The sequence below is a fragment of the Kutzneria sp. NPDC052558 genome (assembly GCF_044547355.1).
Classification (GTDB): domain Bacteria; phylum Actinomycetota; class Actinomycetes; order Mycobacteriales; family Pseudonocardiaceae; genus Kutzneria.
In genome coordinates this window covers 170,119-226,857 of sequence record NZ_JBIUAG010000003.1, presented here as the reverse complement: position 1 = coordinate 226,857, position 56,739 = coordinate 170,119, and the positions used below count along the sequence as shown (strand labels likewise).

General features: G+C 71.6%; 55 protein-coding genes (2 of these 55 cut by a window edge). 22 read left to right on the top strand and 33 right to left on the bottom strand.

The genetic code is table 11. From position 1 onward, the window contains the following. Together ACIG5F_RS07535 and ACIG5F_RS07530 are read right to left on the bottom strand one after the other, a co-directional pair. A protein-coding gene (locus tag ACIG5F_RS07535; RefSeq protein WP_396516605.1) for a glutathionylspermidine synthase family protein crosses the window boundary here: on the bottom strand, positions 1 to 813 show its 5' portion. 354 nt of this gene lie to the left of the window's left edge; 813 of the gene's 1,167 nt are visible here — the first part of the coding sequence; the start codon lies at positions 811 to 813; its stop codon lies off the left edge, out of view. 3 nt (positions 814 to 816) lie between these two features. After that, positions 817 to 1,488 carry a hypothetical protein gene (locus ACIG5F_RS07530; RefSeq protein WP_396516604.1) on the bottom strand — a complete coding sequence of 224 codons (672 nt, stop codon included), beginning with the start codon at positions 1,486 to 1,488 and terminating at the stop codon, positions 817 to 819. Positions 1,489 to 1,555: 67 nt separating this feature from the next. On the opposite strand from ACIG5F_RS07530, the gene ACIG5F_RS07525 reads away from it, so the two are divergent. The 3 genes from ACIG5F_RS07525 (at position 1,556) to ACIG5F_RS07515 (ending at position 6,086) form a co-directional block, all read left to right on the top strand. Further along, a complete protein-coding gene (locus tag ACIG5F_RS07525; RefSeq protein WP_396516603.1) occupies positions 1,556 to 2,506 on the top strand; it encodes a septum formation family protein in 951 nt (316 codons plus the stop codon). Positions 2,507 to 2,511: 5 nt separating this feature from the next. Beyond that, a complete protein-coding gene (locus tag ACIG5F_RS07520; protein WP_396516602.1) occupies positions 2,512 to 2,862 on the top strand; it encodes a metallopeptidase family protein in 351 nt (116 codons plus the stop codon). Positions 2,863 to 3,041: 179 nt separating this feature from the next. Beyond that, on the top strand, positions 3,042 to 6,086 hold the full coding sequence (locus tag ACIG5F_RS07515) for an NACHT domain-containing protein (protein WP_396516601.1): 3,045 nt from the start codon (positions 3,042 to 3,044) through the stop codon (positions 6,084 to 6,086). A 4-nt stretch (positions 6,087 to 6,090) separates the two neighbouring features. Here ACIG5F_RS07515 and ACIG5F_RS07510 read toward each other — a convergent pair whose 3' ends face one another. Together ACIG5F_RS07510 and pheA are read right to left on the bottom strand one after the other, a co-directional pair. Continuing rightward, entirely contained in the window at positions 6,091 to 6,717 is a 627-nt protein-coding gene (locus ACIG5F_RS07510) for a histidine phosphatase family protein (RefSeq protein WP_396516600.1), read from the bottom strand. Beyond that, complete coding sequence (gene pheA / locus ACIG5F_RS07505) at positions 6,714 to 7,634, bottom strand: prephenate dehydratase (protein ID WP_396516599.1); 921 nt, start codon at positions 7,632 to 7,634, stop codon at positions 6,714 to 6,716. The genes ACIG5F_RS07510 and pheA overlap by 4 nt, the downstream gene beginning before the upstream one ends. A gap of 112 nt (positions 7,635 to 7,746) precedes the next feature. On the opposite strand from pheA, the gene ACIG5F_RS07500 reads away from it, so the two are divergent. Next, a complete protein-coding gene (locus tag ACIG5F_RS07500) occupies positions 7,747 to 8,343 on the top strand; it encodes a macro domain-containing protein (protein ID WP_396516598.1) in 597 nt (198 codons plus the stop codon). Here the strand turns inward: ACIG5F_RS07500 and ACIG5F_RS07495 are convergent. Beyond that, a complete protein-coding gene (locus tag ACIG5F_RS07495) occupies positions 8,340 to 8,834 on the bottom strand; it encodes a GNAT family N-acetyltransferase (RefSeq protein WP_396516597.1) in 495 nt (164 codons plus the stop codon). The genes ACIG5F_RS07500 and ACIG5F_RS07495 overlap by 4 nt on opposite strands. A gap of 47 nt (positions 8,835 to 8,881) precedes the next feature. On the opposite strand from ACIG5F_RS07495, the gene ACIG5F_RS07490 reads away from it, so the two are divergent. After that, a complete protein-coding gene (locus ACIG5F_RS07490) occupies positions 8,882 to 9,517 on the top strand; it encodes a response regulator (protein WP_396516596.1) in 636 nt (211 codons plus the stop codon). Between the two features lie 107 nt (positions 9,518 to 9,624). Here the strand turns inward: ACIG5F_RS07490 and ACIG5F_RS07485 are convergent, their stop codons facing one another. From ACIG5F_RS07485 to ACIG5F_RS07470, 4 genes are read right to left on the bottom strand one after another with little or no spacing between them, the layout of a single operon-like run. Beyond that, complete coding sequence (locus tag ACIG5F_RS07485; RefSeq protein ID WP_396516595.1) at positions 9,625 to 10,743, bottom strand: histidine kinase; 1,119 nt, start codon at positions 10,741 to 10,743, stop codon at positions 9,625 to 9,627. Positions 10,744 to 10,758: 15 nt separating this feature from the next. Further along, entirely contained in the window at positions 10,759 to 14,016 is a 3,258-nt protein-coding gene (cydD, locus tag ACIG5F_RS07480) for a thiol reductant ABC exporter subunit CydD (protein ID WP_396516594.1), read from the bottom strand. After that, positions 14,013 to 15,023, bottom strand: a complete 1,011-nt coding sequence (gene cydB / locus ACIG5F_RS07475) for a cytochrome d ubiquinol oxidase subunit II (protein WP_396516593.1) — start codon at positions 15,021 to 15,023, stop codon at positions 14,013 to 14,015. The genes cydD and cydB overlap by 4 nt, the downstream gene beginning before the upstream one ends. Positions 15,024 to 15,033: 10 nt before the next feature. After that, complete coding sequence (locus tag ACIG5F_RS07470) at positions 15,034 to 16,524, bottom strand: cytochrome ubiquinol oxidase subunit I (RefSeq protein ID WP_396516592.1); 1,491 nt, start codon at positions 16,522 to 16,524, stop codon at positions 15,034 to 15,036. A 455-nt stretch (positions 16,525 to 16,979) separates the two neighbouring features. Here ACIG5F_RS07470 and ACIG5F_RS07465 point away from each other — a divergent pair, with 455 nt between their 5' ends. After that, positions 16,980 to 17,582: a TMEM165/GDT1 family protein gene (locus ACIG5F_RS07465; RefSeq protein ID WP_396516591.1), complete on the top strand. Its 603-nt coding sequence runs from the start codon at positions 16,980 to 16,982 to the stop codon at positions 17,580 to 17,582. Here the strand turns inward: ACIG5F_RS07465 and ACIG5F_RS07460 are convergent. The 3 genes from ACIG5F_RS07460 to ACIG5F_RS07450 all read right to left on the bottom strand — a co-directional run bounded on the left by ACIG5F_RS07460 (position 17,575) and on the right by ACIG5F_RS07450 (position 20,336). Beyond that, on the bottom strand, positions 17,575 to 18,216 hold the full coding sequence (locus tag ACIG5F_RS07460; protein ID WP_396516590.1) for an IclR family transcriptional regulator: 642 nt from the start codon (positions 18,214 to 18,216) through the stop codon (positions 17,575 to 17,577). The two genes, ACIG5F_RS07465 and ACIG5F_RS07460, sit on opposite strands and share 8 nt — an antisense overlap. 1 nt (position 18,217) lies before the next feature. Continuing rightward, positions 18,218 to 19,393 carry a fumarylacetoacetase gene (gene fahA, locus ACIG5F_RS07455; RefSeq protein WP_396516588.1) on the bottom strand — a complete coding sequence of 392 codons (1,176 nt, stop codon included), beginning with the start codon at positions 19,391 to 19,393 and terminating at the stop codon, positions 18,218 to 18,220. A 76-nt stretch (positions 19,394 to 19,469) separates the two neighbouring features. After that, positions 19,470 to 20,336, bottom strand: a complete 867-nt coding sequence (locus ACIG5F_RS07450) for a hypothetical protein (protein WP_396516587.1) — start codon at positions 20,334 to 20,336, stop codon at positions 19,470 to 19,472. A 69-nt stretch (positions 20,337 to 20,405) separates the two neighbouring features. Here ACIG5F_RS07450 and ACIG5F_RS07445 point away from each other — a divergent pair, with 69 nt between their 5' ends. Next, positions 20,406 to 21,578, top strand: a complete 1,173-nt coding sequence (locus ACIG5F_RS07445) for a homogentisate 1,2-dioxygenase (RefSeq protein ID WP_396516586.1) — start codon at positions 20,406 to 20,408, stop codon at positions 21,576 to 21,578. Here the strand turns inward: ACIG5F_RS07445 and ACIG5F_RS07440 are convergent. From ACIG5F_RS07440 to ACIG5F_RS07425, 4 genes are read right to left on the bottom strand one after another with little or no spacing between them, the layout of a single operon-like run. After that, positions 21,566 to 22,597, bottom strand: a complete 1,032-nt coding sequence (locus tag ACIG5F_RS07440) for a hypothetical protein (RefSeq protein ID WP_396516585.1) — start codon at positions 22,595 to 22,597, stop codon at positions 21,566 to 21,568. The genes ACIG5F_RS07445 and ACIG5F_RS07440 overlap by 13 nt on opposite strands. Next, positions 22,594 to 23,625, bottom strand: coding sequence for a hypothetical protein (locus tag ACIG5F_RS07435; protein ID WP_396516584.1), 1,032 nt, complete (start codon positions 23,623 to 23,625; stop codon positions 22,594 to 22,596). The genes ACIG5F_RS07440 and ACIG5F_RS07435 overlap by 4 nt, the downstream gene beginning before the upstream one ends. A gap of 21 nt (positions 23,626 to 23,646) precedes the next feature. Continuing rightward, positions 23,647 to 24,690 (bottom strand): hypothetical protein, encoded by a 1,044-nt coding sequence (locus ACIG5F_RS07430; protein ID WP_396516582.1) that lies wholly within the window; start codon positions 24,688 to 24,690, stop codon positions 23,647 to 23,649. A gap of 16 nt (positions 24,691 to 24,706) precedes the next feature. Then, a complete protein-coding gene (locus ACIG5F_RS07425; protein WP_396516581.1) occupies positions 24,707 to 25,660 on the bottom strand; it encodes a hypothetical protein in 954 nt (317 codons plus the stop codon). A gap of 236 nt (positions 25,661 to 25,896) precedes the next feature. Here ACIG5F_RS07425 and ACIG5F_RS07420 point away from each other — a divergent pair, with 236 nt between their 5' ends. From ACIG5F_RS07420 to ACIG5F_RS07380, 9 genes are all read left to right on the top strand, one after another. Beyond that, positions 25,897 to 27,135: an SWIM zinc finger family protein gene (locus ACIG5F_RS07420; RefSeq protein WP_396516580.1), complete on the top strand. Its 1,239-nt coding sequence runs from the start codon at positions 25,897 to 25,899 to the stop codon at positions 27,133 to 27,135. Then, a complete protein-coding gene (locus tag ACIG5F_RS07415) occupies positions 27,132 to 28,505 on the top strand; it encodes a DUF5691 domain-containing protein (protein WP_396516579.1) in 1,374 nt (457 codons plus the stop codon). The genes ACIG5F_RS07420 and ACIG5F_RS07415 overlap by 4 nt, the downstream gene beginning before the upstream one ends. Beyond that, the gene (locus tag ACIG5F_RS07410; RefSeq protein WP_396516578.1) at positions 28,502 to 29,602 is read left to right on the top strand and encodes an AAA family ATPase; all 1,101 of its coding nucleotides are present in this window, start codon (positions 28,502 to 28,504) and stop codon (positions 29,600 to 29,602) included. The genes ACIG5F_RS07415 and ACIG5F_RS07410 overlap by 4 nt, the downstream gene beginning before the upstream one ends. Then, positions 29,602 to 31,785, top strand: a complete 2,184-nt coding sequence (locus tag ACIG5F_RS07405) for a DUF5682 family protein (protein WP_396516577.1) — start codon at positions 29,602 to 29,604, stop codon at positions 31,783 to 31,785. Before ACIG5F_RS07410 ends, ACIG5F_RS07405 begins: the two co-directional genes overlap by 1 nt. Before the next feature lie 73 nt (positions 31,786 to 31,858). Further along, a complete protein-coding gene (locus tag ACIG5F_RS07400; RefSeq protein ID WP_396516576.1) occupies positions 31,859 to 33,016 on the top strand; it encodes a VWA domain-containing protein in 1,158 nt (385 codons plus the stop codon). Positions 33,017 to 33,116: 100 nt separating this feature from the next. Further along, positions 33,117 to 33,905, top strand: coding sequence for a DUF2470 domain-containing protein (locus ACIG5F_RS07395; RefSeq protein ID WP_396516575.1), 789 nt, complete (start codon positions 33,117 to 33,119; stop codon positions 33,903 to 33,905). A gap of 126 nt (positions 33,906 to 34,031) precedes the next feature. Continuing rightward, positions 34,032 to 34,838, top strand: a complete 807-nt coding sequence (locus ACIG5F_RS07390) for a CPBP family intramembrane glutamic endopeptidase (RefSeq protein WP_396516574.1) — start codon at positions 34,032 to 34,034, stop codon at positions 34,836 to 34,838. A 135-nt stretch (positions 34,839 to 34,973) separates the two neighbouring features. Next, a complete protein-coding gene (locus tag ACIG5F_RS07385) occupies positions 34,974 to 36,194 on the top strand; it encodes an arginine deiminase (RefSeq protein ID WP_396516573.1) in 1,221 nt (406 codons plus the stop codon). A 78-nt stretch (positions 36,195 to 36,272) separates the two neighbouring features. Then, on the top strand, positions 36,273 to 37,307 hold the full coding sequence (locus ACIG5F_RS07380; protein WP_396516572.1) for an aldo/keto reductase: 1,035 nt from the start codon (positions 36,273 to 36,275) through the stop codon (positions 37,305 to 37,307). Positions 37,308 to 37,355: 48 nt separating this feature from the next. Here the strand turns inward: ACIG5F_RS07380 and ACIG5F_RS07375 are convergent, their stop codons facing one another. Genes ACIG5F_RS07375 through ACIG5F_RS07365 form a run of 3 tightly spaced genes read right to left on the bottom strand, consistent with a single transcriptional unit; the run spans position 37,356 to position 39,447 of the window. Next, a complete protein-coding gene (locus tag ACIG5F_RS07375; RefSeq protein ID WP_396516571.1) occupies positions 37,356 to 38,168 on the bottom strand; it encodes an ABC transporter permease in 813 nt (270 codons plus the stop codon). Between the two features lie 32 nt (positions 38,169 to 38,200). Continuing rightward, the gene (locus ACIG5F_RS07370; protein ID WP_396516570.1) at positions 38,201 to 39,007 is read right to left on the bottom strand and encodes an ABC transporter ATP-binding protein; all 807 of its coding nucleotides are present in this window, start codon (positions 39,005 to 39,007) and stop codon (positions 38,201 to 38,203) included. After that, the gene (locus ACIG5F_RS07365) at positions 39,004 to 39,447 is read right to left on the bottom strand and encodes a MarR family winged helix-turn-helix transcriptional regulator (protein ID WP_396516569.1); all 444 of its coding nucleotides are present in this window, start codon (positions 39,445 to 39,447) and stop codon (positions 39,004 to 39,006) included. The genes ACIG5F_RS07370 and ACIG5F_RS07365 overlap by 4 nt, the downstream gene beginning before the upstream one ends. A 126-nt stretch (positions 39,448 to 39,573) precedes the next feature. Here ACIG5F_RS07365 and ACIG5F_RS07360 point away from each other — a divergent pair, with 126 nt between their 5' ends. The 3 genes from ACIG5F_RS07360 (at position 39,574) to ACIG5F_RS07350 (ending at position 41,763) form a co-directional block, all read left to right on the top strand. Further along, positions 39,574 to 40,149, top strand: coding sequence for a hypothetical protein (locus tag ACIG5F_RS07360; protein WP_396516568.1), 576 nt, complete (start codon positions 39,574 to 39,576; stop codon positions 40,147 to 40,149). A 302-nt stretch (positions 40,150 to 40,451) separates the two neighbouring features. After that, entirely contained in the window at positions 40,452 to 40,994 is a 543-nt protein-coding gene (locus ACIG5F_RS07355) for a hypothetical protein (protein WP_396516567.1), read from the top strand. A 226-nt stretch (positions 40,995 to 41,220) separates the two neighbouring features. After that, complete coding sequence (locus ACIG5F_RS07350) at positions 41,221 to 41,763, top strand: ferritin (protein ID WP_396516566.1); 543 nt, start codon at positions 41,221 to 41,223, stop codon at positions 41,761 to 41,763. 58 nt (positions 41,764 to 41,821) lie between these two features. On the opposite strand, the gene ACIG5F_RS07345 is transcribed toward ACIG5F_RS07350, so the two are convergent. From ACIG5F_RS07345 to ACIG5F_RS07325, 5 genes are all read right to left on the bottom strand, one after another. After that, positions 41,822 to 42,643 carry a hypothetical protein gene (locus ACIG5F_RS07345; RefSeq protein ID WP_396516565.1) on the bottom strand — a complete coding sequence of 274 codons (822 nt, stop codon included), beginning with the start codon at positions 42,641 to 42,643 and terminating at the stop codon, positions 41,822 to 41,824. A 4-nt stretch (positions 42,644 to 42,647) separates the two neighbouring features. Then, a complete protein-coding gene (locus ACIG5F_RS07340; protein ID WP_396516880.1) occupies positions 42,648 to 43,157 on the bottom strand; it encodes a SigE family RNA polymerase sigma factor in 510 nt (169 codons plus the stop codon). 127 nt (positions 43,158 to 43,284) lie between these two features. Further along, positions 43,285 to 43,638 (bottom strand): DUF952 domain-containing protein, encoded by a 354-nt coding sequence (locus tag ACIG5F_RS07335; RefSeq protein ID WP_396516564.1) that lies wholly within the window; start codon positions 43,636 to 43,638, stop codon positions 43,285 to 43,287. A 73-nt stretch (positions 43,639 to 43,711) separates the two neighbouring features. Beyond that, complete coding sequence (locus ACIG5F_RS07330; protein WP_396516562.1) at positions 43,712 to 44,668, bottom strand: DUF5926 family protein; 957 nt, start codon at positions 44,666 to 44,668, stop codon at positions 43,712 to 43,714. Positions 44,669 to 44,694: 26 nt separating this feature from the next. After that, complete coding sequence (locus tag ACIG5F_RS07325) at positions 44,695 to 45,555, bottom strand: glycerophosphodiester phosphodiesterase family protein (protein ID WP_396516879.1); 861 nt, start codon at positions 45,553 to 45,555, stop codon at positions 44,695 to 44,697. An 82-nt stretch (positions 45,556 to 45,637) separates the two neighbouring features. Between ACIG5F_RS07325 and ACIG5F_RS07320 the strand changes: the two genes are divergently transcribed. Beyond that, a complete protein-coding gene (locus ACIG5F_RS07320; RefSeq protein ID WP_396516878.1) occupies positions 45,638 to 46,825 on the top strand; it encodes a cytochrome P450 in 1,188 nt (395 codons plus the stop codon). A gap of 127 nt (positions 46,826 to 46,952) precedes the next feature. Here ACIG5F_RS07320 and ACIG5F_RS07315 read toward each other — a convergent pair whose 3' ends face one another. The 9 genes from ACIG5F_RS07315 to ACIG5F_RS07275 all read right to left on the bottom strand — a co-directional run bounded on the left by ACIG5F_RS07315 (position 46,953) and on the right by ACIG5F_RS07275 (position 55,205). After that, a complete protein-coding gene (locus ACIG5F_RS07315; protein WP_396516561.1) occupies positions 46,953 to 47,846 on the bottom strand; it encodes a DUF4328 domain-containing protein in 894 nt (297 codons plus the stop codon). A gap of 2 nt (positions 47,847 to 47,848) precedes the next feature. Beyond that, entirely contained in the window at positions 47,849 to 48,184 is a 336-nt protein-coding gene (locus ACIG5F_RS07310) for a rhodanese-like domain-containing protein (RefSeq protein ID WP_396516560.1), read from the bottom strand. A gap of 49 nt (positions 48,185 to 48,233) precedes the next feature. Continuing rightward, positions 48,234 to 49,121, bottom strand: coding sequence for a hypothetical protein (locus ACIG5F_RS07305; protein WP_396516559.1), 888 nt, complete (start codon positions 49,119 to 49,121; stop codon positions 48,234 to 48,236). Between the two features lie 5 nt (positions 49,122 to 49,126). Further along, positions 49,127 to 49,633, bottom strand: coding sequence for a SigE family RNA polymerase sigma factor (locus ACIG5F_RS07300; protein ID WP_396516558.1), 507 nt, complete (start codon positions 49,631 to 49,633; stop codon positions 49,127 to 49,129). A gap of 44 nt (positions 49,634 to 49,677) precedes the next feature. Next, on the bottom strand, positions 49,678 to 51,501 hold the full coding sequence (locus tag ACIG5F_RS07295; RefSeq protein ID WP_396516557.1) for a cation acetate symporter: 1,824 nt from the start codon (positions 51,499 to 51,501) through the stop codon (positions 49,678 to 49,680). Position 51,502: 1 nt separating this feature from the next. Continuing rightward, complete coding sequence (locus tag ACIG5F_RS07290) at positions 51,503 to 51,934, bottom strand: hypothetical protein (protein ID WP_396516556.1); 432 nt, start codon at positions 51,932 to 51,934, stop codon at positions 51,503 to 51,505. Then, entirely contained in the window at positions 51,931 to 52,815 is an 885-nt protein-coding gene (locus ACIG5F_RS07285; protein ID WP_396516555.1) for a LytR/AlgR family response regulator transcription factor, read from the bottom strand. Before ACIG5F_RS07285 ends, ACIG5F_RS07290 begins: the two co-directional genes overlap by 4 nt. 97 nt (positions 52,816 to 52,912) lie before the next feature. Next, positions 52,913 to 53,734 (bottom strand): S49 family peptidase, encoded by an 822-nt coding sequence (locus tag ACIG5F_RS07280; protein ID WP_396516877.1) that lies wholly within the window; start codon positions 53,732 to 53,734, stop codon positions 52,913 to 52,915. 199 nt (positions 53,735 to 53,933) lie between these two features. Beyond that, positions 53,934 to 55,205 carry a sensor histidine kinase gene (locus ACIG5F_RS07275; protein ID WP_396516554.1) on the bottom strand — a complete coding sequence of 424 codons (1,272 nt, stop codon included), beginning with the start codon at positions 55,203 to 55,205 and terminating at the stop codon, positions 53,934 to 53,936. 131 nt (positions 55,206 to 55,336) lie between these two features. Between ACIG5F_RS07275 and ACIG5F_RS07270 the strand changes: the two genes are divergently transcribed. Then, positions 55,337 to 56,068, top strand: a complete 732-nt coding sequence (locus ACIG5F_RS07270; protein ID WP_396516553.1) for a (Fe-S)-binding protein — start codon at positions 55,337 to 55,339, stop codon at positions 56,066 to 56,068. Continuing rightward, positions 56,050 to 56,739 carry the start of a LutB/LldF family L-lactate oxidation iron-sulfur protein gene (locus ACIG5F_RS07265; protein ID WP_396516552.1) on the top strand. 732 nt of this gene lie beyond the right edge of the window, so only the first 690 of its 1,422 coding nucleotides appear in the window; it begins with the start codon at positions 56,050 to 56,052; the stop codon falls past the right edge of the window. The genes ACIG5F_RS07270 and ACIG5F_RS07265 overlap by 19 nt, the downstream gene beginning before the upstream one ends.

Here is a 56,739-nt window from a genome sequence, read left to right as displayed (position 1 = left end):
CTTGTTGGACAGCAGCATCTTCCACAGCGGCTCGATCCACAGCGTGCCCGGCAGCGAATCGACCGCGAAGCGGCCGAACTCCTCCTCGGTCACCCACTCCCACGGGTAGAGCTTCACCACCGTGTTCATCGGGGCCTCTTCGAGGTCCACGAACCGCTTGAGCAGCCGGTCCCAGCCGATGTCCTCGATGGCCAGGCCGACCGTGTCCAGGCCGGCCTCGGCCGCGGTCTCCTGCAGGTAGGCCACGGTGACGTGGTCCTCGCCCGAGGTGTCCCCGCCCGACCAGGTGAAGTGCAGCTCGGTGGAGGGCAGCAGGTCCTTGATCGCGGCCCAGCGCTCGACCAGCTTCTCGTGGATGGAGTTCCACTGGTCGTCGTCGGGGTGCAGGTCGGTCTTCCAGTTCCACTGGATGATCGACGCCTCCACCAGCGAGGTCGGCGTGTCGGCGTTGTACTCCAGCAGCTTGGCCGGGCCGGTGGCGTCGTAGCGCAGGTCGAAGCGGCCGTAGACGTGCGGGTCCCGGCGCTTCCACGACTCGGCCACCGCCGGCCAGATCCACTCCGGCAGCGCGAAGTCCCGGTACCGCTCGGTGGTCACCACGTTGTCGACCGCCGCCAGGCACATCGAGTGCAGCAGCTCCACGTCGGCTTCCAGCGAGAGGATCTCGTCCATCTCGAAGACGTAGTGCGCCGACTCGTCCCAGTAGGGCCGGTGCGCGCCGTTGGCGCCGACCGAGGGCGCGCCGAACACCAGGCCCTGCTCGGCCACGGTCTGCTGCCAGTTCGGCCGTGGCCGTGAGGTCTCCCGCCGCACTGCTCAGCTGCCCCCGCTCTTGCCCGAACTCCCGTGGCTGGACGACCCGCTGTCGCCGCCGCTGCTGCTGCCGCTGCCCCCGGCGCTGCTGCCGCTGCTGCCGCTCTTCACGCCGAAGCCGCCGCGCGAGATGGTGGAGCCGCTGGAGGTCTTGACCGTGGTGTTGCCGCTGGGCGCGGTGGTGGTGCCGCCGACGGCCCGCTGCCCGATGTCGCCACTGCCGCCGTAGTAGTAGTGGTACTGCCGGCCGCCCGGGAAGATGAAGAACCCGCCCGGGTTGTAGTAACCGCCGTTGCCGGCGTAGTAGGCCGAGTTGACGTTGCAGTAGTCGTCGTTCACGACCACGCCGCTGTCGTCGGTGCAGCGGGCCGTGACCTCCTGGGAGGGGCTGGACAGCGCGTAGCCGGCCGCGATGATGCCGACCAGGCCCACCGTGACGCCGCCGCCGATCAGCACCCGCTTGCGGATCTTCTTCTTGCGGGCGAGGGCCGCCTGCTCGACTTCCTCCTGCGCCAGCCGCTCGCGCTCCTCCTCGGCCGCCCGCTCCCGGGCCCTACGCTCAGCGAGCGTGGGCTCACGCGGCGTGGTCGAGGCATCCTGGAACCGCATCTTTCCCGGCTTGGACTGACCCGATTCCTCGTGGTCAGCCCCGTCGGGGAGCTCATCGTCCGCCATCGTCGCCCTCCTGCTGTGCACGGTACCTACTGCCGGCCGACTGGTCCGCACGGGCATCATGGATGTGATGCCTGAAATCGTTGAGTGGTTCCATCCGAAGCGGCGGACCGGCCAGACCCGGCTGCTGATGGTGGGCGCCGTGGTCGGCGCCCTGGTCGTGCTGATGTCGAGCACGCTGTTCTCGTGGCCGGTCGGCGGCGGCTCCGCGGCCGCCGCCAACGACCCCAACGCCGCGTTCGACGCGCCCGACGGCAGCTGCCTGGTGTGGCCGGCCGGCACCACCGACATCAGCCAGGTCGACTGCTCGGCCAAGCACCTGTTCGAGATCGCCGGCACCGTCGACCTGACCTCCAGGTACCCGTCCGGGGCCCCGTTCCCCGACGGGACGCTGTGGCAGAAGATCTCGCAGGACAACTGCGGCCCGGTCGCCACCAAGTACATGTCCGGCAAGCTCGACCCCAACGGCAAGTACTCGGTCAACGCCCTCAATCCCACCGCCCAGCAGTGGTCGGACGGGGCCCGCACCATCCGCTGCGGCCTCCAGTTCGCCGGCCACGGCGGGGCGCTCCAGCTGACCACCGGCTCGGCCAGGACCTCCGACCAGTCGCCGATCTACCCGGTCGGGACCTGCCTGGGCATCAAGGACAAGGACGTCAGCGACCCGGTGGCCTGCACCGCCCCGCACTCGTACGAGATCGTCGGCATCGTCGACCTGAAGTCCCAGTTCCCCGACGGCTTCCCGGCCGAGGACAAGCAGCAGACGGCGCTGTCCACCCGCTGCGTGCAGGCCAACGCCGACTACACCGGCGGCCTCGACCTGTCCAAGTTCAAGCTCGGGCTCACCTGGGACACCGTCAAGCAGGAAAGCTGGGACCTCGGCTCCACCAAGGTCAACTGCAAGGTCGGCAAGAAACTCGACGACGGCAGCGGCCTGGACACCGTGACCAACTCGGTCAAGGGCGTCGGCGGCAACGGGGCCAGCGCCACCACCACCAGCGCTCCCCCGGCCGGCGGCTGACGCCGATGCCGTTCACCATGACCGACCGGCGCTTCGAGGAGCTGGTCGGCGAGGCCCTCGACCTGATCCCGCCCCGGCTGGCCGAGGCCATGGACAACGTCGTCATCCTGGTCGAGGACCGCAATCCCGAGGACCCGTCCCTGCTCGGCCTCTACCACGGCATCGCCCTGACCGAACGGACCAGCCACTACGGCTTCGCCCTGCCCGACCGCATCTTCATCTACCGCCGGGCCATCCTCGACATCTGCGAGTCCGAGGACGACGTCATCGACGAAGTGGCCATCACCGTGGTGCACGAGATCGCCCACCACTTCGGCATCGACGACGCCACCCTGCACGACCTCGGCTGGGGCTGAGACCGGGGCCCTCGATTTCCCGCTCACTCGAATGGCGGGTTCGGCATTGCGATTCCGTTTCACCCGAAACGCGTTCGCCCCTCATCGCGAGGAGTACGGGTAGCTCCACACGGTGCCCACGCGGGTCGGGAGGCGTCATCAGCCAGAACCTTTCCGCGAGCGAGCCGTCGCTGACCGATGTGCTCGGCGCCTGGGGTGTGCCGGCCGCTCTGCTCGGCGTCATTGTGCTGCTGCTCGCGATACCGAAGATCATCGACGGCGTTCGCGCGGCGTCACGGGTCCTGACCCTTCCACTGCGCTATCTCTCGCCCGGCCTCTATACCGCGTCGGCACGTCGCGACCTGGCCCGTCGCCGGCGAATCGCCGCCACTCTCGTCGACAATCTCGATCTGGCCGAGGAGTCGATCGGCTGGCAGGCAGGGCACTACACCGAGATCCACGCCTCGATCGAATCCACCGACCGCCCGCAGCGGGTGCGCGGCCTGTTTCCCCTCCGGCGCGGCACCGCGACCTACCGGACCAAGGCGCTGGGCGCGGCGTTCGCCCGGGAACGGGTGCCGATCGTGCACCTGCGCGGGCCGGCCGGCTCCGGCAAGAGCGTGACCCTTCGCCGGTACGCGCGGGACGTGCTGACCCGGTCCCGGACCAGCAAGGTGCGGCAGCTGCCGCTCGCCCTCTACATCAGCCTCCGCGACTTCGACCGGGAACCGGCCGAGGCCACCGTGGCCAATCTGACCGACTACATCGGGACCCAGCTCAATCCCCGCGGCACGGTCGAACTGGCCGACTATCTCCGCGACGGGCTGGCCGCCGACATTCGGGACGGCCACGTCATCGTGCTGTTCGACTCGTTCGACGAAATACCTGCGGTGCTCTCCAGCGCCAGCATCGACCGGGCTGTACGGCCGTACGTGGATCTCATCAACTCGTTCATCGGCGGCGGCAAGGGTCGATGCATCGTCGCCTCCCGGGAATACCACGGTCCGCGGGTGCCGAGCTGGGCCCGACTCGAACTGGTCGCGCTCGCCTACTCCGAACAGGTCGAACTGCTGGCCGCCTATGGGCTGTCCCAGCGACAGATCGCCGCCGTCGACCACCTGCTGTCGGAGCCTGGCGCCGGATTCACCACCCATTTGCGCAATCCGATGTACCTCTCACTGCTGGCCCGATATGTCATTTCCCGCGATTCCGTGCCGACCCGGCCGGGCAAGCTGTTCGAGGACTTCCTGCTGACCAGTCTGCGTGACGCCGAGACGTTCGACCAGGAATCGACGACCACCACCCTGGTCGAGGTGTTGCAGCACCTGGCCGCCAGCCTGACCCGCCGCGACGACGCCGGGCTGCTCATCCCCGAGTCGATCGTCCGACGGGAGATCAACCGGCACGCCCAGTCCCAGGACGCGGCCGACGACATGCTGGCCACGCTGGCCGCCAGCCGGATCCTGGTGCCGGTCATCCGCGGCCGGCGCGAGCGGTCGTCGGCCTTCGCCCACCGGCTGGTTCGCGAGTACCTGGCCAGCGAATACGTCATAGCCCACCCCGACGAGGTGCACCCGCACGAGTTGGCGGTCGAGCCGCGGTGGCGAGAGACCGCGGTCGCGCTGCTCCAGGTCGGCGTGGCCGCCAACACCGATCCGCTGCTGGCCGAGGTGTCGGCGCTGCTGGCCGACGAGGCCCGGGCCGCGGCCGAGCTGGACGAGTCCGGGGAGTTCTTCGAGTGGTCGCCGCGGGCCGCGCACCTGCTGGAGATGCTCATCACCGCCCACGGCTCGGATCCGAGCGCGCTGCCGACCGACGTGCGGCGAATGGTCGGGGCCATGATCGCCATCGCCTGGCGGCGGGGCGGGATCAGCGAGCGGAAGTTCGCCCTCGACTGCGCGCCGCTCGCGCCCGAGGAGGAGCGAGCGGAGTACGTGCGCCAGGCCTTCGCCGGGTCGAGCATCTGGCTGCGGCTGACCGCGTTGCGCCGCTGTGCGCTGCTCAGCCCGCTGCCGGAGTCCATCGAGGACCTGATCCGCCGGCTGCTGGTCACCCTGCTCTCCGGCGCCCAACTGCGCTCCGACGGCAAGATGCTCGACGGAGACCTGCGCCGGCTGTACGAGGGCGGGCGGCTGGTACGCGCCCGCAAGCTGCTGACCTGGGTTCCCTACGTCGTGTTCGGGCTGTGCTGCGCCAAGGTGGCGTCGAACTTCCTGATCTACCAGTACGGCCCGCTCGACGTGATCGAGTGGCGCTACGAGCTGATGACCTGGCTGGTGCCGCCGGTGGCGCTGTTCTGGCTGTTCCAGTCGAGCCAGCCGATGGCGTTCCGGGCCCACACCCGGATGGCCCGGCTCGCGCACCGGATGGCCTTCTGGTTCGACGACGTCGACGAGGACGACCCCGACGGCACCGAGATCCTGTGGCTGGTGCTCTGCGTGCTCTACCTCTGGTTCGCCGGCCTCTACCTGGTGCTGGACGTGCTGGACGCGGTGCTCACCGGCGACGCGCTCTACGACGTCGGGCAGCTCGCCCTGCACCTGGTGAGCACGTTGTACGTGCTCATCTGGGGCCCGGCGATGCTGCGCCGGGTCCGGTTCGGCCGGCTGCGGACGTCGACATCGGTCCGGTCGGTGGTGTTCGCGCCGGTCGCGGAGCTGGCCCGGATGGGCGGCGCCCTGGTCGAGTCGGTCGGCACGTGGCTGCCGGCCATCCTGAAGACCGTGTTCACCCAGATCGTCGTGGCCGCCGCGATCTTCGGCGTGTTCTTCCTGCTCGACCAGTTCGGCGGCACCGCGGGCCAGTGGGCGCACGTCGGCCTGGAGATCCTGCTGCTGGCCATCCTGCCGGTGGTGGTGCTGGTCGCGATCGCCGCTGAGGTCCGGTCCCGGTGGCGGGTCCGCAGCAGCCTGCGCCGGACCCGGTCGATCGACCAGGGCGTGCTGATCAACGAGATGATCGGCTTCGCCGATCCCACTGAGGCCTACGAGTACCTGCGGGCGCTGCGCTTCAACCGGACCAACGACCTGCGGGCCGTTCGCCCCGAGCTAGTGCGGGACCTCATCCGCCTGATCGAGCGCTCGCCGCAGGCCGAGGAGGCCACGCTGGCGCTGGTCGTCTCGTCGGCGGCGTCGAGCAACGGCGACGCCACAGTGATCAGGATCGAGACCCGCACCCTGCGTTCGTGGCATGGCGAGGTGCTGGACGAGCTCGGCCGGCTACAGGAGCTGCTCAACGAGCGATGAGGGCTCAGGCCACCGGGATGCCGGCCCATTCCAGGCAGCGCCAGCCGGTGGGGGACGTGCCGTCGACCTCGAGGACCACGCGGCCGCAGTTGTCGATCAGGTGCTGGTCGGCCAGTTCGGCGTCGACGTTCGGGGACAGCGCGAACGAGGTGATGCGGATGGCGGCGCCGTGGCTGACCAGGACGACGACGCCGTCGCTGTGCCGGGCGCGGATGTCGGCGACGACCGGCAGGAAGCGGTCGAGGACCTGCTGGGCCGACTCGCCGCCGGGCATGGGGACGTCCAGGTCGAGGTCCCGGGTCCAGCGGTGGAAGACGTCGAAGAAGGTCCGCAGCGAATCCGGGTCGTTGAGGCACTCCAGGTCGCCGACGAAGGCCTCGTGGATGCCCTCGGCGACTTGCACCGGCAGCCCGTGGGCGGCGGCGATGGGGGCGGCGGTCTCCTGGGCCCGAACCGCCACGGAGGCGTAGACGGCGACAACCGGCAGCGCGGCCAGCGCCTCGCCGACGGCAGCGGCCTGGGCGCGGCCGAGCTCGGTCAGCGGCGGCCCGGGCGGCCGCGAGTCAAGGGAGCCGATGACGTTGGACGGGGTCTGGCCGTGGCGCACGAGCACCAGACGAAGCTCGCTCACGCGATCTCCCCGCGCCGGACGGCGCCGAGCCAGGCGGAGGCGGACTCGAAGTCGAGGTCGGTGGACGGGGCCCGCACCACATCGGGCGTCTGCTCGGTCCGCGGATACGAGCCGAGGAACCGCACCTCCAGGCAGCGCCGGTGCAGCGCGGCCAGGGCATCCCCGACGCGGTGCTCGGCGACATGCCCCTCGATGTCCAGGTAGAACCGGTAGGTGCCGAACTGCTCCCGGGTCGGCCGCGCCTCCAGCCGGGTCAGGTTGATGTCCCGCAGCGCCAGCTCGTGCAGCACGTTGGACAGCGCGCCGACCTCGTTGTCGGTGAAGGCGATCAGCGAGGTCCGGTCGGCGCCGGTGGGCGCGGGCAGGATGCCGGGCTTGGCCAGCAGCAGGAACCGGGTCTTCGCGTCCTTCACGTCGCCGAGCCCGGTGACCAGCTCGGCCAGCGGGTAGTGCAGGGCGGCCACCGGGGCGCTGATGGCGGCGTCGAAGGTGCCGGCGAGCACGTCCCGGGCGGCGCCGGACGTGGAGTTGGTGGCGATCGCGGTGGCCTTGGGCAGGTTGTTGTCCAGCCACTCCCGCACCTGGGCCAGCCCGTGCGGATGGCTGGCCACGGTTTTGATGTCGTCCAGCTCCATGCCGGGCTTGGCCAGCAGGGTGAACTGCACCGGCAGCACGTGCTCGGCCACGGCGACCACCGGCGCGCCCAGCGCCAGGGCGTCCATGGTGGCGGGCACCGCGCCCTCGACCGAGTTCTCTACCGGCACGCAGCCCCGGGCCACGTCGCCCGAGCGCACGGCGGCCACGACGGCGGGGATGGAGTCGAACGGGACGAGCTCGTTCCGCTCGGGATCGGCCAGCTGGCGCACGGCCTGCTCGGTGAATGTTCCCTGCGGTCCGAAATAGCCGATGCGCGACACGACCACACCCTACGACGACGTGGCGAGCCGTCGGCGTTGAGGCATATATCACCCACTCGGACGGTGGCCTCCCCAGTTACGCGGCGTGTCGGTCGCCTGCAATGCTTGGGCGGTGACCGCCGACCCGGAGGGCGACCTGGCCACTCCGCCGCTCGAACTCGTGCTCTGCGCCGTCGAGGCGCCGCTGGCGCAGGCGTGGCTGACCGTCGCCGAGAACCGTCCCGGCATCCGCGTGCATCCCGGTTCGGTGCTGGACATCGAGGCGCAGGCCGTGGTCAGCCCGGCCAACTCGTTCGGCTGGATGCGCGGCGGCATCGACGCGCTCTACTCGCGGGCGTTTCCCGAGGTGGAGCAGAACGTGCGCAGCGGCGTGCTGGCCTACCACGGCGGGGAGCTCCCGGTCGGGGAGGCCATCATCGTGCCAACGGGTGAGGCCGCGCCCGAATGGATGATCAGCGCGCCCACCATGCGTGAGGCCGGCGAGCAGCTGCCGGCCGACACCGTGCACCCCTACCTGGCCGCCCGCGCGGTGTTCCGGCTGTGGCTGCACGGCCGGCTGGACAGCGGCGTGCCGGTGCGGGACGCGGTCCACACGATCGCCATGCCGGGGCTGGGCACCGGGGTCGGCGAGGTCGAGCCGCGGACCTGCGCCCGGCAGGTGGCGGCGGCGTGGGACGAGGTCTTCAGCGAGCTGACCACCGGCAGCTAGCCGAAGGCCAGGTCGCGGACCAGTTCGATCTCGTCCCGGATCGGGATGTCGTAGCAGCCGGTCTCGGGGATCTGCGGCTTGAGCCGCCGCGACTCGTCGACCTCGCCCGGCCGCACCGCGAACAGGCGGAACTCGCGGCGCTGGTAGAAGCGCAGGGCGTCCAGGTTGTCGTTGGTGGTGGTCACGTGCAGCCGATGCACCTGGCGCTTGCGGGCCTCGTCGGCGATGGCCGTGATCAGGGCCGAGCCGACACCGCCGTTGGGGCTCACCGCGTCCAGCGAGACGATCTCCAGGCTGTCCCCGCTGACGTCGTAGGTGAGCAGGCCGGCCAGCCGGCCGTCCCGGACCGCGACTAAGCCCGACAGCTCGGCGGGCCGGAACACGGTGCCGTGCACGATCACCGTCGCGCCCCAGCGGCTCGCGATGAACCGGCCGAGCGCCGGCCGATCCGTGTTCACGACGGGCTTGATCCGCAGCGTGTTGTCGGCCACCCGTCAACGGTGGCACACGGAATCGGCCTTCGGGCTACCTTGTGTGGGTGACGGTGAGCGTGTTGCTCGTCGACGACCACGAGATCGTTCGGCGCGGGCTGCGGGACCTGCTCGACAGCGAGGACGACATCACCGTGGTCGCCGAGGCCGGCGGTGTGGGCGAGGCCCTCGTGCTGGCCCAGGCCCGTCGCCCGGACGTCGCGGTGGTCGACATGCGCCTGCCCGACGGCGACGGCGTCACCCTGTGCCGGGACCTGCGCGCCCTGGCCGGCGGCCCCCGCTGCCTGGTGCTGACCGCGTTCGACGACGAGGAGGCGCTGGTCAACGCCATCCTGGCCGGCGCATCGGGTTATCTGCTCAAGCAGGTCCGCGGCCAGGACCTGGTGCAGGCCGTCCGCGAGGTCGCCGCCGGCCGCTCCCTGCTCGACCCGGTGACCACCGCCCACGTGCTGGAGCGCATGCGCCGTCCCGAGCCCACCGACGAGCTCGCCGCCCTCACCGAGCAGGAACGCAAGGTCCTCACCCTGATCGGCGACGGCCTGACCAACCGCCAGATCGCCGAACGCCTCTTCCTGGCCGAGAAGACCGTCAAGAACTACGTGACGGCGGTGCTGGCCAAGCTGGGCATGGAACGCCGCACCCAGGCCGCCGCCTGGGTGGCCAAGCGCTCGCCCCGCGACTAGCGCGCATCGCCCCTTGCTCCACGTGAGTGGCTCATTTGCGCTCCAACGCCACTTAAGCCACTCACGTGGGCCCAAAAGCGAAGTGAGCCACTCACGTGGACTCGTTGTTAGAGCGGGACCTCCCAGCGGACCGAGGTTCCGTTGCGGGCGCTGGATTCCACCACGCACAGGCCGCCGGCGGCTTCGGCCCGCTCCTCCAGGTGCAGCAGACCGCGGCGGGCGACGCCGGGCGGGATGCCGCAGCCGTTGTCGACGACCTTGAGCCGGAGGCCGTTGTCGTCGCGGCACAGCGACACCGTGACCGCACTGGCCCCGGAGTGGCGCACGACGTTGGACAGGGCCTCCCGCAGGGCGGCCCGGGTGTGGTCGGCGACGACCGGTGGCACATCGGTGAAGTCGCCGTGGACCTCGAACGTGGGCGCGAAGCCCAGGAGCTCGCCGGCGGTGTCGACCTCGGCGCGGGCGGTCTCCAGCAGCGCCGGCGTGGGGTGCAGCGGATCGGTGTTGCGCAGCGACCGGACGGTGGCCCGGACCTCGGCGATGGTCTGGTCGAGTTGGTCGACGGCGTCGGCCAGGCGTTTGCCCTCGGTCGGCGAGAGCTTGTTGCCCAGCTGCCGGCTCAGCAGGTCGAGCTGGACGCCGGCGCCGTAGAGCCGCTGGATGATCACGTCGTGCAGGTCGCGGGCGATGCGCTCGCGCTCCTGGTAGACCGCGACCCGTTCACGGGCGGTCGAGCCCTCGGCCAGCACGAGCGCCAGCCCGGCCTGGGCGGCGAACGAGTTGAGCACATCCACGGTGGCCGGCCCGAACGGCTCGTGCCCGCGCCGCCGGTACACGGCCAGCGCGCCGAGCCGCCGCTCGCTGGTGCCGAACGGCACCACGGCGAACGGCCCGTACAGCCGCAGGATGGGCGGCACGAATGGCGCGGTGCTGGGGTCGGAGGTGAAGTCGCTGACCATCACCGGCTCGCCGCCGCGGGCCACCCGGGCCGCGACCGAGCGCGAGGACAGCACGGTCCCGACCGGGTCCACGCCGCCGTAGGCCGCCTCCACGGTGAGCTTGTCGTCCTCACCGCGCACGCCGACCAGGCACAGGTGCGCGCCGGCCAGGTCGGCGGCACCGCGAACCACCAGCGGCAACACGGCGTCGGGGTCCTCCCCGGACAGTGCGGCGTTGGTGATCTCGGTGGCGACCTGGAGGGTGCGGCTGGCGAGTGCGGGATCCATGATTCGCATTCGAGCCTAGACCGCCTCTCGCCGGCGCGGCCGGATCGTGCCGTCGTTCACCTCGATCACCAGGTCGGCCTCGGCCGCCTCGTCCAGCCGGTGGGTCACGTGCACGACCGTACGACCGGCCAGCCGGGTCCGCAGCCGGGCCAGCAACGCCCGCGCGGTCGGCTCGTCCAGGTGCGCCGTCGGCTCGTCGAGCAGCACCAGGCCGGCCTGGTCGGCCCGCAGCAGCGCCCGGGCCATGGCCAGCCGCTGCGCCTCACCGCCCGACACCGCCGCCCCGCCCGTGCCCACCACCACGTCCAGGCGATCCGTCCAGGCCGCCAACTGCGCGTCCCGCAACGCCTCCCGCAGCCGCTCGTCCGAGGCCTCGGGATCCCCCAGTCGCAGGTTCTCGCGCACCGTCGTCGACACCAGCATCGGCTCCTGTGGGCACCACGACACCACGCTCGGCGCCACCGCCGTCCCGCGCTCGGGGGCGAGGAAACCCAGCAGCAGAGCCATCAACGTCGACTTTCCGGCCCCCGACGGCCCGACCACGGCGACATGGCTGCCGGCCGGCACGTCCAGGTCGATCCCCCGCAGGGCCGCCCGGTCGGCCCCGGGCCAGCGCACGTCGACGCCGGCCAGGCGGACATCGCGCTCTCCGTTCAGCCGGCGAGCGAGGTCGGCGGTGTCGCGGGGAGAAGGGCTCTCCCGACGAGTCGAGCCCTCCTCCCCGCAAGTCCCGGTCAGCTCAGTGACCCGCTGATGTGCGGACCTGAGGGCACCCCACTGCTGAGCTGCCGGGGGGATGGCCGCGACCGCTTCGGTCGTGGCCAACGGCACCAGCGCCAACAGCGGCACCAGCACCGGGTCGAGCCCGGCGGCCGAGGCGGCCAGCCAGGAGCAGATCAGGGTCGCCACGCCGATCGACGCGGTGACGAGCGCGTTGGCGGCCCCGGCGCCGAGAGCCTGCCGACGGGCGGTGGCGGCCAGTTCGGCGTCGGCGGCGGCGAGTTCGGACCGGCGGCGGCGCACCGCGCCGAAGGCGATCAGGTCGGGGGCGGCGTCGAACAGGGTGAGCACCTTGGCCGCGACGTCCCGCCGCCCGGCGGCCAGGGCGGTGGTCGCGCGCCGCTCCACCAGCAGCGCCACCGCCGGCCCGCCGATGCCGGCGACCAGCAGCGCGACCGCCAGCACCGCGCCGGCGGCGGGCAGCACGGCCGCCTCCAGGACCACGGCCCCGATGGCGACGAGCAGGCCGACCAGCGGCGGCACCAGCACGCGGGGCACCAGGTCGCGCACGGCGTCGGTGTCGTCGACCAGCCGCTGCACGCCGTCGGTGCGGCGCAGCGTGGTGGTGCGGGCCGGGCCGATGCGGACCAGGGCTTCCCAGAGCCGGACGCGAAGGCCGCCACCGAGCCGGAACGCGGCGTCGTGGGTGACCAGGCGCTCCAGGTAGCGCAGCGCCCCCTTGCCCAGGCCGAAGGCCCGCACCGCGACCACGGCGACCGCGAGCGCGGCCTCCGGCGGCTGCTGGGAGGCGCGGGCGATCAACCAGGCGGCGGTGGCGGTCAGCGCGATGCCACTGCCCACGGCCAGCACGCCGAGCAGGACGCCGATCATGGAGCGGCGGTTCAGCAGCTCGGTGAGGCGGGCCTTGGACGCCACCAGGTCCGCCTTGACGGCGCTCGTCGCGACCCCGGCGACCACGGCGGCGTCCTCGGGGGCGGCGACGCGGTGCGTGGCCAGCAGCACGCCAGCGCCCCGGTCCGCGGCCTCGGCGATGGCCGCCATGACCAGGCCGGCGGTGGCCGGGTCGAGGTGCGCGGTCGGCTCGTCCAGCAGCAGCCAGCGCGCCCCCTGCTCGACCCGCAGCAGCGCGCGGGCGATGGCCACCCGCTGCCGCTCCCCCGTGGACAGCTCCACGATGGGCCGCTCCAGCAGGTGTTCGGCGCCGACCTTGGCGGCCACGCCGGCCAGGTCCCCGCCGACCAGGGCCAGCTCGTCCACCACGATCTCGGCGCTGAAGGCCGGCCGCTGCGGCGCCCAGGCCACCTGCCGTCGCCAAGTCGACAAATCCACTGTGGACAAGTCGACACCGCCGACCGTGACCAGTCCTCGGGTTGGCCGGACAAAACCCAGCAGCACGGCCACAGTCGTGGACTTGCCGGCCCCGCTGGGCGAATCCAGCCGGGTGATGTGCCCGCGCCGAACGGTGAAGGAAGCGCCGTCGGGGGCGAGCCCGCCGCGCCGCCGCACCGACAGGCGGTCCACCTTGATCTCGCCGTCGGCGACGGCCGCGCCGCCCGGCTCGGCCTGGCCGATCTCGGCTACCCGGCGCACCGCCTCCAGCCCGTCCTCGCTGGCGTGGAAGGCCGCGCCGGCGGCGCGCAGCGGCAGGTAGCACTCGGGGGTCAGGATCAGCACCAGCAGCCCGGTGGCCAGCCCGAGCGTGCCGCCGACCAGCCGCAGGCCGATGTCCACGGCGACCAGCGCGACCGACAGCGTGGCCACGGTCTCCAGCGCGAACGCGGACAGGAAGGCCACCCGCAGCGTGGACCCGGTGGCCTTGCGGTGTTGCTCCCCGACCCGCCGCACCGCCTCGGTCTGGGCCTGCGCCCGACCGAACGCGGCCAGCACCGGCAACGCCCGCACCAACTCCAGCAGGTGCCCGGACAGCCGCGCGGTGGCGTCGGCCGACCTGGCGGTGCGCTGCTCGGTGTACCGGCCGATGAGGATGGCGAACACCGGGATCAGCGGCACCGTGACCGCGATCAGCACCGCCGACTGCACGTCGGCGACCAGGATCGCCAGGCCCACCAGCAGCGGGGCCACGGCCGCGGTGACCAGCGCGGGCAGGTAGCGGGTGAAGTAGGCGTCCAGGGCGTCCAAACCCTTGGTGGCCAACACGGTCAGCTCGGCCGGGCCGTGCGTGGCGATCCACTCGGGGCCGTGCGACAGGGCCCGGTCCAGCGCCCGGGCCCGCAGTTCCTCCTTGGCCCCGGCCGCGGCCCGCGCGGACATGGTGTCCACCGCCCACACCACCACCGATCGGACCAGGACGGCCCCGGCCAGCAACGCGAACGGCCGGTCGCCGTGCCCGGTGACCACCGAGGCGAGCACCGCGGCCAGCGCCCACGCCTGGGCCACCACGGCCATGGCATTGAGCACGGAGAGCAGACCGCACGCCACCAGCGCCCGGCGCGTGCTCGGGGACAGCGCCGGCAGATCCCCCAGCGGTCCTCGGCGGCCCGCGCCGACTGATTCGCTCGCGAGCTCGCTCATGACGGCACGTGCACCGGGGGAATGTGGGCGGCGCTGATCCGCCGCCGGAACACCCAGTAGGTCCAGCCCTGGTAGACCAGGATGGCCGGCGTGCCGAAGGCGGCGACCCAGCTGATCACTTGCAGCGTGTACGGGCTGGACGAGGCGTTGGCCACGGTGAGCGAGAAGTTCGGGTCCACAGTGGACGCGATGATGGTGGGGAAGTCCGACCCGAACAGCGACAGCGTGGCGCCGGCGATGAGCACGCCCAGCAGCGCGAAGGCCTGCCCCTCGCGGCCGGCGGCCAGCCGCGCGAACGCGGCCGCCCCGGCCAGCAGCCCGACCGCGGCGATCATCATGGTGGCCAGCCCGCCCTGGCGCACCTGCACCAGCACCATCAGCGCGGCCATGGGCAGCAGGCAGAACGGTCCGATCCGCAGGGCCAGCGCGCGGGCCCGGGCCCGAATGTCCCCGTCGGTCTTCAGGGCCACGAACACCGAGCCGTGCACCAGGCTGAACCCGGCCAGCGCCAGCGCCCCCAGCACCGCGGGCCAGGTGAACAGCCCGCCCATGCCGCCCACCAGCACGCCGTTCTTGCCGATCGGCAGCCCGGTGGCGACGCCGGCGATGATCAGGCCCCAGCCCAGCGGCGGGATCCAGGAGCCCAGCAGGATCACCAGGTCCCAGCCGCGCCGCCAGCGGTCGCTGTCCACCTTGCCGCGGTACTCGAACGCGACGCCGCGCCCGATCAGGGCCAGCAGGATGAGCAGCACCGGCAGGTACTCGGCCGAGAGCATGGTGGCGTACCAGGGCGGGAAGGCGGCGAAGGTGGCGCCGATGGCCACGATCACCCACACTTCGTTGCCGTCCCACACCGGGCCGATGGTGTTCACCAGCACCCGGCGCTCGGTGTTGTCCCGAGCCAGCAGCCGGGTCAGCATGCCGACGCCGAAGTCGAAGCCCTCCAGGAAGAAGTAGCCCGTCCAGAGCGCGGCGATCACCCAGAACCACAGGGTTGGCAGGTCCACGGCAGGCTCCTCAGTACGCGAACGCGAGCACGTCGTCGTCGGGCTTCTTCTGGTCTGTGGGCGGCATAACGCCCTCCACCCCGGCCTTGGCGTAGCGCACGAGCAGCCACACCTCGACCACGGCCAGCACCCCGTACACGGCGGTGAGCGCGATCAGCGAGGTCAGCACCTGGCCCGCGGACACGCCGGGCGAGACCGCCTGGGCGGTGTACATGAACACACCGTCCACACCGGTCGGATTGGGCACGACCACGAAGGGCTGGCGGCCCATCTCGGTGAAGATCCAGCCGAAGCTGTTGGCCAGGAACGGGGTGGCGATCGCGGCCAGCGCCAGGCGGGGGAACCACTTGGTGCGCGGGATCCGGCCGCGCCGGGTCAGCCACAGCGCCAGCAGCGCCGCGCCGGCCGCGATGCCGCCGAAGCCGATCATGAAGCGGAAGCCCCAGTAGGTGACCGGCAGGTCGGGCACGTAGTCGATCGGCTGCCCGGACAGCGCGCCCAGCTCGGGGTCGACCGGGTAGTTGTGGCCGTATTTCTGCTCGTACAGGGTGGTCAGGTCCTGCACGCCCTTAACCTCGGTGGAGAAGTCGCTGTGGGCCAGGAAGGACAGCAGCGCCGGCACGGTGATGCTCTTGACGTTCTCGCAGTCCGGCCGGGACACGTCGCCGTAGGCGAAGATCGAGAAGCTGGCCGGGGCCTCGGTGTGGCACAGCGCCTCCGCGGCCGCCATCTTCATCGGCTGCTGCTCGAACATGAGCTTGCCCTGGGTGTCGCCGGTGAGCGCGACCGCGGCGAAGGCCACCATGCCGATCCAGGCGCCGAACTTGAGCGAGGCCGACCACACCCGACGGTCGGGATCGTCCACACCGGACAGCTTGTGCTTCTTCCACAGGTGCCAGGCCGAGATGCCGACCAGGAAGGTGCCGGCGACGGCGAAGCCGCCCGAGACCGTGTGGGTGAACGCGGCGATGGCGGTGTTGTTGGTGAGCACCGCCCAGATCGAGGTGAGCTGGGGCTTGCCGTCCACCAGCTGGATGCCGACCGGGTGCTGCATCCAGGAGTTGGCCGACAGGATGAAGTAGGCCGAGGCCGTCGAGGCCAGCGACGCGGCCCACAGGCAGGCCAGGTGCACCGCCTTGGGCAGCCGCTCCCAGCCGAAGATCCACAGTCCCAGGAAGGTGGACTCGATCATGAACGCGACGATGCCCTCGATGGCCAGCGGCGCGCCGAACACGTCGCCCACGAAGCGGGAGTAGGCCGACCAGGTCATGCCGAACTGGAACTCCTGCACGATGCCGGTCACCACGCCCATGGCGAAGTTGACCAGCATCAGCTTGCCCCAGAACTTGGTCATGGCCAGGTAGTGCGCCTTGCCCGTGCGCACCCAGGCCGTCTGCATGACCGCGACCACAATGGACAGTCCGATGGTCAGCGGCACCATCAGAAAGTGGTAGACGGTGGTGATCCCGAACTGCCACCTGGCTACATCGAGTACGTCCACGCGAAGAACACTGCCACCGACCCGGGGTCCCCGCTCAGGTCCCGGCGTCCTGTCCGGTCGGGACCTAGGTCCTGGGTGGGCCGGGACCTAGTGACCCGAGCTTGCGAGGGCACCATTCAGCACAGGGACCTGGTCGCAGACCGAGCTTGCGAGGGCGCCATTCAGCACAGGGACCTGGTCGCAGACCGCCGAGCGCCAGCGCGGTGGGCCTGTGACGCGCGTCGCGGCGCGCGACTCATGCGTTGGGTACAATCAGTGCTGCCTGAGGGGAGTAGTTCCCGGGGTCCGCCCTCATCGCGGCGGCCCGGCGAGGCCATCGACATACTGATTCCGCCATCGGAATCCGGTGCCTCACCCGCGTGATCGCGGGCGAACGAGACCTCCGGCCGGGTGATTCGCGCCCGGTCGGGGTCGCGTGTCCCCCGGTCGGGCCACATGTGGGAAGGACTGCCCCTGTGGCCGCAACACTGCTCGTGCTGCTGACCGCCTTCGCCGTCGTGCTCGCCGTCGAGCTGCCGGACAAGACCCTCGTCGCCACCCTGGTGTTGACCACGCGCTACCGCGCCTGGCCGGTGTTCGTCGGCGTCTGCGTGGCGTTCCTGGTGCAGTGCGTCATCGCCGTGTCCTTCGGCAGCGTGCTGACCCTGCTGCCCGAACGCGTCACCACCGGCGTGGTCGCCGTCATGTTCGGCATCGGCGCGTTCACCTTGCTGCGCGAGGGCTTCGCCGCCGGCGAGGACAGCGAGCAGGACGCCGCCCGCTCCGGCCCCGCCGACGTCTCCTTCCGCCGGGCCGCCCTCACCTCGTTCGGCGTGCTGTTCGCCGCCGAGTGGGGGGACGCCTCCCAGCTGGCCACCGCCGGCCTGACCGCCCACTACGGGCATCCGTTCGCCGTCGGCATCGGCGCCTGGCTGGCCCTGGTCGCCGTGGCCGGCGTGGCCGTCCTGATCGGCCGCAAGATCCGCTCCCGCGTCCGTCCCCAGCTCATCCAGCGCATCGCCGGCTTCGTCTTCGCCGCGTTCGCGGCCTTCGCCCTCTACCAGACGATCGTCAGCTGAGCGCCTCGGCGACGGCCGCCGCGGCGGCGACCACCCGGGGGCCGACGGCGGCCTGGTCGAGCGGCTCCATGGAGATCACTCCGACGCTGGCCCGCAGGCCCGGCACGCCCCGCACGGGCGCGGCGACGCCGTAGGCGCCGGGTTGCAGCTCGCCGGTGCTGTCGATCCACTCCGGGCCGCCCGGCGGCAGGGACATGGCCTTGCCGCCGGCGCCGCGGGTCACCGGGTGTCGCGTGCCCACCCGGTATGCCACGTGATACGTCGTCCACGAGGGCTCGACGACGGCGACGGCCTGCGCCTCGTGGCCCTCGGCCACGGTGAGGTGCGCCGTCGCCCCCACGCCCTCGGCCAGCTCCCGCAGCGGCGGCGTGGCGGCGTTGCGCAGCTGGGGCACGACCTTGGCCGCCAGCTGCAACACGCCGAGGCCCAGCCGCACCTTGGAACCGTCACGCAGCACGAGACCCCGGGCCTGCAACGGAACCAGCAGGCGGTAGACGGCCGCCCGAGAAGCGCCGATGGCCGTGGCCAGGTCGCTGATGCTCGGCGCACCCGTGTCCGAGTCGGCGACGGCCTGGAGCAGGGCGAGGCCCCGCTCCAGGGTCAGCGAGCTCTCACGGGTGGCCGGTTCGACCATGTCAGGCCGCCGGCCTCACGGTGCCGGCCACCTCGGACAACCCGACCACGGCGCCGTCCTCGCCGGGCGCGGTCGCCGTGATCACCACGGTGTCCCCGTCCTCCAGGAACGTGCGCTTGCTGCCGTCCTTGAGCTCGATCGGCTCCTTGCCGCCCCAGCTCAGCTCCAGGAAGCTGCCGCGCTGGTACTTGTCCGGCCCGGAGACCGTGCCGGAGGCGAACAGGTCGCCGGGCCGCACGGTCGCGCCGTTCACGGTCATGTGGGCCAGCTGCTGGGCGAACGTCCAGGCCATGCTGGCGAACGGCGGGTCGGAGACGATCGTGTCGTTCCACGACACCCGCAGCGCCAGGTCCAGGCCCCAGTCGGTGTCCTCGACCAGGTACGGCAGCAGCGGGTTGGGCGGCGTCGGCGGGGCGACCCTGGCCCGGGACAGCGCCTCCAGCGGCGTGATCCAGGCCCCGACCGAGGTGGCGAAGGACTTGGCCAGGAACGGGCCAAGCGGCTGGTACTCCCAGGCCTGGATGTCCCGCGCCGACCAGTCGTTGACCAGCACCACGCCGAACACGTGGTCGGCCGCCGCCGAGATGCTGACCTCGCCGGTGACCGGGCCGCCGCACACGAAGCCGACCTCGGCCTCGATGTCCAGCCGCACGCTCGGGCCGAACACCGGCCCGTGGTCGCCCTTGCGCTGGCCCTTGGGCCGGACCACGTCGGTGCCGGAGACCACGACGGTGCCGGCGCGGCCGTGGTAGCCGACCGGCAGGTGGGTGTAGTTCGGCAGCAGCGCGGCCCCGTCCGGCCGGAAGATCTTGCCGACGTTCTCGGCGTGGTGCCGGGACGAGTAGAAGTCCACGTAGTCGCCGACGGTGAACGGCAGCCGGGCCGACGCCAACGGGGCCAGAGCGGCCCCCTGCGGCGCCCTGGTCGCCGTGACGAGTTCCAGCAGCCGGGCGCGCAGTTCGCTCCACAGCGGCCGATCGGCGGCCAGCAACGGGTCGAGACTGTCGGCCGACACCAGCTCGGCCAGCCGGCCGCCGAACGAGGACGCGATGGGCCGCAGCGGCAGCGCCTGCCCGCCGACCCGGACCGCGACCCCCTCGTCGATCACACCGTAGGGCAGGGTCTGCGGGCCGAACGGGTGATCCCCGGTGAACTCCGGGTCGTCGATCCAGGTCACAGTCCCACCTCGCTAGCGCTCGGCGAGCCTGCGATCAAGTACGCCACTGCGTCGAATGGTTCCCTCGCAAGCTCGGTCACAGCAGCCCCAACTTCTCCAGGTCGGTCACGGGATCGGTGAGCGAGCACGACCCGTAGGACGCGAACACCCCGCGGACCGCGTGCGCGGCCGGGTCGGACAGGGCCTTGGCCTCCTCGGCCAGCTTCTCCCCGTCGGTCTCGGCCAGCGCCTCCCGCACGTCCTTGCCGGACAGCGACCGGGCGGTGGCCACCAGCAGGTTGAGGAAGCCGTGGTGGGTGAAGCCGGACTCCTGCGAGGTGTGCCGGATGGCGTTGTGCAGGCCGGCCGTGGCCTTGAAGGACACACCGCCACCGGATACCACGGACAGGAAGTCGCCCACCTGGTCCACGCTGGGGAACGCTTCGTGGCTCAGGCCGCCGCAGCGCAGCTTCGGCCAGCTGCCGTGCTCGATGACCCGGGCCACGCCGTCGAGCCACTCGGCCCCGCCGCGGCGCGGCTCGACGACGCGGATCACGTCCTCGGGCACGAACTCCGACACCCGCTCCAGCCACACCTCGTCCACGTCGGACGGGGCCGGCATCTCCACCATGCGCAGCGACAGCAGCTCGCTGCGCGACTCCACGATGGACACGGCCTTCGGCACGCCGCCGAGGCCGGTGTCGACGACCAGCGAGATGGCCAGCGGCTTGACCGGCTTGGCCTTGATCAGCTCGGTGATGAGCTCCGGCAGCCGGGACGCCGGACACAGGAAAAGTCCCAGCACACCGGCCCATTCGCCGGACCGCCCGTCGAGGTGTCCACGGACCGCGTCGGCCATCGTCGCGTTGCCCGGCGGGAACAGCGCCGCGTCGTCGACGAGCCTCGCGAGCAGCGGCGGCGTGCCTCGTGGACCGGGCGCACGGAGTTCTACAGCGCTTGACACGGGTGACACGCTAGCGGCGTCACGGCAGCTGAACAAAGATGTCCGACTATCGGACACCCGGAGAGCCCAATGCCTTACTACCGACAGGTCGGCCAGATCCCCCCGAAGCGGCACACCCAGTTCCGCACGCCCGACGGCGGTCTGTACGCCGAGGAGCTGATGGGAGTCGAGGGTTTCTCGTCCGATTCGGCGCTGCTCTACCACCGGCATCTGCCCACCGCGATCGTCGACTCGCGGACCGTCGACGACCGGCGCGGCGGCACCGAACCGAACCTGCCGCTGAAGCCGCGACACTTCACAACACCGGCCCTGAACTGGGCAGACGCCGACGCGATCACCGGGCGGCGGGTGCTGTTCGGCAACTCCGACGTCGTGATCGCCTTCGTCGCCGCGACCGCCCCCAGCCCGCTCTACCGCAACGCCACCGGCGACGAGCTGCTCTACGTGCAGACCGGGGCCGGCGTGGTGGAGACGATCTACGGCGCGCTGCCGGTGGCCGACGGCGACTATGTGGTGATCCCCACCTCTTGCACCTATCGGGTGGCGCCGAATTCCGGCGAGCCGATGCGCATCCTGGTGCTGGAGGCCACCGGCCACATCGGGCCGCCCAAGCGCTACCTGTCGACCAAGGGCCAGTTCCTGGAGCACGCCCCGTACTGCGAGCGGGACCTGCGCGTGCCGGCCGAGCCGCTGCTGGCCGACGGCGAGGACGTGGACGTGCTGGTGCGGCACCGGGCCGGCCTGACCCGGTTCACCTACGCCCACCACCCGTTCGACGTGGTCGGCTGGGACGGCTGCCTGTACCCGTGGGTGTTCAACATCCGGGACTTCGAGCCGATCACCGGCCGCCTGCACCAGCCGCCGCCGGTGCACCAGACGTTCGAGGGCCCGAACTTCGTGGTCTGCTCGTTCTGCCCGCGCAAGGTGGACTACCACCCGCTGGCCGTGCCGGTGCCGTACAACCACGCCAACGTCGACTCCGACGAGCTGATGTTCTACGTCGGCGGCAACTACGAGGCCCGCAAAGGCTCCGGCATCGGCATCGGCTCGCTGTCCCTGCACCCCGCCGGCTGCACTCACGGGCCGCAGCCGGGCGCGGTGGAGGCGTCGCTCGGCGCGGACTACTTCGACGAGACCGCTGTGATGGTGGACACGTTCCGGCCGCTGGAGCTCGGCGAGGCGGCCCAGGCGTGCGAGGACCCCGCGTACGCCTGGACCTGGTCCGGCCGTCAGCCGGCCTGAGTCTCCTCGAACCGCACGGCCGCGATGTTGGGCTGGCCCGGCACTCCCGCGGCGGCGGCGACGCCGTAGCGGGGCGTGCCGGCCACCCAGAGGTACCCGGTGGCGGTGATGTTGGCGACCAGCCAGGACGCCCCGAGCTTCGCGGTGACCGGCAGCCAGTTGCCGTCGGGCATGATCAGCGCCAGCCGCAGCCGACCGACCAGGGCCGGATTGCCGGTCCACGACAGCAGCTGCACCGGATAGGCCTGCCACGGGCCGTTGTCCAGCAGCTTGACCAGGCGGCGCTGGTCGTTGCGCCGGATGAGGCCGGCGATGGTCGTGGTGATCAGGACGAACGCGAAGCCGGCGAGCGCCAGCTGCCAGCCGCCGAAGAACACCGCAACGTCGTAGACCAGGCACGCCCCGAGCAGCGAGGTCACGACCTGAACCAGCCACGCCGCCCGGACCGCCTTGGCCGCGGCGATGCGCGGCAGGTCCTCGCCGGTCGCGGCCACCGGAGTCGGCGCCGCCGGCGTCGGCACCACCCGAGCCGGCAGCGGCACCGGCAGCCCGTCGACGACCACGGCCGCGACACCGTCGGCAGTCGGGCCGACCATCGACACCTCGGTCTGGCGGGCCAACAACTGCCGGACGGAGTGATCCCCGTTGGTCAGGCGCAGGCACAGTTGCCCACCGTCGATCGACAGCAGCGTCCACGCGCCCGCGCCGCCGACCACCTCGCTGCGCACCCGCGCCGCGACCGCCCCTTCCAGCAGCGCCGGCGCCGACGGGAGCCACCACCCCACGCGGCTGCGGAACTGGAACACGCCCGCCAACGTCACCCCGGCCCCGACCACGAACAGCACGCCGAGCGCGCTGAAGCCGCGGTGGGTGAGGAACATCAGCGCGGCCAGTGCCACGTAGGTGAAGACCGGCCGCACCACCTTGCGCCGCCGCCAAGCGTTCAGCACCAGTTGGATCGCCGGATCGCTGTCCAACGGTTGGTCCACCGGCGGCCGCCACATCGGCATGTCGGTCACTGGAACCTCGCGATCGCGACGATCGGGTATCCCGGCACGCCGACCGCCGCCGGCTTGCGCGCCGTGGGCTGGCCGACCATCCACAACGTGCCGGTGGCACTCACGTTGGCCACCAGCTCGGCCGAGGCCTGCTTGACCACCAGCCGATACTCGCCGCCGGGCACGCCCAGCTTCACCGTGAGGTCCCCGGCCGGCACGCGCACGTTGCCCTTCCACTCCTCGACGGTCACCGGATGGGCCTGCCACTGCCCGGTCTTGAGCAGCTTGGGCAGCCGGGTCTGGTCGGTCATCCGGAGCGTCAGGACGATCGCGCAGATCAACAGTCCGACGAACACGATCCAGATCGACGAGAACCGGGACTGCTGCGCGTCGAAGGCGAGCGCCGCCAGCATGAGAACCAGGATGCCCGCCGGCGCCCACATCAGGCGGGCAAATCGGGTGGCAAACCACTGCGTGACCGCGTCCTCAGCCGCGTTCGCCGAGACGCGCGCGATCGGCTCCGCCTCCATCGGCTCAGGCGCCTCGACCACCTTGGCCGGCAGCGGCATGGGCTGGCCGTCCACGAACACCACGGCGTGGCCTTCGGCATCTGGGCCGACCATAGTGATCTCACCCGTGCGGGCGATGACCTGCCGGGTGCCCCACAGCACCGGTTCCACCCTCAGGTGCATGGGCCCGACCGCGAGCACCGTGCGGTTGCCCTTGTGCGCGACCACCCGGGCCGCGACCCGATGGCTGGGATTGCCGCTGAGCAGGCTCCTGGCCGCCGGCAGCCAGCGTCCGACCCGCATCTGGTGCCGGACGCCGGAGATCAACCCCCAGGCCGCGTTGAGCAGGAACAGCACCATCAGACCGATCGAGTGCAAGCCGAACATCGCCGCCGCGAGCACCAGCGGCACGACAATGCCGATGGCCATCGTGCGGCTCCGTCTCGCGTAGCCCTGCATTCGCAGCTCGACCGCCTTGTCGTCGGCCTGCCACTGCTCGGCCGGCCGCCACACGGCGACCGACAACTGGGTGTCCTCCACCCTCGTCCCCCCTATTTCCGTTTACTGAAACCGTGCCGGCGCGACGACCGGATAGCCCGGCACGCCTGCCGCAGTGAGCCGGCCTGTGCCCGGGTCGATCACCCACAACGTGCCGGTGGCGTTGATGTGCGCCACCACCTCCACCGGAGCCGTCTTCACCACCATCCGACGCAGTTCCCCGTCGGTTCGGCTCAACTGCACCGACAGATCAGCGGCCGCCCACTGCGAACCCTCGCTACGCCAACCGAGAACCACGGCCTGGTACTGCTGCCACTGCCCGGCGGCGACAAGCCGTGGCAGCCGCAGTTGCACATATGTCGAGGCCGGGACGCAAACGGCGGACAGCGCCAGGATGGCCGCGAAGAACCAGTTGACATCGAACGCCAGCTCGTGGCGGTTCGCGTCGATGACAAATCCCGCAATGGCGATGAGCATGGCGACAGGTCCGAGCCACTGCAGGCGTGCGTGCTTCCGCGCGTAGGACATCGGGACCTCGTCCTCGGCCCCATGCCAGGAGACCGGGGCGATCGGCTCCGCGCCGATCTGCGCCGGCGCCGAGACGACCTTGGCCGGCAACGGCGTGGGCTGACTGTCCACGAACACCACGGCGTTGCCCTTGGCGTCCGGCCCGAAAACTGTGATCTCGCCGGTGCGGGCGATGACCTGCCGCACGGCCCACGCCGCCGGCCGCACCCGCAGGTATCGCCCCTCGGCCACGACCACAGCACTGTTGCCCCGATGGCCCACCACGACCGCCGCGACCCGCCGGCTCGCACCACGCGCGAGCAGTGTCTTCACCGTCGGCATCCACCGCCCGACCGTGCCCCAGCGCCAGGCAGCGGCAGCGACCAGCGCCGCCGCGCCGAGCCCGAGCACCACCGGGGCGACGAAGCCGTTGAACATCCCGCGAAACATGGCCGCCACGAGCGCTATCCCGACCGCGCCGCCGAGAAAGTGGCGACCCCACGTGCCGTGAACCCGCATCCGCAGGTCGACCGGGTCGTCCTCGGTCTGCCACTGATCGCTGGCTCGCCACACGGCGGCCGACAACAGGGTGTCGTCCACCCTTGGTTTCCCCCCTCTAGTTGAACCGGATAACCCCGGCAATGGGGAAATCAGGAACGCCCACCCCCAGCGTTACACCGGACGCCGGCGTGCCGGCGATCCACAGCCGTCCCGAGGCCCGCACGTTCGCCGCCACGCCGTGCTCCCAGCGGATCTTGGCGATCAGCTCGGCGCCGCCCTCCGTGGCCACGGCGAACGAACGGTCCGCGTGCAACCGGGCCCGGTGCTCGACGAGCGGCGCCTCGAACAGCTGATCGACGCCCAGGTGCCCACGCATCCGACGCAGCCAGCTCCTGGTCATCAGGAGCGCGATCACCGCTGCCGCCACGACGTACAGCGCGGCCAGCACCCGCGGCTGTGGAGCCAGCTCCAGTCCGATGCAGACAGTGATGGCGATGACGAAGCCCCAGCCGACGACGTAGTTCCGCAGTCCGTTGAACGCCGCCCGCTTCGCCTCGCCCCGCGGATCCCGTGGTTGTTCGGCCGGCCGATCGCCCGGTCGCGGCGGCTGGTCCACCACTCGCGCCGCGTACGGGGTCGGCAGCGCCTCCTCGAACAGCGCGGCAAGCCCGCTGTCGTCCGGCCCGACCAGCCACGCGCGCTCGCCGCGCAGGCCCTCGCGAACCCGCAGCAGCTTCTGTTCCGCCCTGATCACGCCCCGCCCCAGCTGTTCGATCTCCACCAGCCTGGCCGGCTCCTCGTCGAGCAACTGGGCCATGTCCGGCAGCGTGCGGCCCACCTTCAGCCGATAGAGCAGCATGAGCAGGCTCAGCGCCAGCACGGCCAGCGTCGCCAGGATCGTGCTCACCGGCAGGCCGAACAGCAGGCACATCAGCGCGAGGAACACGTTCGTGCCCCAGGTCCGGGAGATCCAGTCGCGAACCCAGGACTGCACCCACACCTCCCGCCGCACGTCCGGGTCCTGGCCCGCCGGAGCGCCCGTCGGTGGCTGCCAGACGGCAGTGCTCACCTTCTCCACCCGTCCCCCCTTGGCATAACGCGTCGATTCCTACCAGGGGCGCTCGAACCCGGCAAACGGGCTTCACCCGACTGTGACCTGGGCGAATGGCGTAGTCCTCACCGTGGGAAGCGCTCGGCCGCGTCGCTGCCTGGTCCGGCCAGGCAAGGCAGCGGTCACGAGCGGCCGAGCCCCGCGCGGGACGCGCGGCATTCAAAACTGTCGGTGGGTGCCCATATGGTCGTCGCATGGATGTGGAGGCAGTGCTGGCGCAGGCTCCGGACCGCCAGGTGGCGACCGGGGCCAGCAAGCTGGCGGTCCCGGCGAAGTGGCCGGAACTGGGCCGGGACGACGCCGCGCTGTGGGGGTTGTGCGAGGGCAGCGGCAAGAGCCCGTACCAGGTCTGTGTCGACCTGTCCGACCGTGCGACGAAGTGCTCGTGCCCGTCCCGCAAGTTTCCGTGCAAGCATGCGGTTGCGCTGCAACTGTTGCACGCCAACGGTTCCACTCACGAGGGCAGCCAGCCGGACTGGGTCGGCAGCTGGCTGCGGGCCCGGCACACGCGGTCCACGGCCGAGCGGAAGCCGGCGCAGCCGGGCAAGCGCCGGGAGGAGTCGGTGCGGGCCGGCATCGCCGGGCTCACGGACTGGCTGACCGACCTGTCGGCCGGCGGCCTGCACACTCTGCCGTCACGGGAACCCGTGTGGTGGCAGGGAATCATGGCCCGGATGGTGGACGCGCAGGCGCCGGGCATCGCGTCGGCGATCGGCGAGCTGCGGTCGGTGGTGGGGGCCAACCGCGCCCGCTGGTACGAGGAGGCGACCGACCACATCGGACGGTTGTACCTGCTCACCCGCACCGATTTCTCCGAGGCGGCAAGGGTTCGGCTGGGTTTCACCACCACCGAGCAGGAGGTGCGGGCCGGCGAGAGCTGGGCCGACGACTGGGTGGTGTTGCTGCGTATGGACAGTGACGACGGCAAGGTGCGCACGGTGCGGCAGTGGGCGTGGGGGCGCTCGCGCAAGCAGTGGGTGTACACGGCGCGGCACGCGGCCGGCGGCGCGATTCCGGTGCCGGCAATGACTCCGGGGGCGGAGCTGACGGCGGTGATGCACCCCTATCCGGGCGGATTGCCGAAACGGGTGGCGGTCGGCGAGACGACCCGGTCCGGTCCGGCGGGGCCGATCCCGTTGCCCGACACCTGGGCCGAGGCCCTGGCGGCGGCCGAGCCGCTGCTGGTCAGCGACCCGTGGCTGCGGCTGGTTCCGTTGTGCTGCAAGGCAACGCGGCCGGCACGGGACGACCGGTCGCTGTACCTGGTGGACGCCGCGGGCCACGGGCTGCCGGTGCGGATCGGCACGTCGCTGGAGCGGGCGCTGGCCCAGACCGGCGGCGAGCCGTTCGACGCGATGGGCTTGTGGGACGGGGATTCCCTGCAACTGTGCGCGATCGCGGCGCCGGGCGCCTTCCCGGAGGTGGTGTCGTGAGCACGGAACAGCGGTGGCAGGAGACCGTGCAGCAGCTGCTGGTCGGCACGCGGCGTGGCAACGTCGACCGGGACACGCTGCTGGCCGACTGCGCGGCGCTGGGGTTGGCCCGGTTCGGGGCGCGGCTGCCCAGGACGCCGGACGGTCTGGTGCCGATTTCCCTTGCCCCGCCGGAAAAGGCGCAGATCGCCGGGGAGTCGGCGCGCAACGTGCTGGCCCAGGTGCTGGGCTGGGACGACGAGGCGTTGCTGACCGAGTGGTGCGCGGCGGCGCGCCGGGCCGGAGTCGTCGCGGCGCATGCCCAACTGCCGTCGTTGCTGCTTCTGGGCACGTCTCGGCCGACGCTGCGGGCGGCGATCCGGCTCGTGCTGGGCGCTCGCGGGCAGTGGTTGGCGCAACTGAACAAGGGCTGGTCCTGGGCTGTCGGCGTCGACGACCAGCAGGCCTACGACCCGGACGCGCCGGCCGGCCAGCGGCTGACCGCGCTGCGCCAGTGGCGTCGGACCGACCAGGGGGCGGTCCGAACGCTGGTCGCGGAGCGGTTCCCGCAGGAGCGCCGGGCCTCCGACCGGCAGCTCCTGATCGACGCGCTGGACGTCGGCTTGTCCATCGAGGACGAGCCGATCCTGGAGGCGGCGCTGGATGACCGGGCGGCCGGTGTGCACGACCGCGCGCTGCGGCTGCTGCGCAAACTGCCCGGCACGGCGTTGGCGCAGCGGGCGGAGCGCCGGCTCTGGGACGGCCTGCGCGACGCCGACGTGGTCCCGGACGGCCGGTTCGAGCTGGAGCCGGACGCCGCCGAGCAGCGGGATCTGCTGCACGACGGCAACACCGAGACCGGCATCGCCGGCCGATTGCGGGCGGCCGCCGCCTCGGTGCCGCCGGAGTTCTGGGAGCTGGAGCAGGTGGTGGCCAGCCCGTGGGCGAAGCCGCTGCTACAGGGCATCGCCGACGCGCTGCCGCTGGCCGCCGACCCGGTGCCGTGGGCGCTGGCCGCGTCCGAGGTGCTGACCGGCATGGCCCTGCTGGACGCGATCGACTCGCTGCCGCCGCGGTCGGCCGCGGAGGTGCTCGTCGCCGTCTCCCACGACTGGAAGTACGACCTGCTCGACCATGGCTGCTCGCAGCTGGCGGGGCCGTGGTCGGCGGAGACCACGGAGGCGCTGCTGCAACGCTTCATGGTCGCCGTCACGCCCGGCTGGCGCACCGGCCGGCCGCCACCCGTCCTGCTGACCAGGGGCGATGTCGGCGTGCTGACCGCGCAGTGGCCGCGGATGGCCGAACGCTGGCCCGAACACACCAACGAACAAGCAGTGCTGCATCTGCGCGTCCAACTGCGGGACGCGTTTGATCGAAGGGGCGACCATTGACTTCCGAAATCGTGCTGCGGCCGTCTGCCGAGCAGCAGTACGCCGCCGAGCTCAGCGTCCTCGCGGCGGTCGACGACCGGCCCAAGCCGCCGATGTGGAAGCTGTCGCCGCAGGCTGTCGTCCGCTACGTGCTCGGCGGCGAGCTGCCCGACGGCACCGCGATCACCCCGAAGTACGTCGGCGACCGGCGCATCGTCGAGGTCGCGGTGGCGACGCTGGCCACCGACCGGGCGCTGCTGCTGGTCGGCGTGCCCGGCACCGCGAAGTCGTGGCTGTCCGAGCACCTGGCCGCGGCGGTCAGCGGCGACTCCACGCTGGTCGTGCAGGGCACCGCCGGCACCAGCGAGGAATCCGTGCGCTACGGCTGGAACTACGCCCGCCTGATCGCCGAGGGGCCGAGCGAGGCGGCGCTGGTGCCGAGCCCGATCCTGCGCGCGATGCGGACCGGGGCGGTGGCCCGGGTCGAGGAGCTGACCCGGATGCCGTCCGAGGTGCAGGACTCGCTGATCACCGTGCTGTCCGAGAAGGCGCTGCCGGTGCCGGAGCTGAACTTCCAGGTGCAGGCCGTGCCCGGGTTCTCGGTGATCGCCACGGCCAACGACCGGGACCGCGGCGTGAACCAGATGTCCTCGGCGCTGGCCCGCCGGTTCAACACCGTGGTGCTGCCGCCGCCGGCCACCGAGGACGCCGAGGTGGAGATCGTGGCCAGCCGGTCGGCCCAGCTCGGGCGGGCGTTGCAGCTGCCGGCCGAGCCGCCGGCGCTGGAGGAGGTGCGCCGGGTGGTGCGGGTGTTCCGGGAGCTCCGCAACGGGTCCACTGTGGACGGTCGAACCCAGCTGAAGAAGCCCAGCGGCAGCCTGTCCACGGCCGAGGCGATCTCGGTGATCACCAGCGGCATGGCGCTGGCCGCGCACTTCGGCGACGGGCGGCTGGGGGCCGACGAGCTGGCGTCGGGGCTGCTCGGCGCGGTGGTGAAGGACCGCGTGTCGGACACCGCGGCCTGGCAGGAGTACCTGGAGGCAGTGGTCAAGGAGCGTCCCGAGTGGCGCGACCTGTACCGCGCCTGCCAGGACCACGACCTCGCCGGCTACGCCTGATGCCCAAGCTTCCCGACCGGGTCACGCTGCTCGGCATCCGCCACCACGGGCCGGGTTCGGCCCGCATGGTGGCCGCCGCGCTGGCGGCGATCGAGCCGGAGCTGGTGCTGGTGGAGGGCCCGCCGGAGGCCGACGGGCTGGTCGCGCACGTGAGCGGGCTGACCCCGCCGGTGGCCTTGCTGCTGCACGACGAGTCCGATCCGGCGACGGCCGCGTTCTGGCCGTTCGCCGGCTTCTCGCCGGAGTGGCAGGCGCTGCGCTGGGCCGACGAGAACACCGTGCCGCTGCGGTTCTTCGACCTGGCCGCCGCCGCGACGCTGGGCGAGCAGGACGAGCCGGATCGGGTGGCCATCGACCCGTTGGGGCTGCTGGCCGAGGCCGCCGGCTTCGACGATCCGGAGCGCTGGTGGGAGGACGTCGTCGAGCACCACGCGGCGGCCGATCCGATCGGGCTGGCCCAGGCGGTCGCCGAGGCGATGACGGCGCTGCGGGACGAGTTCGCCGATCACGTCGGCCAGCGCACGCTGCGCCGTGAGGCGGCGATGCGGCAGGCGATCCGCAAGGGCCTCAAGGACGTCGCCGGCCCGATCGTGGTCGTCTGCGGCGCCTGGCACGTGCCGGCGCTGCTGGAGCTGCCCACCGCGACCGCGGATTCCGCGCTGCTCAAGGGTTTGCCGAAGAAGAAGATCAGCGGCACCTGGGTGCCGTGGAGCCACGGCCGGCTGGCCAACGCCGCCGGCTACGGCGCGGGCATCGCCTCGCCCGGCTGGTACGCGCACCTGTGGGAGACCGCCGCGGCCGGCGACACCGTGCCGCGCTGGTTCGCCCGCGCCTGCCAGGTGCTGCGGGACGAGGACCTGCCGGCGTCCACGGCGAGCGCCGTCGAGGCGGTGCGGCTCGCCGACGCCCTGGCGGCCATGCGCGGGCGGCCGTCGCCGGGGCTGGCGGAGGTCAGCGAGGCGACGCTGGCCGTGCTGTGCGGCGGGGACGACACACCGCTGCGGCTGGTGCACGACCGGCTGGTGGTCGGCGAGGAGCTGGGCATGGTCGGCGAGGGCGTGCCCCGCTCGCCGCTGGCCGCCGATCTCGAGCGCCTGCAACGGCGGCTGCGGCTGCCGGCTGCCGCGATCGAGAAGCAGATGCGACTCGATCTGCGTAAGGACATGGACCGGGAGCGGTCCAAGCTGTTGTGGCGGCTGCGGGTGCTGGACGTGCCGTGGGGCGAGCGGGACCAGACCAACAGCACCGGCACGTTCGCCGAGGCCTGGCGCGTGCGCTGGGATCCGAGCCTGGCGGTCGCCGTCGCGGCCGCCGCCCGGCACGGCACCACCGTGGAGGCCGCGGCCGAGCAGGTGTTGCGGCAGCGCGCCAATGACGCGGACCGGGTGGCCAAGGCCGCCGAGGTGCTGGGGCGGGCGGTCGACTGCGAGTCGCCGGACGCCGTGGCCGCCGCTCGCCGGGCCCTGGACCGCTGCGCCGCGGCCGCGACCGACGCCGCCGAGTTGCTGGTGGCGCTGCCGACGCTGGCCGCCACCATTCGCTATGGCTCGGTCCGCGGCACCGATCCCGAGCTGCTGCGATCCGCCCTGCACGGCCTGTTGGCCCGGGGCGCGGTCGGGCTGCCGCTGGCTTGTCGCAACGTGGACGACGACACCGCCGACCAGCTGGTGGCCGCGCTCGACGCCGCCCAGGACGCCGCCGGCCTGGCCGCTGACGACGATCACCGGGCGGTGTGGCGGGACGCCTTGCTGCGGCTGGTCGCGCTGCCCGACGCGCACGGCCTGCCGGCCGGGCGCGCGACCAGGCTGCTGTGGGAATCCGGTGACCTGGACACCGATTCCGTGGCCGCGCGGCTGCATCGCGCCGTCTCGGCCAACGCGGGTGCGACTGCCTTCGTCGCCGGCTTCCTGCGCGGGTCGGCCGCGTTGCTGGCCGCCGACGACCGGCTGTTCGCGCTGATCGACACCTGGCTGAGCGACCTGTCCGACGAGGCGTTCGCCGACGCGCTGCCGTTGCTGCGCCGGGCGGTCGGCGAGTTCAGCACGGCCGAGCGGCGCACCCTCGGCGACCGCGTGATGGCCGGCGACCGCCGGTCCGTCGCGGCGCCCACCGGCGACTGGGACGAGGAGCGGGCCGAGCGCCTGGCCGCCCACGTCCGTGATCTGATCGGAGCTACGGCATGAGCGAGCTTGCGAGCGAATCATTCAACACAGTCCGTCCGGGCACACGGACACCGAGCGCTAGCGAGGTGCCGCAGTGACCGACGGACGGCAACGGCGGTGGCGGCTGCTGCTCGGCGGGGCGGCCGGCGAGATGGGTGGTCTGGGCGAGGACGACCAGCGTCGGGACGGGGCGTTGACCGCGCTCTACGGTGGCGGCGGCGAGGGCCAGGACGGCAAGCGCGGCGCCGGGCTGGGCAACAGTTCCCCGGTGCTGCACCGCTGGCTCGGCGACGTGCGCACGTATTTCCCGACCTCGGTGGTGCAGGTGATGCAGCGCGACGCCGTGGAGCGGCTCGGGCTGAACAAGCTGCTGCTCGAACCGGAGCTGCTGTCCACAGTGGACCCGGACGTGCGGCTGGTCGGCACCCTGGTCTCGCTGTCCAGGGCGATCCCGGCCCGCACCCGGGAGACCGCGCGGGCGGTGGTGCGCAAGGTCGTCGAGGACGTCGAGCGCAAGCTGGCCGACCGGCTGCTGGCTGCCGTGCACGGCGCGATCGACCGGTCCCGCCGCACCCACCGACCCCGACTGTCCGATGTGGACTGGGCCAGCACCATCCGGGCCAATCTCAAGAACTACCAGCCGGCCCAGAACACCGTGGTGGTCGGCGACCTGATCGGCCGGCAGCGGCGCAGCCGCAGCGCCTCGCTGCGGGACGTCGTGCTGCTGGTCGACCAGTCCGGGTCGATGGCCGAGTCGGTGGTCTACTCGGCGGTGTTCGGGGCGGTGCTGGCCTCCATCCGAGCCGTGGAAACCCGGCTGGTCGTGTTCGACACCGAGGTCGTGGACCTGACCGAGACCCTGGATGACCCGGTCGACGTGCTGTTCTCCACGCAGCTGGGCGGTGGCACCGACATCAACCGCGCCGTCGCCTACGGGCAGTCGCTGATCAAGCGGCCGGCCGACTCGGTCATGGTGCTGATCAGCGACCTGTTCGAGGGCGGCGTGGCCGGCGAGCTGCTGCGTCGGGTGCGGGAACTGGTGGCCAGCGGCGTCACCGTGGTGGTGCTGCTGGCGCTGTCGGACAGCGGCGCACCGGCGTACGACCACGAGCTGGCCGCGCGGCTCTCGGAGTTGGGTGCGCCGGCCTTCGCCTGCACCCCGGACCGCTTCCCCGACCTGTTGGCGGCTGCGCTGCGGCGGGACGACGTGGCAGCCTGGGCGGAGGAGGCCGGCATCGCCGTCGGCCGTTGACTCGGTGACCGACACGTCGGCGCTGGTCAGGGAGCACACGTTCGTGCGCTTCCCAAGACCGGCCATCGGAGGTTAGGGTGACCTAACTTGGAGGTGAGCGATGAGCCAGGCAACGTATCGGCCGCCGGCGCCCACCGCGGCGGAACGGGCCCGGACGATCGCCGTGCGGGGTGGTCGCGCGGCCGTGCTGCCCGGCGCCGACGAGGCGTCGGCCTCGGCGTCCCGGACCGTGCCGATGCTGCACCACGTGCACGCGAACGGGGCCGCCACGCTCCTGTTCCGGGACAACGACCCGTTGGTCGAACTGGCCAGGCAGGCCCCTCGCGGCGAGCTCACCGGCATGCTCGAACTCGCCGACACCGCCCCGGTGCCGCTGCGGGAACCGGTGCGCGGGCTGCTGTGGATCACCGGCTGGCTGCGGGTTCTCGACGGCGAGCAGGCCCGGTCGGCGGTGCTGGAGGTCGTCGAGGCCAAGCCTGATCCGCGCCTGCTGGACGCCGGCCACGGGGCCACCGTGCTGCGCCTGACGCCGGCGTCGATGGTCGTCGCCGACGCCGAGGGCACCAGCTCGGTGCGGCCCAGCGAGTTCGGCGAGGCCGAGCCGGATCCGTTCTGCCAGCACGAGGACCAGTGGCTGCGCCACCTGGAGCTGTCCCACCGGGACGTCGTCGAACTGCTCAGCCGGCACCTGCCCGAGCATCTGCGCGGCGGCCACGTCCGGCCCCTCGGCCTGGACCGGCTCGGCCTGCGCCTGCGGGTCGAGGCCGTCGAGGGCGACCACGACGTCCGGATCGCCTTCGCGCATCCGGTCAGCACGCCCAAGGAGCTGTCCGGCGAACTGCGACGCCTGATGGGCTGCCCGTTCTTGACGCAGGTCCAGCGGGGGTGACTGTGCTTGTTGGCGCCGCCTCCGGCGTCGCGGCTCGGCCCCTCGTGACCGGTGCCTCGCCCCGACCGTGCGAAGCACCGGCGGGGCCGAGCGGGCTCCCAGCAGCAGGCAAGTAGCGTCCCCTGCATGGCGGGTACCTTGCGCAGCTGGCTGGCGCCGGCTCGGGTCGTGAACGATCCGATCACCGATCCGGCCGAGCGACGCGGCTACACCTGGGAGCTGCTGATCGTCTTCAGCGCGACGCTCGGCCTGTCCGGGCTGCGCAGCCTGATCTCGCTGCTCAACGCGCTGCTCCAGCCCAAGCCGCTGAACCAGCAGAGCGTCGCGCTCAACGTCCAGCAGGCCACGGTCAGCCTGCTCGACCTGCTCGCGCAGCTGGCCGGCGTGCTGCAACTGCTGGCCTGGGGCGGGCTGGGAGCGTATCTGCTGTGGCGGGCCGGCATCGGGCCGCGGCTGGTCGGGCTGGACCGCACCCGGCCGGGCAAGGACCTGCTCGCCGGCTGCGGGCTGGCCGCGCTGATCGGCATTCCCGGGCTGGCGTTCTACTTCGTGACCAGGGCGATCGGCATCAACCTGAACGTGGTGCCGTCGGCGCTGGGCGACACCTGGTGGCGGGTGCCGGTGCTGCTCCTGTCCGCGTTCGGCAACGCGTGGGCCGAGGAGTCGCTGGTCGTCGGCTACCTGATCACGCGGCTGCGCCGGTTCGGCTGGGGCGAGAACGCCTCGCTGGCCACCGCGGCCGTGCTGCGCGGGTCGTACCACCTGTACCAGGGCTTCGGCGGCTTCCTCGGCAACATCGTGCTCGGGCTGGTGTTCGGCCGGGTCTGGCAGCGGTTCAACCGGCTGTGGGCGCTGGTGATCGCCCACACCATCCTCGACATCTTCTCGTTCGTCGGCTACGCGCTGCTGAAGGGCGTCATCCCCGGGTTGTAGCGAACAACAGATCGCCGGTAGCGCGCTTGATTTGTTTAACAGATGGCTGCTCTGACGGTCATTCTATTTCTGAAATCGCCGTCACACCCGGTTGAGGGGCGACAAATCCACTGTGGCGTGGCTACCCTCGTGGCCGTGACCTCCTCAGATGACTTCACGCCGACGCCCAGGGTCGACAGCGAGGTCGGCCCGCTCCGCACGGTGCTGCTGCACCGACCCGGACTGGAACTGAAGCGGCTGACCCCGCGCAACAACGACCAGCTGTTGTTCGACGGCATCCCCTGGGTCGGCCGGGCCCAGGAGGAACACGACGCGTTCGCCGAGACGCTGCGCTCGCGTGGCGTGGAGGTGCTGCTGCTGGCCGACCTGCTGCGGACCTCGCTGGAGGACCAGCGGGCCCGGGCCGCCGGCGTCTACGCCGCCGTCGAGGAGCGGGCGCTGGGCATCGACCTGGCCGACGCGCTCCGGTCGCACCTGTCCACGCTGGCCCCGTCGGAGCTGGCCACCGTGCTGATGGCCGGCATGACTTTCGAGGAGCTGCCGGCCGCCGAGGGCGCGTCGCTGGTGCGGCACATGCACCAGCCGCACGACTTCGCCATCGCGCCGCTGCCCAACCTGCTGTTCACCCGTGACTCCTCGGCCTGGGTCGCCGACCGGGTGGCCGTGTCGTCGCTGGTGATGCCGGCCCGCCGGCGCGAGTCCTCGATCACCGACCTCATCTACGCCTACCACCCCCGGTTCGCCAAGACCTCCCGTGCCTACGGCGCGCACTCCGCCCCGCTGGAGGGCGGCGACGTGCTGCTGCTCTCGCAGGGCGTGCTGGCCATCGGCGTCGGCGAGCGCACCACGCCGGCCGGCGCCGAGTCCTTCGCCCGCTCGGTGTTCCTGGACGGTCTCGCGCACACCGTGCTGGCCGTGCCGATCGCGCAGGAGCGCGCCACCATGCACCTCGACACCGTGTGCACCATGGTCGATCGGGACGCCGTCGTGATGTATCCGGCGATTCGCGACTCGTTGTCCGCCTTCACGTTGCGGCCCGACGGCGCCGGCGGCGTCACCGTGGACGGTCCCTCGCCGTTCCTGTCCGCCGCGGCCTCCGCCATGGGCATCGACCGGCTGCGGGTGATCGACACCGGCCTGGACGCCGTGACCGCCGAGCGCGAGCAGTGGGACGACGGCAACAACACCCTGGCCGTCGCGCCCGGAGTTGTTGTCGCGTATGAGCGAAATGTCGAAACCAATGCGCGGCTGGAGGACGCCGGCATCGAGGTGCTGCGGATCAGCGGATCCGAGCTGGGCTCGGGGCGCGGCGGTCCGCGCTGCATGTCCTGCCCCGTGCTGCGGGATTCGCTCTGAGCGGAAAACCCGAGCAAATGGAGCAACTCCAGGGAGAGAATGGAAATCGCAAGCCATTCAACGCCCTGGGAGTCCATTGTGGAGTATCGAAAGCTCGGCGGTAGCGGCTGCTCGGTGTCCGCGCTCGCGCTCGGCACCATGACCTTCGGGGCCAAGACCGACGAGGACGGCGCGTACGCGCAGCTCGACGCGTTCGCCGCCGCCGGCGGGACGCTGCTGGACACCGCCGACGTGTACGTCGGCGGCACGTCCGAGACGATCATCGGCAAGTGGTTGGCGTCCCGCCCGAACGAGGTCACCGACAAGATCGTGATCGCCACCAAGGGCCGGTTCCCGACCGCCGAGGGCGACCCGAACGCGGTCGGCCTGTCCCGCCGGCACCTGGACATCGCGCTCAACGCCTCGCTGCGCCGGCTCGGCGTGGACGCGATCGACCTGTACCAGGTGCACGCCTGGGACCCGCTGACGCCGTTGGCCGAGACCCTGGAATTCCTGGACAACGCCGTGCGGGCCGGCAAGATCCGCTACTACGGCCTGTCCAACTTCACCGGCTGGCAGGTGCAGAAGGCCGTCGACCTCGCGCAGGCCCGCGGCCTCGTTGTGCCGGTCACCCTCCAGCCGCAGTACAGCCTGCTCTGCCGGGAGATCGAGTGGGAGATCGTGCCGGCGTGCCAGTCCACCGACCTCGGTCTGCTGCCGTGGTCGCCGCTGGCCGGCGGCCTGCTCACCGGCAAGTACCAGCGCGGCGCCGAGGCTCCCGCCGACACCCGCCTGGCCGACGCCCGCATCGGCAGCTTCTTCGCCCCGCGCACCGCCGAGCAGCGGACCTGGGACGTCATCGACACCGTCCAGAGCATCGCCGCCGAGCGTGAGGTCACCGCCGCCCAGGTCGCCCTGGCCTGGGTCAAGGGCCGCCCGCAGGTCAGCTCCGTGATCATCGGCGCCAGCACCTTCGAGCAGTTCACCGACAATCTCGCCGCCGCCGACCTCGTGCTCACCGAGAAGGAGAACGAGCGCCTCAACACGGCCAGCGAGGTGCCGATCGACTACCCGTACGGCGGCATGGCCCTGGGCCAGCGCAACCGCGTCATCGCCGGCGGCTGGGGCCGCTGACCCCGATGCTGCCCCGGCTCGCCTGGCGAGCCGGGGCAGCCACCGCTCTCAGCGGGCCAGCCGGGGCAGCAGCGCCGAAGCCACCGCGATGCCCAGCACCGCTGTGCCCACCAGCACTGCGAAGTCCAGCCACAGCGCCGCCGGCGTGCCCAACAGCAGGCCCCGCAAGGCGTCCACCTCGTAGCTCAGCGGGTTCACGTGGTTGAGCACCTGAAGCCAGCCCGGCATCAGGTCCACCGGGTAGAGCGCGTTGGAGGCGAAGAACAGCGGCATCGTGATCGCCTGGCCGATGCCCATCAGCCGCTCGCGGCTCATCACCACGCCCGCGATCGTGATCGACAGGCAGCAGAAGAACGCCGATCCCAGCACCACCACGACCAGCACACCCAGCAGCTTCAGGGGATTCGCCGTCAGTGACACGCCAAGGACCGCCGACAGCACCAGCACCACCACCGCCTGCGCGATCGCCCTGATCCCGGCCGCGAACGCCTTGCCCGTGATCAGCGCCGAGCGCGGCGTCGGGGTCACCATCAGCTTCGACAGCACCCCCGCGTCCCGCTCCCAGATGATCTGGATGCCGTAGAAGATCGACACGAACAGCGCCGACTGGGCCAGGATCCCCGGCGCCAGATAGTCCAGGTACGGCAGGTTCCCGGTCGGGATCACCCGCAGCCGGGTGAAGGTCTCCCCGAAGATCAGCAGCCACAGCGCCGGCTGGATCGCCCGGGTGACCAGCTCCGTCCGGTCGTGCCGCAGCTTCTGCAACTCGATCAGGCACATCGTGCCGATCCGGCTCAGCAGCAACACCGGCAGCGCCGGCCCGGTCGCGCCGGCCGGTCGTTCAGTGGTCGCGGCGGTCATGCCCGCCTCCCTTCGCGAGGTGATCGGGTGCGCTAGCCAAGACGGCGGGCCGTTCGCCGGGTGGCGCGGATCTCCCGCAATCCCTTGGCCGCGTCGCCGTCCAGGTCGCCGCCGGTGCTGACGCGGAACACGTCGTCCAGCGTGGCGTCCGGACCCAGCGCCGCCCGCAGTTGCGCCGGCGTGCCCATGTCGGTGAGCTTTCCCTTGTGCATCAAGGCGATCCGGTCGCAGAACTCGTCGGCTTCCTCCATGTAGTGCGTGGTCACCAGCACGGTCATGCCGGTCTCCTCGCGCACCTGCTGGATCCGCTCCCAGACGCCGGCGCGGGCGATCGGGTCCAGGCCGATGGTCGGCTCGTCCAGCACCAGCAGCCGGGGCGCGCTCACCAGGGCCTGGGCCAGCTCAAGCCGGCGGATCATGCCCCCGGAGTAGGTGCCCGCCGGCCGGTCGGCCACGTCCAGCAGGCCGACCGAGTCCAACGAAGCGTCCACTTTGGATGCCCGCTCCCGCCTCGGCACGTCGAACAGCCGCGCGAACAGGGCCACGTTCTCCCGCCCGGTCAGCGTGGCGTCGGCCGAGAGTTGTTGCGGCACATAGCCGATGAGCCTGCGCACCGCCATCGTGCCGCGGGCCACGTCCCGGCCGAACACCGTGATCCGGCCCGGCGGCGACGGCAACAACGTCGTGATCATCCGGATCGTCGTCGTCTTGCCCGCGCCGTTCGGTCCCAGCAGGCCGAACACCTCGCCGGCGCGGACGTCCAGGTCCACGCCGTCCACCGCCATCGTGTCCCCGAAGGCGTGCCGGACATCCGTGCAGCTGACCGCCAGCTCCGTCATGCGCCCACCCCTTCCTCGCCCAGTTCCGCCAGCAGCCGGCGCAGCGCCGGCAGGGCGTTCTCGATCGCCGCCACCTCGTCCTCGTCCAGTGCCGCGAGCGCCCCTTCCACCAACTTCGTGCGCTCCGCCCGCCACGCCGCCTGCCGCTTGACCGCCGCCGGCGTCAGATACAGCCGCGCCGCCCGCCGGTCGTTCGGATCCGTCTCCCGGCGCAGCAGCTCCTTGTCGATCAGCTGATTCACCAGCGTGCTCACCGTGTTGCCGGCCAGGTGCAGCTCCTTGGCCGCCGCCGCCACCCCGATCCCCGGGCTCAGCCGCACCACCCGCAGCAGCTCCGTCTGCGCCCCGCGCAGCCTCGGCCCCGGCTGCCGGCCCTGCAACCGACGCCGCACCACCCGCTTCAGACCCAGCACCGTGGCCATCAGCTCATCAGCGATCACCCTCCGAATGTAGCTCCTAACGAGAGCTAATCCGAGTAAGAGTTTCCTGGGGCTTGAGTCCTTTCACTCGAACGTGTTGTCGATTCATGCGGTCTACGCTTGCCGGTTAACCGGCAAGGGGACCAGGTGGAGATCTACGCGCACATCGACGAAGGCGGCGGGCCACTGCCCAGCGGCCGCATGTACGGCATGGCGGCCGCTCTGTCGACCAGTTCTGACGAGACCGCACTGCGGACCGGGTTGCGGGCGACACTGCTGCCTCACCAGGACCACCTGCACCACCGGGAGGAGGGCGCGAAGCGGCGGATCGAGGTCGCCACAACGATCGCCGAGCTGTCGTTCACCGGCGCGGTCGTCGTGACCAGGACAACGACCAACACTCAGCAGGAGGCGGCCAGAGCAAGACTGCTCACCTGGCTGCTGCCGCACCTGCAACACGTCGAGCACGTCGACCGAATCATCTTCGAGTCGCGGCATACCGGGGACCAACACGATCGCCGCACCGGTCGATGGTTGCGGCAATCGCACCGCATCACGGCTCAGATGCGCATCGATCACGAACGCAAGCGTGGCGATGAACGACTATGGTTGGCCGACTTTCTGGTGGGCAGCTACCTCGCCGCACAACTCCACAACGACCCCGAACCCTGGGAGATCATCACATCGGCCCACGTCATCGACGTGATCACCGACCCCAGATAGCGCGAAACCCGGGCTCCTGCTATCCCGCAGGGGGTCCCGGGTTCACTTCCGGACGCGTCCGCGGACCGCCGGCTCCCCACCAGGGTATCAGTCAGCAGGCGCACGAGTCGCGTCACAATCGAGTGATCGGGTTGGCCGGCCGTCCGCCGCCCCGCGGTGAACCCTCGATGGGGTGAAGGGGTAAACATGGCGGCACGGCCGCCTAGAGAACGAGGAGCCATCGGGGTGAGCGAGCTTGCGAGCGAACCATTCAACGCAGCGCGTCCGCGAACGCGGACACCGAGCGTTAGCGAGGTGTCGCAGTGAGTGGTTTCATCCACTGGTACGAGAACGGGTGGTCGGCCGCTCGGGCCGACCGGACGGTTGCCAGGATCGAGTCGCTGGGGCTGACGCTGTCGGATCCGCAGCAGCAGCGGGCGGGGCTGCTGGAGCGACTGGCGCTGACGGACTGCGCGGCGGTGGACGTGGAGTACTGGCTGGACGAGGAGACGGCCCTGTACTGCCGGTTCCGCCGGGTGAGCGAGGACGTGGTGGCGCAGGAGTTCGACCTGGACGGCCTGTCCACGGTCGAGCAGCACCAGCTGGTGTCGGGCATCGTCGAGCTGTTCAACGAGGACGCGAGCAACACGGTGGGCTTCGTGGTGGACCGCTCGGGCGGCTCGCAGGACGTGGAGTGGGACGACGTGGTGCTGGGCCAGCCCCGGATCGTGACGGTGCGGCCGGACACGTTGGCCCTGCCGGCGGAGCTGGTGGACCGGCTGCACCCGGAGCTGACCCGGCTGACGGGGCGGCCGGTGGGCACGCTGACACTGTTCGACCGGGTGAACGCGGCGGCTCCGGCCTGAGTTGTCCACAGGCGGTGGGTAACTGCCGTGCACAGCGAGCCCCGGTGTGGATGCGCCCAAAGACGCAGCTCACCGGGGTTTTCACGATCCGGACACGATAGTTCTCCACCGGCTGTCACCAGGTTGTCCACAACTGCCCCCAGGTTGTCCACAGAGCTCACCAGCGCGGGGGACAACCGGGTCGGCGGGCGATTTGTCCTGGGCCGTTCGAGGTACCGTTCTTGACATGTCCCCGAACACCGCCACCAAGTTTCACGAGTTGCTCAAGCAGCAGATCCGCAACGAGTTCACGGCCGCGCAGCAGTACGTCGCGATCGCGGTCTGGTTCGACGACCAGGACCTGCCCCGGCTGGCCGCGCACTTCTACCGCCAGTCGCTCGAGGAGCGCAATCACGCGATGATGATCGTCCAGTACCTGCTGGACAACGACGTGCGCGTGGCCATCCCCGGCGTCGGCGAGGTCCGCAACGAGTTCGAGACCGTGCGCGAGCCGGTCGAGCTGGCGCTACAGCAGGAGCGCACGGTCACCGAGGAGATCACCACGCTGGCCCGCGCGGCCCGCGACGAGGGCGACTACCTCGGCGAGCAGTTCATGCAGTGGTTCCTCAAGGAGCAGGTCGAGGAGGTCGCCTCCATGTCGACCCTGCTGCACACGGTCGACCGCGCCGGCGACAACGTGTTCCACATCGAGGACTTCCTCAGCCGTGAGAGCGTCGGCGCCGAGGGCACGGACCCGACCGCGCCGAGGGTGGCCGGCGGAGCGGTCTGAGCCGAGGGCGTCCGAAGCGGGCGACCTGCGTGGCTGACCGCCGAACCGGGCCCGGTGGCTACGGGTCGCAGTCCTGCACGGCCAGCTCCAGCCGGAGATCGCTGACCACGCTGCCGCTGAACAGAATCCAGTAGTGCGCGTTGGGATTGCCCGGCGCCGGGGCGACCCATTCGCCGCTGCCGGCCGCGTGCGGCGTGGTCTGGAGCGGGTAGGCGACCCGAACGTCGGCGGCGGAGGAGCCGTCGTGAATGCCCTCGGGCGTCACGGCGTCGGCCAGGCCGCCGATGCGGACCAGCCCGTCCTTCGGCGAGAAGACCAGCGCGTACGGCTGGGCGCCGACGCCGCCTGCCCAGTCGTAGCCGACGCAGCCGGCGGCGTTGGGGGCCATGGGATTGGGCCGGATGAGCCCGGTGGCCATCGCCTCGGCCGCGCTCATCCCCAGGCGCAGGCCGAGCACCGTGGTGGGACCGAACGCCAGCGCGGCGACCTTGCTGGAGGTCGGCGTGGGCGTCGTGGTGGTCGGCTTCGGCTTGCTCGTCGTCAGCCGCGTGGCGGTGGGCGCGGGCAGGTCGGCCGCGGTGGTGGGTGCGGCGGCGGTCGTGGTGGTCGTGGCCGGTGGCGGGGTCGTGGTGGTCGACGGCCGCGCGCTGTCGGTCAGGGCGAGGGTCGTCTGCTGCGGCGCGTCCCCGCTCACCCCGAACGCGGTGCCGGCGGCCAGCATCGTGGCCACGGAGAGCATCCCGCCGCCGAAGACCACGCCGGCCCGGCGGCGCCGAACCCGACGGGCCCCGCTGACGATGACGCGGTCGGCCTCGGGCCGCACGCGCACGTCCAGGCGCTCGTCGGCGAAGAGCTTGCGCAGCTCGTCGTCGAGGTCCACCGGGTCACCTCCCCTCCAGGCTCGATCGCAGCGTGACCAGCGCCTTGCTCGCCTGGCTCTTCACCGTCCCCTTGCTGATGCCGAGCGTCTCGGCGATCTCCGCCTCGGACAGCCCCTCGTAGTAACGCAACACGATGACCGCACGTTGCCTCGGCGGCAACCCCCGCAGAGCCTGCCACAGCGGCTCGTTGTCCAACCGGTCGAACTGCTCGAAGGCGTTGTCGGGCAGTTCGGCCACCAGACTCTCGCGGCGGGTCCGCCGCCAGTGGCTGACGTGCGCGTTGGCCATCGCCTTGCGCACGTAGGCCAGCGGCTCGTCGCAGAACGCGCGGCGGCCCAGCCACCGCGATCCGACCTTCTCCAGCACGGTCTGCACGAGATCGGCCGCGTCGTGCGGGTTGCCGGTCAGCGCGTGCCCGTATCTGAGCAGGCCCGGCAGGGCCGTCCTGACGAATTCGGCGAAATCGCTGTCCGCCGCCGCCCGGGTGGTCCTGGCCTCCCGCTGCGCCGGCACGACCGTCCAGGTGCCGCTGCTCTCCGCCCCCACAACGCTCAGTGGTGCACCCACGTCGTGATCCCCTCCCCTGTGACCAACTGATTAGAGGTCGCGCGAGGGGGGCGGAGGTTGCGGGATCAGTTGGTCACAGTTCGGCCAACTCCTTGGGCAGGTGGAAACCACCTTCGTCCGACTGAGTGAACTCCACCGCGGCCACCACGGCCTCGACGTTGATCGGCCCGTACACGTGCGGGAACCAGATGCCGGCCGGGTGCGGCGGCACGCCGGGCTCCCAGCGCACCGGGGCGTCCAGCGCCGCCGGGTCGACGACCAGCAGCAGCAGGTCGTCCCGGCCGGCGAACACGGCGTTGGCCGGGATACTCACGGTGCCGAAGTCGGAGCAGTGCACGAATCCGACCTCGTCCAGCGAGGCGGGCACCAGGGCACCCTCCTGCTCGGCCGCGTCCCACTCGTCCCGCGAGCAGATATGCAAGATCACGAGTTATCCACATCCTCCTGTGGACAGCCGTTATCCGCTGTGGACAACCGGCCGTCATTGTGGGCAAAGGCTTTCAGCGCAGTGTGACCTGGCGTCCGCGCAGACCGTCGAGCGCCCGCCGTTCGGCGTCGGAGAGCTGGCTGTCCACAGCCAGCGCCTCGGTGAGGCGACCGCCGAGCGCCTCCGCGCCCGGCTCCCACTCGCGCACGTGCAGCTCGGTGTCGAGGTCCCAGACCGGCACCAGCAGGCCGTGGGCCCGGAACGAGCCGGCGTAGCGGGAGCCCTCGCCGAGGTGCAGCTCCTCACGGGCGGCCAGCCGGGCCATCGCCTTGAGCAGCTGCTCCTCCGGCTCCGGCCGCACCCAGCGCAGGTGCGCCTTGTCGCCGGCGTCCACCCAGTACGCGGCGTTGAGGCCGTCGCCGGTGAGCCGGGCGCTGGGCATGATCGCGGCGTTGGCCCGTTCCAGGGAGAGCGCCACGTCACCGGTCGGCTGGGTGTCCTCGGGCAGCCACCAGGTGAAGTCGTCGTGCAGCGTCGGCTGCAACGGCTCGTCGGCCTTGAGCACGTCCTGGAGCCGGCCCGGCTCGGACCCGTCGTCGACGCCGACGACCGGCAGCGCGTCGCCCGGCTCGGCGGTCAGCACCCAGCGGATGGCTCGGGCCAGGTCGCGGGACAGGTCGCCGGAGCGGGTCTGCACCTGGAGGCCGACGAAGGCGGAGCCATCGGAGCGGACCAGCGCGGCCGCGGCCATCGGCAGCACGGTGGCCAGCGTGACGACGCGCTCGTGCGGCTCGGCCAGCGTCAGCGGCGCGGTCGCGGACGGCACGAACTCGCGCAGGGCGATCAGCTCCGGCTCGGCGGCCAGGCCCTCGAACGGGCGGGCCACCATCACGTCCGCCGGCCCGCCGGCCATGCCGTGGCACGCCTTGTACCGCTTGCCCGAACCACACGGACACGCCTGCCGCGGGTTGATCCCGTCGGCCGTCGCCGTTGTCCTCGCCGCGCGCTTCTCAGCCGTCCGCCTGGACACGGTTCCTCCTCGCAGTGGGGCCCGGGTCACTCCCCGGGTAGGGATTGGGCGACCGTAGCCGACGGCCCGGACTCCAGGTGGCGACGGGTGTTCGCGGGGGTGTTGGTGGCGAGGTAGCGCACGCCGGCGCGGCGGCACAGGTCGATGTCGGCGGCGTCGTCGACGGTCCAGACGTAGGTGTCGTGGCCCTGCTCGGCGCTGCGGGCGACGTAGTCGGGGTCCTCACGCAGAAGGTGTACGCCCGGACCGGTGATGTCGGCCCAGTCCGGCAACGCCCCGCCACGAAGGCCGGGCAGGAAGCGGTCGAACAGCAGCACCGTCGGCAGCTGGGGCGCGTGCTGGCGGACGCGGCGCACCGCCAGCCGGGAGAAGGACATCACGACGACGCGCGACGCGTCCTTGCTGGTCGGCGTGCTCAGGCCGTGCCGGCGGAGCAGGGCGAGCATCTTGGCCTCGACCAGGCCGGTGTAGCGGACCGGGTGCTTGGTCTCGATGAACAGCTTCACGTGCGACGGGCCGTCCTTGAGCAGGCCCAGCAGGTCCTCCAGGGTCAGCAGGCCGCGCTCGTGCTCCTCGGCCGACGGCTGCGCGACCGGCTCGCGCACCAGGTCGTCGGCCGATTCGGGCAGTTCGTGGTGCCAGCCGCCGAAGTCCAGCTCGCTGAGCCGGGCCAGGGTGAGAGCGCTGACCACGCCGCGGCCCGAGGAGGTCCGGTTGACCGTGCGGTCGTGCACGCAGACCAGGTGCCCGTCCCTGGTCAGCCGGATGTCGCACTCGAGGCCGTCCGCGCCCTGCTGGAGCGCGAGCTCGTAGGCGGCCCTGGTGTGCTCGGCGCGGTGCTGGGACGCGCCGCGGTGCGCGACTATCTCGGGAGTCACGGTTCGCATCATGCGGCAATCGGGTGAACGAACGGTGACCGGGGCAACGCTGGACCACGGATGGGTGAGCGAATTACCGTCGGTCACCATGATGACGTTCGACCCGAAGGACCCGGCGTTCATCGCGGATCCCTATCCCGTGTTCGCCGCGATGCGGGCCGAGGGCGAGGTGCACCGGCACGCCGACTTCGGGCTGCCGGTCACGCTCTCGCACGCGGCGTCCGCCGCCGTGCTGCGGCACCGGGGTCTCGGCCGGATCTGGTCGGACGCCAAGCCGGTGGACGCGTTCGCCGCGTTCAACCTGCTGCACCGCAACTCGCTGCTGGAGAACGAGCCGCCCACGCACACCCGGCTGCGGCGTCTGGTGTCCGGCGCGTTCGGCCGTGGCCACATCGAGCGGCTGCGGCCGTGGGTCGGCGAGCTCGCCACCCGGCTCGTCGACGAGGTCGCCGCGCGCATCGACGCCGACGGTCAGGCCGACCTGCTGGAACTGGTCGCCGCGCCGCTGCCCGTCGAGGTGATCGCCGAGCTGCTCGGCGTGCCCGCTGAGGATCGGGCGCTGCTCCAGCCGTGGTCGAACTCCATCGTCAAGATGTACGAGTTCGGGCTGCCCGAGGAACAACGCAACCGGGCCGAGCTGGCCGCCGCCGAGTTCGTCGGCTACCTGCGGGAGCTGATCGGGCTGCGACGCCGCAAGCCCGGCAGCGACCTGGTCAGCGACCTCGTCGCCGAGACCGACGCCGATGGCGGCAAGCTCACCGAGGACGAGCTGGTCGCCACCGCCGTGCTGCTGCTGATGGCCGGGCACGAGGCCACCGTCAACGTGATCGGCAACGGCGTTTTCGCGCTGCTGCGACACCGTGACCAGTGGCAGCGGCTGGTCGACGACCCCGGCCTGACCCCCTCCGCCGTTGAGGAACTGATCCGCTTCGACTCGCCGCTGCAGCTGTTCGAGCGCACCGCCACCGCCGAGGTCGAGATCGCCGGCATCACCCTCCGCCCCGGCGACAAGATCGCCGCCCTGCTCGGCGCCGCCGCGCGGGACCCGCTCGTCTTCGCCCGGCCCGACACCCTGGACATCGGCCGCTCCCCCAACCCCCACCTGGGCTTCGGCGCCGGCATCCACTACTGCGTCGGCGCCCCGCTGGCCCGCATCGAAGTGGGGGCGACGCTGGCCGCCCTGACCAGGCGCCTGCCCAAGCTGGAGCTCGCCGCGGAACCTGAGCGCCGGGCCGAGTTCGTCATCCGGGGTCTGAGCTCACTGCGCCTGACCAGCTAGTTTCCGCTTGTCCACAGGCCCCGAGTTGTCCACATCTGGATCTTCACCCACCCCGCTGTTGATCTTGCGTTGGTAGGATGGGTCTGGGCACGCCCCCCGGGAGTGGTGGGTGGTGCGGTATTGCAACCTAGCGCGGCGAGCCCGCCGGTCGGGTGGCGCGCAGCGGCGGCTCGGGGGCGTCGACGACCTTGACGACCCGGAGGCGGTGCACGGTGGCCAGGTCGATCGGCTCCAAGAGCAGGGTGATGCGGGTCACGAACAGGGCCCCGGTGGCGGCGACGAAGGCGGCGACGAGGTCGGCGAGCAGGTGCAGCTCCACGCCGTTGGCCTGGGCCTGGACGCTGGTGCCGAACAGGAGCAGGAGCCAGACGACGGCGAAGAGGAGCTCGCTGGCGACCCAGGCGATCCACCAGAGGCGGAGCAGCCGGGAGGGCTTGGGGCGAGCGGTGACGGGCTTGCGGGCGGCGGCGTGTTCGAGCTCGGCGAGGACGGAGCCGGCGACGGCCAGGTTGAGGCCGGGCACGAGCAGGCCGATGAGCACGTCGCGAAGCGAGCGGGCGGGGCGCTGACCGGTGACGTCGGCGGCGACGTCACGGGCCCGCAGCACCCAGAGCACGCCGAGCGCCAAGGCGGACAGGGCGGCGAGCCCGGAGACGACGCCGGCGGTCACGACGAGGGCGTCGGAGAAGGCGACGACGCTGCGGGACAGGGCCCCGTTGCGGCTGAGGATGAGCAGCACGTACCGCCAGCCCTCGCCGACGGCGGCGATGCCGAGGGCGGCGGTGGTGACCCACAGGGTGGCGACGAGGTTGCGGGACAGCATGCGCAGCTGGTCCAGCGGCTTGGCCTTGGCCCGGCGGCCGAGCGACACGGGCCAGCGCCAGCTCAGCTGAGGGAACCCCCACCGCGGCGGCACGGGGTAGGAAGGCGGCCCGGTGTAGGGCAGCGGCCGCCGCGGGAGGCCGCGGGGCGCGCCGGCCTGCGGCGGCGGGGTCGCCACCCACTGCCACCGCCCGGCCATGCTCAGATCACCTCGGGGACGACGCCCTCGGCGGCGACCAGCGGCAGCCCGGAGATGTGCCACGACTGCATGCCGCCGTCGACGTTGACCGCGTCCCAACCGTTCTGGTTGAGGAACACGGTGGCCCGCGCCGACCGGCCGCCCATGCGGCACACGACGTACACCTCACCGGAGTCCTGGGGCACCTCGCCGACGCGCTCGGCCAGCTGGCCGAGCGGGATGTGGATGGCCTGCGGCGCGTGTCCGGCCTCCCACTCGTCGTCCTCCCGGACGTCGAGCAGCACGGCGTCGACGGGCACCTGGTCGACCGACGTGGTCGGCACCTCCTGCGGCATCATGCCCCGAATGCTGCCACGCCAGGGCGTGCGACCGGCGTGAACCCCCACCTCAGTCGATGTCGGCGACGGCCTCGCCGATGGCGACGAGCTGGTCGGAGGTCAGCGGCAGGGAGTGCCGGCCGGCGCCCTCGGGCACGGCCAGGGTGCCGGGTTGGGCGTCGGCGACCTGGGTCCAGTCGGGGCTGGAGAAGCCCTCGGAGGTGACCACGTACTGCCGGTGCGACGGCGTGTAGACGCGCAGCGCCTGCGACGGGTGGCCGGGGTCGTACTTCAGCTCCCCGTAGAGCTGCATGACGGTGCCGTCGCCGAGGGTCTTGCGCTGCGGCGGGGTGCAGACGCCGTTGACGAACTGCTCGCTGTCGGCGGCCTGGGTGGGCGTGCCGCTGAAGCCGCGCACCTCGATGTAGACGCTGCCGCCGCCCCCGGAGTCGAGGACGTCGGCCCAGGTGCTGGCCAGGATGCCGTCGCTGCCGGGGGGATTGACCGTGGCGGTGGACCGGGTGATCTTGGTGGCGGCTTGGGGGTCGACGTCGTGCAGCGTCTCCAGCAGGACCTTGTTGATCTTGTCCAGGTCCACGGTGTGGGCCGTGGGCTCGCCGGGCACGTTGACGCCGTTGGAGCAGTTGTTGCTGTCGGGCCGCCTGACCGAGGCCTGCGGCGGAATCATCCACCCGGTCAGCGTGGGCGAGCCGCTCGCCGGCGAAGCGGCGCTCACGTGGTCGGTGTTGGCGGGCAGGCTGCCGCGCAGCACGGAGCTGGCAACGCCGACACCGGCCACAACGGCGACCACGCCGAGCGTGGCCCCCATGCGCCGGGCGTGCATTCGACGGCGGCCGCGCCGCACGACATCGTCGAGCATGGTGTGCACGGGCGGCGGCGCCTGGCCGTCGACCACGGCGCGCAACAGGGCGAGGAGTTCCTCGTCCTCGGCGTCCACGCTGCTCACCTCGCCGCCTGCAACAAGCCGGTCACCGCACCGTACGCCTTGCGCAGGGTGATCAGGCCGCGCGCGGTCTGGCTCTTGACCGTGCCGGTGCTGCAACCGAGGGCGTCGGCGACCTCCTCGACCGACAGGTCCTCGATGAACCGCAGCACCAGGACGGCCCGCTGCCGCGCCGGCACCGCCTGGAGGGCCTTGAGCAGCGACGGCCGGTCCTCGACGCTGGAGGTGTCCTGCTCGACGACGATCTCCGGCGGGTCGGCCATCACCTGCTCGCGCCGCCGCCCGCGCCGCTTGGTGTCGAGAAAGGCCCTGGTCAGCACGGTGTGCAGGTACGCGTCGGCGCTCTCGATGCGGACCTTGTTCCAGCGCGCGTACATGCTCACGAACGCGGTCTGGGCGATCTCCTCGGCCTCCAGCCAGTTGCCGCACAGCGCGTGCGCCATCCGGCGCGCGCCGTCGAACCGGCTGGTGAAGAACTCGGCGAAGCCGTCCTCACGTCTTGCCACGTCTTGGGGGACGCTTCGTCCCCCGAACGGGTTGCGCATCGAGGTCAGGCCGTCGTCGAGGAGGAACGCCGGGACCGCAGCCGCGAGCGGATGGCCAGCTTGCGGTGGCGGCCGTCGGTCTGGCCGTCGCCGAAGCGCAGCACGTCCCGGTCGCGGGTGAAGCCGAGCGGGTCGGGGGCGTGCAGCCGGAGCATGATCCGGTTGACGTCCTCGGGCCGCCGCCTGCTGGTCGCCTTGCTCACGATGATCATGGTGAGGAACGCGACCGGCACGGTGAACAGGGCCGGCTGCTGGACCACGGCCGGGGCCCAGTTGCCGGTGTAGCCGCTGATGATGTTGGTGACCAGGGCCAGCGCGACCAGGCTGCCGCCGAGCACCATGCCGGCCCCGGCGCCGACCCAGGTCAGGCCCCGCCACCAGATGCCGAGCATGAGCACCGGGCAGAAGGTGGACGCGGCCATGGCCAGCGCCATGCCGACGCCCAGGGACACGTCGTTGCTGCGCAGCAGCAGCGCCCCGACCAGCGGCGCGACCACCACCAGCACAGTGGACCAGCGGAAGTCCCGGACACGGCCGCGGGAGACGTCGGTGGAGACAACGCCGGCAAGGCTGACCAACAGCCCGGACGAGGTGGACATGAACGCCGCGAACGCGCCGGCGGCCACCACCGCGCCCAGCAGCTGCCCGGGCAGCCCCGGCAGCATCGCCGAGGGCAGCAGCAGCACCGCCGCGTCGGTCTTGCCGGTGACCAGCAGCTGCGGCTCGTAGATGCGGGACAACGCGCCCAGTAAAGCCGGGAACAGGTAGAAGGTGCCCAGCAGCAGCAGCACGTGCAGCGTCGTGCGGCGGGCCGAGCGGCCGTCGGGGTTGGTGTAGAAGCGGGCCAGCACGTGCGGCAGGCCGAGAATGCCCAGGAAGGTGGCGAAGATCAGGGAGTAGCTGTCGAACAGCGCCGGCAGCCCGCCGGACTGGGGCCGCAGCCAGTCGGCGTTGTCCTGCACCGCGCCGGAGATCGTCGGCACGGCCGTGCCGGCGCTGAAGGTCAGCTGCGTCTTGGGCCCGACCTTCTGCTCGCCGACGTTCCAGAACGCCCGCCCGTCGGCCCGGCTGCCGTTGACCCAGCCGTGCACGTCCAGCCAGGTCGGCTCGGGGACCTCCAGCTTCACCGCCTGCTCGAGGGTGACGGTGGTGCTCTGGGTGAACATCGGCGGCCCCGACGCGGTCAGGCTCTGCTGCCCGTCCGGCGGCCCGCTGCCGGCGAACACCACGCACAGCGCGAACGCCGGCACGGCGATCGCGAACAGCTTCACCCAGTACTGGAACGCCTGGACCAGGGTGATGGCCCGCATGCCGCCGCTGAGCACGTTGACCACCACGACGATCGTGACCACCACCACGCCCAGCCAGTCCGGCGCCCACGGCAGCACGATGTTCAGGGTCAGGCCGGCGCCCTGTAGCTGCGGGATCAGGTAGATGTAGCCGATGGCCACGGTGATCACGGCGGCGATGCTGCGCAGGCCGCGGGAGCCCAGCCGGGCCTCCACGAAGTCGGGCAGCGTGTACGCCCCGGAGCGGCGCAGCGGGGCCGCCACGAACAGCAGCAGCGCCAGGTAGCCGGCGGTGAAGCCGATGGCGTACCAGAGCTCGTCCGGCCCGTTCTTGAGCACCAGGCCGACGATGCCGATGAACGAGGCCGCGGACAGGAACTCGCCGGCGATGGCGGCGGCGTTCTGGTGGGCCGAGACCCGGCGGCGGGCGACCAGGAAGTCCCGGGTGGTGTTGGCCGTCCGGGAGCCGTGATAGCCCAGGTAGAACGTGCCGAACACGATGACGGAGATGCTCACCAGGGCCAGCGTGTTGATGCCCATGTCAGCGGTCGACCATGCTGACGAAGTCGCGCTCGTGCCGCTCGGCCCGCCGCACATACCACACGCCCAGGCCGTAGAGCAGCGGATACGGCAGCGCCCCGAGCAGCACCCAGGGCAGCCGCACGCCGAACACGGTGAGATCGCCGAACGACGGGAACAGGAAGAACAGCAGCGGCAGGCTGGCCAGCGAGACGATGAGCAGCACCGCCATCCAGAACGAGGTGCGGAACTGGGCCCAGACCAGGCTGCGCACCAGGTGCTCGCCGACGCTGGTCTGCTCCTCCAGCTCGACGATGGTGCGGGCGACCGTCTTCGAGCCCTTGGCCTCGGCCAGCACCACCTTCTTGCGCCGCGGCGGCTTGCGCGGCGCTTGCGGCGGCTCGACCGGCACCAGCTCGGTCGAGGGCTTGTCGGGCGTCCGCTCGCCGGTCATGTGCCGGCGCCCCAGCCGTGCTTGGGCTGGCGGACCAGGCGGTCCTTGAGCTCGCGGGTGTGCCGGCGGCTGACCGGCAGCTCCTTCTCGTCGGCCCCGGCCCCGACCACCACGGTGTAGCCGGACGAGCCCATGCGCAGCTCGGTGACCAGCGGCAGCGACACCAGGAAGGACCGGTGGATGCGGATGAAGCCGGCGTCGGCCCAGCGTTCCTCCAGCTGGGCCAGCGGGATGCGGACCAGGTGGCTGCCCTCCGCGGTGTGCAGCCGGGCGTAGTCGCCCTGGGCCTCCACGTACCGCACGGTCGAGCGGGGCACCAGCTTGGTGGTGCCGGCCAGCTCGACCGGGATCACCTCGTCGTCGTTCTGCTGCTCGATCACGCCGCCGGCCGGCGCCGCCGGGGCGGCGCTGAGCAGCCGGAACTTGGCCACCCGGTCGATGGCCATGTCCACCCTGGCCTGTTGCGGCGGCTTCACGATGTAGTCCAGCGCGCCGAGCTCGAAGGCGGTGACGGCCTCCTCGGACAGGCCCGTCACGAACACCAGCTGCGGCTTGTCGTGGAAGGCGTTGATCACCTGGGCCAGTTCGAGACCGGACAGGCCGGGCATGGAGATGTCGGCGAAGACCGCGTCCACGGGGCACAGCCCGCGGTCCAGCCGCTGCTTGGTCTCGGGCGTGCTGCCTCGGATCACGCGCAGCGCCTCGGCCGCGTCGAAGGCGGTGATGACCTTCTCGACCTGCGGATTCTGGCTGAGCAGGTAGGCCAGCTCGTCCAGCCCGTGGGCCTCGTCATCGACGGCCAACACGAGGAGACGGGGGGTGGTGTCCTGAATGCTCACTGTGCCGCGCAATCTTGCCGATCGACCGGTGGGTGTGTCCATCTTCGACCACCGTTCGATCGGGGTGAAGCCGGCCCCACCACTCGGACGCCGACACGGGCCACGCACCGTCAGGTACGTGGCCCGGCGGGCCGGCGGTTCAGAGCCCGAATCGGGACCAGGCGGCCCGCTGTTCGACGGCGTCGATGGCGGACAGCACCTTGTCGCCGGCGGTGCCGAACAGGGCGCTGCCGCCGCCGGCGATGCCCAGCCGGGCCAGCAGCGGCCTGCGCGATTCGGCCACGGCGATCTCGGCCTTGGGGAACCGCTTGCCGATGACCTCCCGCAGCGAGCCCAGCCCATCGACCAGGCCCAGTTCCAGGGCCTTGGACCCGGTCCACACCTCGCCGGTGAACAGGTCGGGGTTGTCGGCGAGCTTGTCGCCTCGGCGCTGCTTCACCCAATCGGTGAACTCGGTGTGCAGTTCGCCCTGAAGGCCCTTGAGCCAGGCCACGTCCTCGTCCTTGACCGGGCTGAACGGGTCGAGCCGGTGCTTGTGCTCGCCGGCGGTGAAGACCCGGCGCTCGACGCCGAAGCGCTCCAGCAGGCCGGTCAGGCCGAAGCCGGCGGTGATGACGCCGATGGAGCCGACCATGGAGGTGCGGTGGGCGTAGATCTCGTCGGCGGCGCAGGCCAGCCAGTAGCCGCCGGACGCGGCGACGTCCTCGCAGAAGGCCAGCACCGGCACGTTCTTCTTGGCCGCCAGCTGCCGGATCCGCTCGCCGACCAGCGCGGACTGGGTGGGCGAGCCGCCCGGGGAGTTGATCGCCAGCGCCACCGCGAGCAGCCGGTCGTGGCCGAACGCCTTGGTCAGCGCGCTCTCCACGCCGTTCAGGCTGATCGAGCCGCGGCCGACCGGCGAGGGCGTCGGCGTGATGACGCCGTGCAGGCGCACCACGGCGACCACCGGGGACCGGTCCATCCGGTCGCCGAGGATGGGCAGCTTGGCCGCCAGCTTGTCGGTCAGCTTCTCCGGCACGTTCACTGCGGCACCTCGCTGGCGCTCGGTGTCCGCGTTCGCGGACGTTCTGCGCTGAATGGTTCGCTCGCAAGCTCGCTCACGCCGTCGAATTTACGCGTGAACGGTGTTCAGCGCCGCCATGACATTGCTCTGGGGCGCTTCAGCGGACCGGGCTCAGCCGAGCGCGCCGTTCGTCCGGGCCCGGACCCTCGTCCGCGCCGTCGTCGGGCACCACGGCCAGCACCGGTCGCACGCCGGGGCTGAACTTGGGCACCCGCATGGTGACCTTCATGCCGGCGTCCGGGGCGGTCTCCACCATCAGCGCGTAGTCCTCGCCGAAGACCGTGCGCATCCGGTGGTTGATGTTGCCGATGCCGACGTGGGCGCCGGACTTGTGGGCGTCCTTGAGGTCGTCCAGCAGCAGGTCGGCGTCCATGCCCACGCCGTCGTCCTCGACGCTGATCAGCGCCTCGCTGCCGTTGTCCTGGGCGATGATGGTGACCGTGCCGCCGCCGGGCTTGTTGGCCAGGCCGTGCTGCACGGCGTTCTCGACCAGCGGCTGGAGCACCAGGAACGGCACCACCACATTGAGCACCTCGGGCGAGATGCGCAGCCGCACCGACAGCCGCTCGTTGTAGCGGGCCCGCTGGATGGTCAGGTACCGGTCGATGTTGCGCAGCTCCTCGGCCAGCGTGGTGAACAGCCCGTTGGCGCGGAAGGAGTAGCGGGTGAACTCGGCGAACTCCTGGAGCAGCTCGCGGGCGTGCTCGGGGTCGGTGCGGACCAGCGAGCCGATGGCGTTGAGCGCGTTGTAGACGAAGTGCGGCGAGATCTGCGCGCGCAGCGCCTTGACCTCGGCCTGGGCCAGCCGCTGCCGGGACTCCTGGAGCTCGCCCAGCTCCAGTTCGGTGCAGACGAAGCGGGCCACCTCCTGGGACATGCGGTAGAGCCGCTTGCTGCCGACGCCGCCCACGATGATCAGCGCGCCGCGGGTGCGGGACTCCACGATCAGCGGCACGATCACCGCTTGGCGCATCTTGCAGTTGCCCTTGTCGGTGCACTCGAGCTCGTCGTGCTCGACGAACTCCTTGCGTTCACCGCTGATCGCCTTGACGATCGCGTCCTGGAGGTCGACGTAGTGCTCGTTGGCGTCGCCGTCCCAGGACAGCAGGGCGCCGCGCTCGTCGGTCATGCCGACCGCCACGCACTTGAGCAGTTCGACCAGGTTCTTGCACGCCTTGTCGGCGGCGTCGGGGGTCAGCCCGTCCCGCAGGTCCGGCGCGGCCTTGGACATGCGGTGCAGCGCGTCGGCGACGGCTTCGTCGACCGACGTGCTGACCCGCCGAGCCCGGCACAGGAGAACGAACAGCCCGAGCACGGCGAGCGTCGCGATGATGCCGAGCACGGTTTGCTCGGTCAGGAGCTCGACCACCCCGTTATGCTCCGCCGAACAGGGCCGATGGGCAAGCTCTCGTCAGGCTGACGGACGGGCGTATCGGTGAACGGTCCACTACCGGCTGCGACCGAGTAGACATCCGATGAATCACCGTGCAGGGTAGTTCCGTGCCTGGTCCACGAGTTGGTCTGTTCGCCACCTGCCTCACCGACACGTTCTTCCCGTCGACCGGCCGCGCGGTGGTCTCGCTGCTGGAGCGACTGGGGTGTCAGGTCGACTTCCCGATGGACCAGACCTGTTGCGGCCAGATGCACTACAACACCGGCTACCGGGACCAGGCGCGGGCGCTGGCCGAGAAGTACGCGACCGTGTTCGCCGGCTACGACGCGATCGTGGCGCCGTCCGGGTCGTGTGGCGGCATGGTGCGTGAGATCCACCCCGAGCTGCACGGGTCCTCCGATGCCTTCGCCCGCACCTATGAGCTGTCGGAATTCATCGTCGACGTGCTCGGTGTGACGGATGTCGGCGCCTATTTCCCACATCGGGTGACCTACCACCCGACCTGCCACTCGCTGCGGATGCTGGGCGTCGGGGACAAGCCGCTGCGGCTGCTGCGGGCGGTGCGCGGCCTGGACCTGGCCGAGCTGCCGGAGGCCGAGTCCTGCTGCGGCTTCGGCGGCACCTTCGCGGTGAAGAACGCCGACACCTCCACCGCCATGCTCGGCGACAAGATGCGCTGCGTGCTCAACACCGGGGCCGAGGTGCTGTGCGCCGGCGACAACTCGTGCCTGCTGCACATCGGCGGCGGACTGTCCCGGCTGCGCACCGGCGTGCGCACCGTTCACCTGGCCGAGATCCTGGCCAGCACCGAGGAGGAGCCGTGGGCAGCAACCCCGTGACCTGGCTGGGCAGCCCGGCCTTCCCCAAGGCCGCCAAGGCCGCCCTGGCCGACACCCAGCTGCGCCGCAACCTGCGCAAGGCCACCCACACCATTCGGGACAAGCGGGCCCGCGCGGTGGCCGAACTGCCGGACTGGGAACAGCTTCGGCTGGCCGGCGAGGCCGTCAAGGACGAAGTTCTGTCCAATTTGGACACTTACCTGGAACGGATCGAGGCCGCCGTCACCGCCCGCGGCGGCATCGTGCACTGGGCCCGGGATGCCCAGGAGGCCAACGAGATCGTGCTGCGGCTGGCCCGCGCGGCCGGCGCCGACGAGGTCGTCAAGGTCAAGTCCATGGCCACCGCCGAGATCGGCCTGAACGAGGCGCTGGAGGCGGGCGGAATCCGGGCCGTGGAAACGGATCTGGCCGAGCTGATCGTCCAGCTGGGACACGACCGGCCCTCGCACATCCTGGTGCCGGCCATCCACCGCAACCGTTCGGAGATCAAGGAGATCTTCCGGCGGGAGATGGCCGAGAAGCCCGACTCCGACGAGCCCCGGGTGCTGGCCGAGGCGGCCCGGCGACACCTGCGGCGCAAGTTCCTCTCGGCCCGGGTCGCCGTGTCCGGGGCCAACTTCGGGGTGGCCGACACCGGCTCGATCGCGGTCGTGGAGTCCGAGGGCAACGGT

What these genes read in the sequence shown, in the direction of transcription:
- ACIG5F_RS07460 (WP_396516590.1), bottom strand. Translation starts at nt 18,216, where the DNA reads ATGGTCGAACCGGCCACCCGTGAGAGCTCGCTGACCCTGGAGCGGGGC.
- ACIG5F_RS07310 (WP_396516560.1), bottom strand. Translation starts at nt 48,184, where the DNA reads ATGATGCCGCAGGAGGTGCCGACCACGTCGGTCGACCAGGTGCCCGTC.
- ACIG5F_RS07420 (WP_396516580.1), top strand. Translation starts at nt 25,897, where the DNA reads ATGGATGTGGAGGCAGTGCTGGCGCAGGCTCCGGACCGCCAGGTGGCG.
- ACIG5F_RS07485 (WP_396516595.1), bottom strand. Translation starts at nt 10,743, where the DNA reads ATGGATCCCGCACTCGCCAGCCGCACCCTCCAGGTCGCCACCGAGATC.
- ACIG5F_RS07370 (WP_396516570.1), bottom strand. Translation starts at nt 39,007, where the DNA reads ATGACGGAGCTGGCGGTCAGCTGCACGGATGTCCGGCACGCCTTCGGG.
- ACIG5F_RS07375 (WP_396516571.1), bottom strand. Translation starts at nt 38,168, where the DNA reads ATGACCGCCGCGACCACTGAACGACCGGCCGGCGCGACCGGGCCGGCG.
- ACIG5F_RS07320 (WP_396516878.1), top strand. Translation starts at nt 45,638, where the DNA reads ATGACGTTCGACCCGAAGGACCCGGCGTTCATCGCGGATCCCTATCCC.
- ACIG5F_RS07405 (WP_396516577.1), top strand. Translation starts at nt 29,602, where the DNA reads ATGCCCAAGCTTCCCGACCGGGTCACGCTGCTCGGCATCCGCCACCAC.
- ACIG5F_RS07395 (WP_396516575.1), top strand. Translation starts at nt 33,117, where the DNA reads ATGAGCCAGGCAACGTATCGGCCGCCGGCGCCCACCGCGGCGGAACGG.
- ACIG5F_RS07530 (WP_396516604.1), bottom strand. Translation starts at nt 1,488, where the DNA reads ATGGCGGACGATGAGCTCCCCGACGGGGCTGACCACGAGGAATCGGGT.
- ACIG5F_RS07285 (WP_396516555.1), bottom strand. Translation starts at nt 52,815, where the DNA reads ATGGACACACCCACCGGTCGATCGGCAAGATTGCGCGGCACAGTGAGC.
- ACIG5F_RS07315 (WP_396516561.1), bottom strand. Translation starts at nt 47,846, where the DNA reads ATGGCCGGGCGGTGGCAGTGGGTGGCGACCCCGCCGCCGCAGGCCGGC.
- ACIG5F_RS07525 (WP_396516603.1), top strand. Translation starts at nt 1,556, where the DNA reads ATGCCTGAAATCGTTGAGTGGTTCCATCCGAAGCGGCGGACCGGCCAG.
- ACIG5F_RS07445 (WP_396516586.1), top strand. Translation starts at nt 20,406, where the DNA reads ATGCCTTACTACCGACAGGTCGGCCAGATCCCCCCGAAGCGGCACACC.
- ACIG5F_RS07290 (WP_396516556.1), bottom strand. Translation starts at nt 51,934, where the DNA reads ATGACCGGCGAGCGGACGCCCGACAAGCCCTCGACCGAGCTGGTGCCG.
- ACIG5F_RS07520 (WP_396516602.1), top strand. Translation starts at nt 2,512, where the DNA reads ATGCCGTTCACCATGACCGACCGGCGCTTCGAGGAGCTGGTCGGCGAG.
- ACIG5F_RS07295 (WP_396516557.1), bottom strand. Translation starts at nt 51,501, where the DNA reads ATGGGCATCAACACGCTGGCCCTGGTGAGCATCTCCGTCATCGTGTTC.
- cydD (WP_396516594.1), bottom strand. Translation starts at nt 14,016, where the DNA reads ATGAGCGAGCTCGCGAGCGAATCAGTCGGCGCGGGCCGCCGAGGACCG.
- ACIG5F_RS07280 (WP_396516877.1), bottom strand. Translation starts at nt 53,734, where the DNA reads ATGGACCGGTCCCCGGTGGTCGCCGTGGTGCGCCTGCACGGCGTCATC.
- ACIG5F_RS07350 (WP_396516566.1), top strand. Translation starts at nt 41,221, where the DNA reads ATGTCCCCGAACACCGCCACCAAGTTTCACGAGTTGCTCAAGCAGCAG.
- ACIG5F_RS07325 (WP_396516879.1), bottom strand. Translation starts at nt 45,555, where the DNA reads ATGCGAACCGTGACTCCCGAGATAGTCGCGCACCGCGGCGCGTCCCAG.
- ACIG5F_RS07390 (WP_396516574.1), top strand. Translation starts at nt 34,032, where the DNA reads ATGGCGGGTACCTTGCGCAGCTGGCTGGCGCCGGCTCGGGTCGTGAAC.